Here is a 44,542-nt window from a genome sequence, read left to right as displayed (position 1 = left end):
TTCCCATCTTCCCCATGACTGCATCTCCATGTTCAGTTTAGGAAGAATAGGTCTTTCTTTGTTTTGTCTCCACCCTCTTAGGCCCTTGTGCTGATCGCCGACGCAATCAAGCATCGCATTGCCGATTACGACGGCGTGGTTACGAAGGCGGCAAAAGCGATCGGGCTGACAGAGGTTACCGTTTTGGGGGCGCTCGGTTTGGACCTGTCTGTCACCGGCCTACCATCGGGGGTCACGCTGACGCAGGCGCTCGAGGCGCTGCACGAGACAGCCAGGAAGCCGGTCCTGCTGATCGTGGATGAGGCGCGGCACGCTCTCACCACCGCGCCGGGGCTGGAGGCCATGTTTGGCCTGAAGGCCGCTCGCGATGCTATGAACCTGTCCGGAGCGGCTCCCAATCTGATGCTCGCGTTCACGGGCTCCAGCCGCGACAAACTCGATCACCTTGTGATGAATGCGAGGATGCCGTTCTATGGCTCACGCGTGACGCCCTTCCCCCTACTGGATCGCGAGTTCACCGACGAATACACGGCGAGCGTGAACCGTGTGCTCGCCGCCGACAATCAGTTGGACCCAGCCGCTGTCTACGAGGCCTTCGAGATGCTCGTGCATCGTCCCGAATTGCTCCGCAGCCTGATCGGCGAGATAGCACTCGCGCAGAACTCCCAGAACCTCAGCGAGCGGCTCAGGGATGATGCACATCTGGTCCAGGACCGGGTCTGGCAGGATGTCGAAAGCGACTACGATTCCCTAACGGAATGCGAGCATCGTTCGCGATGGACACGCATGACCGACTGTGTCCACGAGAGGAGCGTGGACACAGCGACTCAGTTGACCGAACCCGTTACAAGGTGGCTAATCCGCCGGCATCCGCTGGAATTCAAACGCTCAGTGGTCGAGCAGACATTCAAGCCAGGTGCCTCAGTTGCACGTGTCGCCCGTGACCACAAGGTGAACGCCAACCAGGTATGGGCATGGCTCCGGTTGTATGAGCCCGCGCGCAACGGCACGCCTACCGCCGACAACCCCGCCTATCTGCCGGCGCGCGCGATCCCCACACCAACGGCGCCGTGCCCCGTGTGCGACAAGGCCAGCTCCGTGGTGCCGGTTTTGTCATTGAAGCAGTCCCCGGCGGTCCAGAGCCTGCCCCGCCGCCATCAGATCGCCGACGGATGCTGCGCCAGCGGCGTGACCTGGACGGTCATGTAGGGAAACAGCGGCAGCGACGACAGCAGCGCGTGCAGTTCATCGTTGCTCTCCACATCGAAGATGCTGACGTTGGCGTAGTGGCCCACGACGCGCCACAGGTGAGGCCACTTCCCGGATTTCTGGATCTCGATGGCCCGCGCCTTCTCCGCGGTCTTGATGGCGTCGGCCCGCTCGGCCGGCAGGGAGTCGGGGATTTTCACGTCCATCTGTACGTGGTAAAGCATGGTGTCTCCTTGAAGGGTTGGTTGTAGGGTGGGCCCGACCGTGCGGTGCGCCGGCCGGGGCCCGCCCGGTAGTGGATAGCTGGGGCCGGTCCAGCTCAGCCCGCGCCGTCGCCGACCGTCTCGGTGCGGAAGGGCTTGAGCCGGCCGATGAAGGTCTTGCCGTGCTCGAACCAAATCTTGCGGGTGTCGGAAGCCATATAGGTGGCGTAGGCCGCTTCGTTCTCGAACCAGCATTCGCCGATGGCATCGACGTGGCCGATGCTAGGCCCGATGATCCTGCCCGACGACGTTGTTTAGGTATTTGACCTGCCGAATGAGGATGGGTGTCTCCCGTTCGGAGTTGATGCCATGTAGCGTGGCCAGGTTGGCCGTGCTGCCATCGATGATCACCGTATCGGGGGCACCGCTCTGGTCAATCGCCTTGTCGAAGAAGCGCCGCGCGGCGGCGTGGTCCCGATTGGCACGCAACAGAAAGTCCACGGTATTGCCATGCTTGTCTACCGCGCGATAGAGGTACTTCCATTGGCCCCGCACGAGGATATACGTTTCGTCCATGCGCCAACTTTTGCCCAATGGCCGCTTGCGCAGGCGGCACACCTTGTGCAGTGCCGGCAGTAGTTTGATCGTCCAGCGGTGCACGGTGGAATGATCCCCTGCGATGCCGCGCTCGGCCATCATCTGCTCAAGGTGGCGAAGACTGAGTCGGTGGGCCACATACTAGCGCACGCAAGTCAGCATGACCTCCAGCGGATAGTGCAGGCGCTTCAAGACCATCGCGACTTCCCAATTCATTGCCCGGCGTGGATCGCCCGCAGCAGCCAATCCGGCAGCGGCGCGACGCAGCGGCTTCCGCTTGCGCGCGCTCGGCCCGCCGCAGCGCCGCGCCCGGTTCGCCCCGCAGGCTGCCCTGCACCACCTGACCATCCACTAGCGCCCGCTGCGCCTCCCCCAACTGCTGATTAAGCATGTCGCGCTCGGCCTGCAGCCGCGCCTGTTCCTCGGCGCCGGCAACGGCGGCGTCCTGCGCGCGCCTGCACTGTCGCCAGTTCGGTGTGCAGGTCCGCCACCGCCTGCTCGCCCTTCTGGCGCAGCGTGCGCTCCTGGTCGATCTCGCGCAGGTGGCACTGGCCCGCTCCTGCGCCGCCGCCACCTGCTCGCGCGTGCGTTTCCAGCCCCGTCGAGAATTGGGTACGCAGCTCCTGCAACTGTCGCTCGAGCGCCTCGACCTGGCGTACGCCCTCCTCGTGGCACGCCCGCACGCTGGGCTGCGTCGAAGTCCGCCTCTACGGCGGCTTTCTCCTGCTCGGCCACGACCAACGCGGCCCGTGCCAGATCGACTGCACGGCGTCGGCGGCGATCGCCTTGAGCGCGTCCGGCAACTCGGGATGGTCGATGGTCACGCACATCTTGCCGCGCAGGTCCGCCCAGAACTGCGCCAGCACCTCCGTGGGCGTGCCGATGCTGCCCTTGCGCACCAGGCCGTAGAGCTTGTTGGCGGTGGGCGTGATCCCGTAGCGGAAGAACAGCAAGCCACAGACCTCGCGGTAGAGCGCGCGCGTCTCGGGGAACTGTGCACGCAGGGTTCCCACGTCGGCGGCGAGCGTGGCCTGCAGGGCGGCGCCGGGAGACGTGGATTCAGGGCTGGCAGTCATGCGGAACAAACCGCGCATCGCCCGCCGATAGAAAGCGCCATAGTAGGTTCACCAACCGCGGATGACCGAATTGGATTGCTCCGCAAGCTCAGCCAACGTCGCTGGACTTCGGCGCGACCACTGCCCCCCCCGCACTACCGCACGCATCCGCTTGAGCGCCTCGCCGCTTACCGCCGGCAGGAAACTGGTAAAGCGCCGGCCCTGCTGGCTCTGCGCTTCCCTGGGCCGGAACGTAAAGCCCAGAAACGTAAACTGCACGTTCGGATACGCCTTCTACGGTTGCTGTCCTTGCAGTACACGATCTTCGACTTCTCCGGATGCATGGTCAGCCCACATTCGCCCAGTCGTGAAGCAATGGCTTGCATCACGGCCCTCGCCTGTGCCTCCGTGCGGCAGTGAACCACCGCATCATCGGCGTAGCGTGCAAAGGGACATTGCGGATCAGGGCGAGCGTGTTGCGCTCGATCTCAGCCCAGACAGATCGTCCGAGATCCCCCAATGTCCGGTCGGCGGGAATCAGAATCCTTCGTTCATACAGCCAACAGTTCGCGTGCTGGAGCAGTTCGTCGAGCGTGAGCGATTCCGTGGCATCCTGGTGCATCCATGCCATGCTTCGAGGTCTGCCCTCTGGTCCGGGCCGATTGACTTCAAGCCCAAATACCCGCAGGCCCAGATCAGGTGGTCGTAGAGCGTCTTTCCGAAAGCGCTCAATGATCGCCGCGACGTCGCTGTCGGTCAGCGCGAAATACAGTTCCACATCGAATTCCAACAGCCGCATCGGCAACCGGTCACTTCCCACATAGCGAAATCCCAAGCCCGGCATCTCTTGCCCCCATCGAGATGGCACGATCCGAATCGCGGGCGGCTATGTTGCGCCCTCCTCTCATTCGCAGCGGCCAACAGGTGTGGGCTTGTCGGAAAGTGTTGTCGACAAAGGCTTTCGGGGAAACCGCCAGATTTTGCACGAAAAGTACGATTACCCCCTTTAGCGCGTCCGGGAGACCGCGCCAAACCGGGGGTGACTAAGCAGTAAGGCGGTGGTCTACCTCTCCGGCGATCGAGGGATACCATCGTTCAACATACGACCGTAGCTGGCGCGCATTTGAGGTGGCTCATTGGCCTCTCAGCGCTTGCCCGGTCGTTTGCCCCCGTTTTGGCGCGCTCTCCAACTACGACATGACGAAATGCACTATTATAAGCATCAACCGATGCTATAATTTGTGCCGATACTTTCGGAGGTTCCCATGCGTACGACTATTGCGCTTGATGACGACTTGATCGCCAAGGCTCAAGCCTATACGGGCCTGGAGGAAAAAACGGCACTTGTGCGCGAAGCACTAAAGGCCTTGATCCAGCGTGAAGCCGCGAAACGACTCGCGAATCTTGGCGGTAGCCAACCGGGCATCAAGGGGGCGCCGCGTCGCCGGCAGGTCGTCGAATGATTCTTGTCGACACGTCGGTCTGGATTGACCACATCAACGCTTCTGATCCTATGCTGATTAGCCTGCTTGCCGAGGAGCGTGTGCTGGCTCATCCATATGTGATAGGCGAGATTTCGCTCGGTAGTCTGCGTGACCGTGACGTCGTGCTTGGCGCGTTGCTCGATCTGCCGCGCGCGCTAGTTGCAACGCCGGAGGAGACCTTTTATCTGATCGAGCGCGAAGGTTTGTTCAATCGTGGAATCGGATATGTCGACACGTCACTGTTGGCGTCCGCGCGCCTACAACCAGGCATCACCATCTGGACGCGCGACAAGCGATTGAAGAAAGTTGCCGATGAACTCAATCTTGGCGCGGTGCTCGCGCACTAGATAACGGAAAGGTGATCGCCGTGATGGAGTAGCTGGCGCCCCAGCAGACGGGTGTGCGGCAGTGATCGACTAGAAAGGACGAACGATGAGCCTGCAGATTTCATCTGCGCCGCTTGATGCCGCCTCCAAGGCGATTCTTGCCAAGTTGGTTAGCAACGGCTGGAACAAGGCTGGTGTTCAATATGTTACGGACGAGAACGTCGTTTCGGCGGCCGAGTTTGCATACCTGCTGAAGCACGGCGCGGTAGAGCTGCGTACTGAGAATGGGGTGATGTTCGCTCCCATTCTCAACAGGTATGCCAAGCCGGCATTTGGTCCTGAGGTTTGAAAGATTGGATTCCAACTGAACATCGATCTCATGTAGGAAAAGCATGAAAATTCTTGCACATAGCCATACGTCTATTGTGGACCAGGCAGCCGGCGCCGTGGTACGCAGCGCGACCAACCACACGGTCGGCGCTCTGATGCGTGGTCACGGTTTGGTAGGCGTCATTGTCATCGCCATCGTGCTCATTTTGGGCGTTTGGGCCGTCAAGCAGCTGTTTTGAAGCGGAATAACAATGTCAGAGGGATTTCACGTACACGGTGCCCACGACCACGCGATTGAGCACGCGGCGGAAATCGGTCATGCCGACAGTTTTTCGGGACGTATTGCGGTGATGACAGCGATCCTGTCGACGGCTGGCGCGGTTTTCGGCTATCAGGGCGGGGCGAGCCAAAACGAAGCGCTGCTTCTGAAGAATGAGGCCGCTATTCACAAGACCGAAGCAGCCAACCAATGGGCCTACTACCAAGCGAAGGGACAGAAGCAAGCGATTGCTGAACTGATGGCACAGCTGCCCGGCGTGGATCAAGCCGCCGCCAATCGGGAGGCGCTGCGCTACGGGGCGGAGAAGGAGCAAATCCGGCAGAAGGCAGAGGCGCAAGAGCGAGCGGCTAGGGACGCTGACGAGGCCAGTGAGAATGCTGTCCACCATCATCACCGCTGGGCACAAGCCGTCGTAGCAGTTCAGGTTTCTATAGCCTTGGCGGCAATCACGCTGCTCACGCGGCGCCGATGGTTGCAGGTGGCATCGTACGGGGTAGGTGCGATTGGCGGTGTGCTGGCTGTCCTTTCAATGCTCCACATCTAGGAAAAAGATGAAAGCGACAAGCAAACAGCGCGGCTGGATTGTCCGCAGCGGAGACGGCTATCTCTGCCCAAAGGATGGCGACGTTGGCTACACGGCTAACTTGGTCGATGCGGGCACGTTCGACACCGAAGAGGAAGCCAAGGACGCCGGCCGCGATCACTGCGATCCCGGATTTGTGGTGATCCGTGACCCGCGCTAACGAAACGGACAGAAAGATGCCCGGCCTGATCATTCTCGTCGACATGGAGAACATCCAGCAGCTCGTACCGGCTGCGGTGCCTGGGGGAGCCCGCCTGATTGTCTTCGCCGGCGCCAGCCAAAAGTCCATTTCTCTGGATCTGGTGATCGCAGGCCAGGCACTTGAGCCGCCGGCACAATGGATCCGAGCCAGCGGCAGCGGTCGCAATGCACTGGATTTCCACATCGCTTTCGAGCTGGGACGACTTGCCGAGCGTGGCGAGCGCGGCCCCGTTTTCGTCCTGTCGAAGGACAAGGGTTACGACCCGCTCATTGTTCATATCGCCAGCGGCGGCATGCCTTGCAAGCGGATTGAATCGCTTTCGGAAGTACCACCGCCTGCGAAGACGAAGAACAGTGTTTCCGTGCAAGCCTCTGATGGCATTGATATTGGCGCGGCCTTCGCCGCGACTATCAAGGTACGCGAGATCTTGGGCCGGTCACCAAAGACAGCACGGCCGGGCAAGCGCGCGACCTTGGTCAAGCATCTCAAGGCGATGGAGCACTTGAAGCTGAAGGACAAGGATATCTCAGGTGTCATTGACGAGATGCTTGCCACGAAGCTGATTGTAGAGGCCAAGGGCAAGCTCTCTTACAATTTCTGATCAAAGAAGGCATCTGCGAAAAATGCGCTGCCCGCTGGCGTAGCGAAGGTGCTCAAGCGCCTGCACTATCCGCTGGACGTAACCGGCCACATACGTGCCGATCGTGATTCCGGAGTTAAATGGAACCAGGGCTGGCGCGCGGGATGGACCGTTAGCGTCACACACAGAGCGTGAACGGCAGACTGCTTAAGTTTGCTGCGAGCTCAGGACTCCATACACCGCCGGGCGCGCGTCGCCTCGTCAGAATCCGCAGCCTCTTCGGAAATATGCTGATTCTGCAGCCGGCTGTGCATGGCCTCGCATCGGATCAACATCATTGCCGCGGGATCCTCTTCACCGCTGGCACTGCCAGCCTCGGCAGCGACCCGCAGATATACTTGCCGGGAGGCAACGGCGCCGATCACAAGGATGGCGCCGACACCGACGGCTCGGACTGCAATTTGGAGGTATTGCCCCATGGCTAAATTGGACCGTATAGCAGGAGGTGATTAGCAGTGAGACTACACGAGGATGTCTCAGGACGATGCCACGCCGTTGCGGGATTGACACAATCCGGTTCGCCGCGGCGGGTCGGATCGCTCGTTGTGTGATACCGCATGGCAGTACTGAAGAGAATGCCCCGAAAATCGATCACGGCCTTACCGAACGGCCACTACTGGGCCACGCCCCACGCGCCCTTCCCGCTGGACGGTCCAAACGGCCATGAGGAGGTTTTTCCCGGCGCCCAATGCGTCAGCGACGGCAAATGGGTCACCTTCTATAAGGACGGGGAAGAAGTATGGGCGTGCAATGCCGTATATGCTGCCGCCCATTTCGACTTTGCACCGGTTCCCACCAACCGCTCGCCGATGGACAACTGAGGGTCGGACCGTTCCCCAGGCCGTGGAGTACGTTTCGCACCCTACAAACAGTCGAGTCCATTTTTCGCGGACCGGGCGTTAAATTCGGCCCCAATTCAATTGTCTACTCAACGCGGAGACAATGTCCTCGCCCCCTCTCGGCAAACCGGAGTGAACGCCAGCACCGACGACGTCCTCACTGGGCACAATGACCTGCGGATGTTGCGACGGTACCCCCCATCTCGACACCCCTACCCTGTCCGCCCTTGACCGGGCAGTTGGGGTTCAAGCAAGCACTTCCAAACCATGCTTCTGGACGACTTGCAGCAACCTCGCTGCCATCCCGCTAGGCTGCTTCTGCCCGCTCTCCCATTTCTGAATGGTTGATGTACTTGTGTTCAGGTAGCGAGCAAAAATGGGCTGGCTCACTTTGACCGATTTGCGAATCTGAACGATGTCCTTAGCATCGAAATGTGGCGGTTCTTCCAGGCACAGGTCGTCATACTCGCGCATGGTTTTCTTGTCGATGGATTTCGCCTTCAGAAGGCCAGATGCGGCGCTGTGGATCGCCTCAAAGGCGTCGGTCTTGAATCGTTTAGCAGTCATGGCAAATCTCCAGTAGCTCCCCTTGATCGAGCAGTCCAGCGATCTGCGACGCGGAGGCTGCCGCGTAATTCTTGGAAAGCTTCTTGAACCCTTCCAGTTCCTTATCGCTGATGTTTTCCCGGTCCTTCTTCGCGAACAAGTAGGTGAATATCCATCGCTTGCCGACCTTGTTGAGGACAATTGAGCGATGCCTGTTCTTGTTGAGCCGCTTCTTCCAAACGCCGCCGCCTAGATCATCGCCTTGGCTCAGCATCAGTTCCTGTGCAGCCTCACATAATTCAGCATCGTCGATTCTGGCCTTGCTTGCCATCTTGCTGAACCAGGACGTTTTGAAGACACGCTGCGCAGGACTTTTCGTGTAGCGGGCAAGAAATCAGACAAGAAGGTCTAGCACTCGGTGCAACACTTTTCAATAAAGCACACGACAAGTACCGCATACCACACCGCTCCGCGGTCACCTGCTGAGCAAGCGTTACGCAGATCAGGCGCCCAACGTCTGTCGGGAAACACCCTTCGGCGACCAGGCCGTCGAGCGTGAGGGAAAAATTGGCCATGTGGGTTCGGATCCGAATGATGGCCTCAGCCCGCTGGCGCAACTGCTGGGCGGGCGGGCCTGCAGGATTGGAAGCACATCATGCCGCGGTACTACGCGATGGCGGAGCGGATGCTGGGTGTGACCGAAAACCAGCTTCGTGGCGAGGCTGACCTGCGACTCAAGAAGATGGCCGACTTGCAGGGCGTGGGCAACACATTTCACAGCGGCCGCGCACTTCGTGCAGAAACTGGCGCACGAGACCGAGGAAGCCACCAATCTGAGCGTGCTCGACGAGGCCGATGTGGTGTTCGTCTCGCGCATCGTCAGCCGCCATGTTCTGATGCGTAGCTTCCAGGTTGGCTCGCGCATGCCGGCATTCTGTACCGCGCCTGGTCTGGCCATGCTGGCCAACATGCCTGACGGCGCGGTGGAAGACGTTTTGCGCAAGTCGCGGCTGGTGCAGTACACGCGCTTCACCGTGACCGAGCCGAAGCGCTTCCGGGAGCGGCTCGAGCAGGTGCGGCAGCGCGGCTACGCGCATACCGCTGAGGAGTACTGCCTGGGCGCTTATTCCATCGCCGCGACTGTCGTCGACGATGCCGGGGTGGCCCAGGCGGCATATCGCCGTGGCGGGCCCGCGCTGGCAGGCGGAGACCGACGAGAAGCGCTTTGCGGACCTACTGGTGGCCACGGTGGCGTCGATCGCCGGGCAGCACATGCCTGGCTATTGAGGCGGGGCGCCTTGGCCGATGGCCAAAGACGACGCGCGCGTTTGGGGTGGGAACTGCCGGTTCTTCATCCTGGGCAAGCGGGTGTGCGTTCCTCGTGATGATTCGCTCGCGGGCGCGATTTGATTTTGGTTCCACTGTGGATCCCTTCGTGTCGCCTGACCCGCCTAACACGATGCTGATCGACCAGGCCATCACTGCGTAAATGCCGCAGATCAGCATCCTCGATGTGCTAACCGAGACGGAGCAATGGCTGAATCTGCATAAGCTGTTCGGCCCACTGTCCGGCTTCGATGCCAAGCACGACGACCCTCGCAAGCGCGTTATCTGCACGCTGTTCTGCTACGGTTGCAACCTGGGGCCGAGCCAGACGGCCCGGTCCGTCAAGGGGCTGAGTCGCAAGCAAATTGCGTGGCTGAACCTGCGTCACGTCACCGAAGAACGGCTCGACAAAGCCATTGTGAAGATCATCAATGCGTACAATCAGTTCGCGCTACCGAAGTCCTGGGGCAGTGGCAAACGCGCGTCCGCGGATGGCACGAAGTGGAATCTGTATGAGCAGAATCTCCTGTCGGAGTATCACATCCGTTATGGCGGGTACGGCGGGATTGGCTACTACCATGTCTCCGACATGTACATCGCGCTCTTCAGCAACTTCATTCCGTGCGGCGTGCATGAGGCGGTGTACATCCTGGACGGGCTCATCAGAAACGACTCTGATATTCAGCCGGATACCATTCACGGTGACACGCAGGCACAGAGGGGGCCGGTGTTTGGTCTGTCCTACCTGGTGGCATCAACCTGATGCCACCACTAGCGTCCCACTCGCTGAGCGCATTCGCTTCACTCCCAAACGTCCGCCCGCTCGATGTGCAGCTTCTCGGCTGCGCGGGCGAAATGGAGTTCTTCGGCCACGGCCAGGAAACAGCGTAGATGTCGAAGCTCCATTAATTAACCTCAAACGCCCGTCATGAATCTGACGGTCTAGCCGCTGGATCAAACGTTCATCGACGCGGGCCAGACGTAAACCCATAGATGTTCGCGCGCCAAGCGGTGAGGAAACCAATCATCAGTATCAACAGCATTACCCAAGGAAAAGATGTAGCTCCTGCGGACTCAAGCAGTACCCCGCCAATAATCCCGCTGCCGGCGAACGAGAGATTGAACACCGTTACCAGCATGGATTGAGCAACGTCAGCACCGTTACCCGCTGCATCGGCCAATGCGGTTTGCAACAACGTCGGCGCACCGCTAAAGGTCAAACCCCAGATCGCCACACCAACGCATATGACTACAAGTGACGTGCTTCCCAAGCCGAATGCCAGTGAAACCAAGGCAAAAGAACCCAGTCCGGTCAGCACCAGAAGACGCAGCCATCGGTCAACGAGAGAACCGACAAGCCATATGCCGAACATGGCAGACACGCCAAAAATAAGCAGTACGGAGTCCACATTGCCGGCTAGCCCAACCGATGCCAGGAAGGGAGCGATATAGGTATAGAGAATGTAATGCGGAAGAATCCAAGCCATCACGACGAACAGCACAGGTCGCACGCCAGGGGTGGCAAGGACTTGCCTCATTGGCAAACGACCGTCGGCCGTCTGGCCGGGGTAGTCGGGAACCGCCCAGAAAACCCAGCCCATTAACACCAGGGTCATTCCCGACATGATGCCAAAAACGCTGCGCCAGCCGATCATGGTTCCGAGCCAGGCGCTCAACGGTACGCCAACCGATAACGCTAAAGGGATGCCAACCATTGCCACCGCAAGCGCGCGGCCCTGCATGGACACTGGAACCATACGGCGTGCATAGGTTGCCAAGAGACTCCAGGCAAGCCCCGTGGCAAGCCCCACTGCGAACCGCGCAACCAGTGTCAGTACATAGTGCGAGGACGCCGCCGTTATCGCATTGCAAACGAGAAATGCAACCAGCACCAGCAACAGGACATGCCGCCGTTGCCATTTGCTCGTAGCTGCCGTCAACGGGATAGCTGCCAAGCCTGATCCGAGTGCGCAACTCGTCACAAGCTGCCCAGCCCAAGCCTCGGTCACATGAAATCCTTGAGCAATCTGCGGAAGCAAGCCAGCCGGCACAGTCTCGTTCGCCGTGGCAATAAAACTAGCCATCGTCAACGCCAGCAACCCTGGCATGGGAAGCCGGCCAGCCGGCGCCACACATTCGATCCTCTCCACTACCATACCGCTACTCTCGTCCATCATGCCGTCCACCTCTCGCTGTCGCCTTTCAGTCAGGGTTGCAAGGACGCAGTTTGGCTGGTACACATAGATTTGATAATTGGGGCATATTTTGAATCAAATTCAAATCTAAATGAAAGATGGCGACCGATCGACTAGGTGATATGCGTTTGTTCGTAGAGGCGGCGGCACTTGGCAGCCTGTCTGCCGCGGGCCGCAAGCTGGGCTTTTCGCCAGCCGCTGCGAGTGCTCGGCTGACCAAACTGGAAACTGCGCTCCGCACGAAGTTGCTCGATCGCAGTACAAGGCAATTGCGTTTGACAGAAGAGGGCCGGCTATATCGTCGACATTGCTGCATCGCCCTGAGAGCCATTGAGGACGCCGAAGACGCGCTCCATGCGAGTCAGAATGTGGTGCGCGGAAAAGTTCGTATTTCGGCATCAGCCGATTTTGGTCGTCATCAGCTTAATCGATGGCTGGAAGACTTCATCCGTGCGCAGCCAGAATTGAAAGTCGCCCTGACGTTGACCGACTCGCCCTCGGATCTACTGCACGATGACGTAGACTTCGCGGTTCGTTTTGGAAAGCCGGATAACGATTCGCTCATTGCACGTCGGCTAGCGCCAAACTGGCGGGTGTTATGCGCGTCTCCTGAATACCTGGCTAAACACGGTACGCCACGTACTCCGGCAGACTTGGTTACACATCAGTTCGTCATCCTAGTCACGGCTGCCGGCCCACTGAACGAATTTCATTTTGCGTCAGCGGGAAAGCACTGGACTCACACGGTAGCGATGGAAAATGCGTGGGAAACCAATGACGGTGCGTTGGCCCGTGCATGGGCACTGGCAGGATATGGCATTGCCCGCAAGACGATCTGGGATGCGGCTGAGGATATTCGTGCTGGCACACTCAAGGCCCTGTTACCAGATTTGATCGAAAGCGAGCCCGGAATCTATGCTGTATTCCACCAGAATCGGTACATGACTCCCCGCGTGCGGGCGTTATTGGATTTTCTGATAGACCGATTTCAGCACGCATCCGACAATATTCTGGCCGATCTCCCTTCACCAATGACATCCGCAAAGACAGGTTGATGCAAGCGGGCACGCACTTAAATTTTCGGACCACGTTGCCGCCCAATCTCCCATGGCACACCTCCGCCGCGCACCGTTGCGGCGAGTTGCTGGCCTAGCCGCGGCTCGATCACCGGTTTCCACGGCAACAGCGAAAACCCCATGTCGTCATCGAGCATCGCGTAGCGCCCGCTGGCGAGCATGAGGCTGTGCCGGTAGATGCGGGCACGCGCTGCCCGTCGGCCGATGCTCCAGGCCGGTTTCGGCGGCAATGTCCTTCGCGGCCTGCGCCAGATCGCGCCCGCGCAGCGTCGCCAACAGGTTGCGTGCGAAAACAACGCGCCGCCGTGATGCTCGACCACTGGCTGCACTTGATCGGCAGGGAAAATTTAGCTGGGAAAGTGACGCAATAGCCACTTTAAAGCTCGGCGCTCGACCTGTACCTGGTGCAAGGGGGACTGCCGGTGAGGCCGGCTCGTTGGATCCCAAGATGCCGCTCCTCGCCAGCCTAGAACAGGATAGCGCGGTCAGTATTGCCGGGACCCGCCTCTGGCACGTGATGGGGCGCTTCTTTAACCAGGCTGCCGATGTGATTGCGCCAGACAATCCAACGGTGGCCCAGAAGCTGCGCAGGGCCAGCCCACAACGCCACACACGCTTTGGGCCGCGGCGCTGAGTTGACCACTGTGCGGGACAACTTGCGTGACGCTTCGGTAGCCGCGACCTCGATCTACCTACAAAGCGACGAAGTCAAGCGGGCGCGTCAGATGAATCAGGCCTTCGCGGCTCGGTAGGCGGCGCCCGGCCGGGACTCCCATGGCTTAGCGAGCAGTATTTTCCGTTTTCTGAAGCGATCCCGAAAAGGACGATTACCCATTGATGCGCGGCCGCGGTTCAATGCCGAGTCGCTGAGACTGCAACCGGCAAGGAGGACATCGACGCCACGGTCGATGCCGGTCCGGCCGCGCCAGAGAGTTTCCAGTTGTAGGGCGCCAATTCCTCGATCGGGTTAATCGGATGCGGTCCGGAGGGAAGCACTGCGTCCGCTGCGCAGCAATTCTATTCTCCAGCCGCCTAACCTGATCCACCTGTAGACCCAGTCGCCTCTTGACGTCTCTTACTGCGACACCAATATACGAGGGCGCCTCCCGTGCCCGATGCCTCATCACGACGCGTGCGTTGGGGCATGGTCAACTGATCACGGGTAACTCTCGGTTTGACGAGAAGGCCTTTGCCTGCCGCATCGACCCCATGAACGGCAAACGCGTCTTTGGCCAGATCGTCCCCGAGGCTGCGGTGGAAGCCGCAAGTCGGCATCGAGGTGCCATGATGGCGTGTCGAAACGCCATCACGACCACAGGAGGGGAAGCCCCATGCCCATTTATTGTGGAAGTCCCCTCCATTCGATGACCCCTATCAGGACCCAGGACATCTTCAAGCGTTGATTTCTCAGGGCTGCGGACCAAGTTTGTAGCACCTTCCTTGTCTTGACGGCGCCCCGTCGTGACACTTGCTGCAATCGCCGCCAAGCGGGTGCTGCTAGCGTATCGCAGGTCGTGACGGAGAAGTGGCTATACGGCCTCACCCGGATCGGGCTCCATAGCTACACCATGCGTCCATCCCGGCACGTTGATGTAATAGCGCACCGCTTTGCCCACACCGTGGCTCCACAATTGCCCGCCCGTGACCATCTCCGAAAGGTCGCGTGTAGCCGTGGCCTTTGAGACGCCGGTCATCTTCATGTACTTCTCAGCGTTCAGGCCGCCCAGGAAGCCACCGTCCCCGTCGTCGAGAAGGCGCTGCAGCACCTTGCGCTGCCGCTCATGAATTCCGCTGCCCTCATACGTCTCCCAAAAACGCCTCTTCTCGATCGCTTGGTCGATGACTTGGCTCGCGGCATGACATGCCGCCGTGCATTGGCGCGCAAACCACCGCACCCACGATGTCACGTCGGCGTCACCACGTTGAGCTTGATTGAGGGCGTCGTAATACGCCGAGCGCGAGGTCAGTAGCTGCCGCGAAAGACTGTAGAAGCGCACCGGTTGTCGCAGATGCTGTGCCATGGCCATATCAACGATGGCCCTCCCAATACGGCCGTTGCCGTCCTCAAACGGGTGAATGCTCTCGAACCATAGGTGCGCAATAGCAGCCCGAGCGAAGCCATCGATCAGCTTACTGTCCGACGTCAACGGCGAGGCCTGCGCCGGCGAGGACTCAGCAAACCACGCGAGGAAGCGCGTCATCTGCGCTGGCACGTCCTTTGATGGGGGTGCCTCGTAATGCACCACCTCACGGCCTGGCGGACCGCTTACGATTTGCATCGGATCGTCATGGTCGCGGTATCGGCCGACGGCGATTCGGTGGATGCCGGACGTGCCGCCAGGGAATAGCGCAGATTGCCAGCGGTACAAGCGGTCCTTATCCAGGGGCAGATCAAACGCTGTTGTGGCATCGCTGATGACCCCAACCAGACCATCGACATGGCGGTCGGTGGGCCCCGACGTCGCCAAGCCAAGCCGCCTCATCACTGACGACCGGACAACATCGAGCGACAGGCGCTCCCCTTCAATGGCGGCCGTGGCCACCACCTCATCGGATAGAGCATCCAGCGCGACCTGGCTGGTCCTTCCAAGGCCAATGGCCATGGCCTTGCCTTCGACGACACCGTGCATCCGGTAGGCCGCCGCCAAGTCAGGCGCGATCATCTGCGCGTCATAAATGAAGTCAGGCCATTCTGCGCGGCGCCAGATCCAGGAAGAATTCATGCCCATGAGCCGCATTTTGCCATATTCGGCTCACATGGTGCGCCGCTTTTTAAGATTTGCGGCTCACGTTCGACGCCACATGTGTGTTGTTTGTTGTTGTGTCCGAGATCGGGCGTTATGTTAAACGCACCGACTTGCGCGGAGGAGATGGAGGCCGTCGTTGGTTTGCACAAATTCGTTCCCGGATTTTGCAGAATTTTGTTCCTGGCCCCATGGGCCCGACCAAGGAGCGCCGCGGGAAGGAGGCCCGACCCGTGGCGGCCGCCCCTTCCAGCCTCACCGTCGTGCCGCCGGCTTGGCACCGTGCTCGCGCAGGGGCGCACACGGCGCCCCTGACGGCGCGAGTCGCCGGCTTCGCAAGCCGAGTGGGCCAGGCAGCGACTGACCTATCCGTTGGGAAAGGAACAAAATTACTCAAAACGTCGACCGGAGGAACAATGTTCTGCAAAATTTCTTGGCATAAAATTGTTCCGGGCGCCTCGGAAACGGCGAGCTGGCGGGCGACCAGCGGGAACAAAATTATGCAAACGGACGCCAACGGCTAGGCACGAGGACAGTGGTCGGCCGTTCCCAGGTACGGCCGCTGATGACAGGCAGTTTTCCGCCTACCACCTGCGTTGGCTGCCAGTTTTGGCATACCAGCACCAAGGACAATGCCGCTTACCCCCAGTGATCAGATCTTAAACACAGTTCTGTCGCGGCCACGGACGTCAATGCAGCGGCGGAAGGTGCTTGGCCGCAACTGGCGTGGCCTGTGAAGGCGCCCCGGCATCATCAATCCCTAGAAGACGTGCCCCCCAAAATGATCGGACTTGCCATCATTGGTCCCTATGGACACTGATTTAGGAGGTTTGTGGTAGAGTCTAACGAGCGCGCCCGCCAACAAATTGTCTGGCGACTTATTTCAACCCACTGCCTAGATCAGTTGGAGAAATTTATGCCGGATCACAAGACGGTCACCATCTTCGTAAACACGATCGAGCATGTGGTACCGCACCAGAAAATTTCGTATGCAACGCTGATTGCGATGGCTTTCCCCGGCGCCACGGGAACGAACTACATCGTTAAATACTACAAGGGCAATTCCGATAACTTGACTGGTACCCTCCCTCCCGGCGGAGAAGTGATGGTGAAAGATGGCATGGACTTCCGAATTACAGGCACTGGCGAGTCGTAATCCGTTCATCGCCAAAATCGTCAAGCAGGGCTATGACGTAGGATTCATTAACGCGCATCTCGTCATTTTCGGCGTACCCTATCTGAACGCCTCTGGCGAATTGAAGTATCTCGACATGATCTCTCCATTAGATCTGCGCGAGGAATACTTGATCGACCGCCCATCGGACCATAAGGTCTACTTCGCGGGCGAAATACCGTGCAACATTGATGGGCAGAAAATCGGCACGGGTACTGCCGAAGAGATACGCAGGGTTTCGGATCAAATCGTCGGCAACAGAATGCTTTCCAGCAAACCGGAAGGGATGAGGCCATACGACTCAATCGAAGAGAAGATCAACCAGTACCTTGCCCTGATTTCTTCGCCTGCGGTCCATAAGTATCCTGACGTCACGCCCCGACGAGCCCTGAAGAAGCACCTTGAGGCGGCACTGAGCCCATTGAAATTCCCGGACGCGCTGTCTGCCCGTGAAGGCGTAGTGGAGCTGTCGCACAAGCTGCGTGAGCACAAGGTGGCCATCATCGGGTGCGGCGGCACCGGCGCATACGTGCTGGACTACGTCGCCAAGACCCATCTTGAGGAGATCCACCTGTTCGACGACGACATCGTCCATGTGCACACGCTCTTCCGACTCCCCGGGGTCTATGGTGAGAAGCATCTGGGAATGCCCAAGGTCGAAGCATTGGCTGGGGCTTACGGCCACTTTCATGGCGGCATCAAGCCGCATGTCGAACGCGTCGATCAAAACAATATCGCGTGCCTGGCTGGGTTCGACTTCGTCTTCATGTGTGTCGATGATGCCCCGTCTCGGCAAATGATTGCTCAGGCCTGCCACGGCGTTTCAGTGCCGTTTGTGGACGTGGGCATGGGGTTGAATAAGGGCGCAAACGGCTTGTATGGATTTGTTCGTACAGCTGGCGGCGAGCGCGGCGATTTTGACAAACTCGATGGCACGCAGTACTTGCCCGCACAAAATGCCCATGATCAGGAATATCGGAATCAGCCTCAGATTGCGGAACTCAACGCGCTTAACGCCGCGATGGCGGTGATTCGGTTCAAGCAGCACATGGGATTCTTTGACCGCCTGACCGATTCGCATGCCGTGGTATTCGACGTTGCCGGGATGGCGATGGATACGGCAACATGAGCGGTGGTGTATATCGCATCATCGAGAGCGAAAGGCTTCCGCCTCAGGTGGGGCCATTTGAGTTCCATTACAGCCGACGCTTCGAAATGGCCGCGTTGACCTGCGCGTGCGGGTGCGGTCACCGGGTTATGCTGAATCTGCTGGATCAGCACCAACTCGCTATAGAGGGTGGACTTCCCACCGTCACCCCTTCCATACTGGTCTCAGACGCCCCTTGCTTGTCTCACTTCTTTATCCGAAGGGGCCAGGTGGAATGGGCCCAGCAGTGGTCCAAGAAGACGGTCGATAGGGTCATGCAATCCCAGGTGCGTCGCCACGTCGAACAGGACAAGAAGCGCAAGCCGAAACCTTCCTTCCTGCGCCGATGCGCAGATTGGTTCACGTCGTGGTTTGACCGCTAAAACAGCGCCCTGTCAGGCGCCGACCGATACATCAGATCGCAACCAGCCGCCGAAGATCAAACTAGGAGTCAATAGATGACAACGATCCGCCTGCCTAGGGGCGTCTCAGGCAGCACGGCAAATGTCCGTAGGCGGCCGAGCGTGGCGACAGCGCATCAGTGAACGGCTTCCAGTCCGGCGCGGGCTGTCAGTTCTGGCCATTCCGCGAAAAATGCTTCGATCCGCCGTGCCCCATTGACACCGAGACCGGGCATCGTGGCGCACCACTGCCGCCGGCTCGGAATGCGCACGATCAGGTCGGCCAGCGTGTGGATGTCCTGGGCGAGCAGCGCGGCCACGGAGGACGGCGCCAGCCACATGCCGGTATTGTCGGCAATCGCCGGTGCGGGCGGTGGCATGGTGCGCAACGTCTCGATACCCAGTCAGCGATCGGTTCTGTAGGTGTGCGTCACCCCGGCTTCTTGGTAGTCGCCGCGGTTCCTCCCACTTCACCACCGTTTCCAGCGCTTTCTTGCCCCGGCAAAGGTCTGTTTGCTTGATTAGGGTCTGGGAAAATTTCTCGGGTTCTCCGGCGGATCTTCGGTCGGCGTGTCAGTCGGGCGCAGCATCGAGTCGAGCCACTGGTCCAACTCATCCAACGAGCTGAACAACTTCGTAGCGAATCCTGGCTTCGTGCGATCCCTCGCTACAAGCTGAACGGCAGTGGTGTCTGCGCCAGACGCCTCCTGCATGACCCAGTCGACGTAAATCTGAAAATCCTCGAGCGGCAGCCCCACGAGTTGATCCGCGGACAGTAGGCAGCTCGCAAACTCGCTGGCGCCCATTAGAATGGACTCATCGGGAGTTCGCGGACTGGTGTGCAGATTTGGGAACACCGATTGATTGCATACTTGCCTAGCATATACGTTAGCGCAAATTGTCCCGTCTTCGCCCCAAGCGATGAAATGGCATCGCTCATGGAGCAATCTAATCTGGGCCCTATATGGCAGAAGCCGGCAGAGGTTCTCCCGTCGAGCTTTATCCCGCTCCCGCCGATAACCCGTCGCCCCATCCTTATATTCGACGATAGCGAAACGGCCACCGCTTCGATAAAGCCAGTCTGCCCCCATCTTAACGTCCAAGGCACCCAAGCTTAGGTCATAGAAATCTAGGAGGCCGTTCCGATGAGCTTCCTCACGCAAATACTCGTTGAACAGGTTGATTATCTGGGATTCGTTCTGTGACATGTCGGAAAATTGGTAACTGCTGATTGAGTTCGAGATCGGGGATCGCTAGCACTGCGCCAAGCCTTGCGCGCGGTCAGTGGACAGCAAAGCCTCTTCGTTGGGATTCACGATCACTCCCGCATCGAACAGGACGGCTCCGATGGGTGGAGTGCCACGTCGCGCGCAGCAGTCGTAGTACCGACGCTCAACGTGGATATCCCATTCTTGCCAATAACGGAAGGATTCAAGTTTTCTTTATTGCCGGCGACTTAAAAGGGGCGGGCGAAGGTTGCCGCGTAGCCATTCCACATCTACACTGTCCGCGGCATACCATGCCGCCAACGAATAGGAAAAGTCGACCGAGCCGGCGCAAGGAAAACAATAGGGAGCAATGCAATGTACCGTTTTTACGAACTCTGGAAGACTTACGTTATGTTCGTTGTCGACGGACTGTCCGGCTATATGGACAAGACTGAAGAATGGGGCTGGCCCATCGCTGCCACGATAGTCCTTCCACTGCTGCCTCTGTTTGCTGCCGACTGGTTCTTGCCGCGTTGGGCTGCTCTCGGCATATTTATGGCCGTCGGCGTGCCTATGGGCTGGTTCCTTGGATCGATGTTCTATGTGTATTTTGCGCACGTGCATGGACGCGACCGCGCATAATAGCGAATCGAGGAGACGCGGAGGGAGCCGCGTAACGACAAGCGAAAGACTGCATAGCACGCACTCGACGAGTAGGAAAATTGATGGAAACGACAAGCACACACCGGGGCTGGATCGTCCGCACCGGAGACGACTATCTATGCCCAAGGGATGGCGACGTTGGCTGCACGGCTAACTTGGCCGATGCCGGCACGTTTGACACTGAAGAGGACGCCACGGAAGCGGGCCGTGATCATTGCGATCCGGGATTTGTGGTCATGCGCGACCCGCGCTAGTGAAACTGATAATAGGATGCTTGGTCCAATCATTCTCGCCGACATGGAGGAGATCCCGCAGCTCGCTCCGGCTGCGGTGCCTGGGGGAGCCCGCCTGATTGTCTTCGCCGGCGCCAGCCAAAAGTCCATTTCCCTGGAGTTCGTGATCGCAGGCCAGGCACTTGAGCCGCCGGCACAGTGGATTCGAGCCATTGGCAGCGGCAGCGGCAGCGGTCACAATGCACTGGATTTCCACATTGCCTTCGAGCTGGGACGGCCTCGCGGAGCGTGGCGAACGCGGCCCTGTCTTTGTCCTTTCCAAGGACAAGGGATACGACCCGCTCATTGCCCATATTACTGGCGGCGGCATGTGTTGCAGGCACATTGAGTCGATGTCGGAAATCCCATCGCCTGTGGAGGCGAAAATCGGTGGTTTCGTGCAAATCTCCGACGGTATTGATATTGGCGCGGCCTTTGCCGCGACTATCAAGGTGCGCGAGATCTTGGGCCAGTCACCAACGACGGCGCGGCCAGGCAAGCGCGCGACCTTGGTCAGCGGGCGGCGGGTCAATTCACGAATCGTGCCCCAAAATCGCTTGTTCTAGCCACCAATCAGTCGCCAGTTATCGCACACTATCTGCACGTGAATGAGCACCAGTTGTGGTTAGATACAAACAGCTCGCATTGTCAGCCAGTTCATCTCGTGGGGTCCCAATCATGAGATACTCGATCCAGTACCCGTCGATCGAGAGCACCCACCGTTCGCTCGCAGACATGTCGATCGCGATCACATCCGGGCTTACGAAGCGCTTCGCGTTGAGAGAACGGGTCAGCGTGTGACGTTCCGGCATGGCTGCACGATGGGCTGTGAATGGTGCCCCGGTCATGTTCGCCAAAGTGTGAACAGGAGTTAGCCAATCGATGGCGCCGGAGCGATCGGCCTTGCCAACGCGGCAATCACCACATGCCATCATCTGACACCCCGGCGAAACGCTCGATATGTTCCCAGATCAGATTTTCCCGATCCGTGCTGCCGCACTACGCACTCTGCAGGCTGAGAAGGCCTGATAGCCGCGCTTTGGGTCAGGATCATGGACGAGGTCATGCCACGCCGTGCCAACGCCGGTCTCCGTAAAGTCTTCTGGCAGAGCATTGAGCTTCCTTGTCTGCAGGTCGCGCCACGCCTTGAGGTTCGCAAAGCCGGGATCGTCCTCCCTGCCGCCGAATTCCAGGCCTTCCACGCCCGACAGCAGACCGTGAATCCGCTGATGGTCACCGGTCAGCGCCGCGCGCACGTGTGACGCAAAGCTCGAATGCGCCGCGTCGGTGACGACTGCCAGGTGTTTCAGGGCTTCATCCACTCGCTGCTCGGTCGACTTGCTCTTGTCTTGTAGGACGGCCTTGGCCTTGAGCGCCTGCTGCCTGTCTTCCACGGCGGAGCGGATGTGCGTCGACTGCGCCGTGCTGGCCGCGCGTCGGAACAGATCCTGGCTGCGTCGGCTGGTCTGGTGCATCGCGATATCGGTGAGTTCCAGCAAACTCATCCTCAGAAAGCACACCAGCTCAAGCGCCTGGGTGCTCTCCTTCAGTGTTTTGGTCTTGGCCGGACGCCTTGCTTGCACCTTCTGCGCATAGGCACGCAGTTTGGGCAAAGCGATGTCATCAAGATTCCACTCATGCACAGCAAGGGACTTCAGGTAGCGGATCTTGTCCAGCGTTTCAGCGAGGTTCTTGGGGCCGTTGCGTCTGGAAGGCGCCTTTATCCACTCGAGGTGCGTTGCCGAGCCGTCAGCCCGTGGACTGCGGACGGATTCCATGCAGTGCTGCAGCGTGGCCGCCGGCACTGCGCGGTTGACCGCTGCGAGCATTTGCGCCTCGTAGGCGGAAAATGCATGCCGTGCCATATCGGTGATCTGGCGCTGGCCGGGAATGAGGCGGCAGCGATCGTAGAGCGGTGGTGACAAGTTCATCCACGTCTGCCGCTGCGGCAGCTTGCACGCGGAGCATTTCCAGCAAAGCGGCCTGGCTGGAGACATCGAACGGCTTGATGCCAAGGTGCTCCTTGACCCATTGCTGATGCTCGTACAACGTCGGGCGTCGTTGGTACAGCGTCCTCAGACTGGCAATCGACAGCAGCGGCGCGGAGAATGCTTCGCACACGTACTGAAGGAGATTGCGCGGAACGGCAGCAAACCGGTCTAACGGCCGCCCGAAGGCCCGGAGGCAAACGAGCTGTAGGCCGACCGCGGCGCATCATTCTGGCCGAAACCGCTCCCGTATTGCCGCGATGTCAGCACTAGTGAGCTGAAAAAACTGCCGCAGGTCAAATTCTGTCAAGCGGGCAGGCAACTCTTCCCTGCCAACGTAGCGATACGCAAATGCCGACATCGGGGTGTCGTTCGGAACAAAACTGCACGACAAGTGCTCGGATGGCCGCAATAACGTCAGGCGAATGGTCTGCAACCCATACCCTCCGAGCTGACTATAACCGTATCAATCTGCAGGAAAAGGACGATTACCCCTAAACGGCCGCTGGCTTGCCGGCATACGGTAGAACAAGGGGTCACTACCGACCGTCTCCATTCATTTCATCGCATCGAGGGTAGATCGGGAGGGCGAAAACCTGTCGGCAGCGGAATCGGCGGCAGAATGGGGCCTGAAGTGACGGGTAGTTTTGCAGGGGCCCAACGGCTTTCCGTGGATGCACACGCACTCGGATCAGGATTGATACAGACATTCACAGCAGCACGACCGTAATCTTCCGACACAGAACATGTGCCATACACGGCCGCCAGCCTCGTAACATGCACGGACCGAAGATGGGTTACTGTCTGATCAATCGTCATCGATGCACGTCGAATATCGTCTTGAGCAGAGTGCGGTAGAGTGAAAATTGGCTGCGAGCAGTCGGCCGGGTTCCCGAATCCGCAATTCACCACGGATACTGGATATTTTCTCAACATATCGAAAGCTGTGGAAATCGTACTTTTAAGAAAATTACAGCTTTGCTGTACTGCTTGCTCCTCTCGATCGCGTCTAGCGTCCCAATGAATATTACACGCCGCCGACTTCCTACCTGCCGTCACGTTGATTACTACGATCGCCGGTTTTGATGTATCGGTTTGTTCCAAAATGAAATCGGAGTCCCCATATGGCAAGCGCGCATTTTTCTCCAAGACGAGCGTATCGCTGCGCCCGAGTACCCTGGCGGATGCAACAGCGGAGTAGCCAACCTCCGCTGAGTCCGCCTCTTGCCATCTCACACGAAGCGTCGCGGTATTGCTGTTCGGCATGGCAATGACCTTACAGTGCAAGCCATCTACCTGAGGATTTTGCTTGCACTCCTTCCAGGCCTGCACGACCTCCGGCCGCAGAGAACGTCTGGCGAACTCATAGAACTTGTCCACGTTTTCCGCTCGTGAAGCCGAATCGCAAGTCTTTCTCCTACTTGCTTCCTGGTAATCAGCGTTAATTTTTAGGGCGCCGATCGAAAGTCCGCCGTCAGCTCCTCCGGTCGAGGAGGTCTCGACGCAAGCAGCAGTGCGGAAAGCGGAATCCCGAGAAGACTTGTCGACAACTTTGGTGTCATCCATCAATGATGCTGTGATTATCGCGTCACATCCGTCATCAGCCCTTGCCAAACTGGCACCAAACATTAAAGCAATTCCGAGCCGATATAGCCGAAATTTCTCGGATTTCATAATTTTCCTCTTCTTAGTTATCTTACCTGGAATAGAACGCCGCACGTTACTCAGTGATGCAATCTGAACAGGATAGGGCAATGTACAGAAGAATCTATACCCCATTCGGGTGGATATTCATAATGCCCTGAAATGCTGCAGGGTGGTCGCCCACATAACAGTGACGTCACGCAAGCGTGTTGGTTGCGAGGCTTGGGTGTCCACCGCTTGTTGAAAAAAAGCGGTAGCTCGTCCCGGATCCATAAGAAGAAAGCTGCTTTCCCTGGGTGGCATAGGATGGAGAATCGCTGTGCGAAGCCTCCACGCGTTTAGCTTACCGCACGGCACTGCTTCAAACTATGCGCGATTGGAGCAACTAGCCTGATGCAGTACGCGCCGAGCTTTTGCAGAACGTATCCGTGGATGCCCTATGAGGCGAGGTTAAAGACGATGCCGCGCGCGGCCAAATCAAAATGTTCCGTCCTACTTTTAAAGTATCAGGATCGCTTGGGTACGCGGGCACGCGGCTCCCGGATGTGGCTGTCGTCGAAATATAGGCCGCACAGGACATGCTCTGTGATGTCCAATATGGCAATCGCATCGTCCTTAGTGGGATCGAAAGCACGGTGCATGACTGCATGACCAGCTTCGATAACTGCGTCTAAAATTTCGAAGTCCTTCTGGGTGATGTGGCCTGCATCGAAAAACGCCTTGAGATTGCCGGCAAAGGATCTGTGATCTCCCGCCTTGCCGATAATCACCTGCTCCAACAGTGCCCGTATTTCCGTGACCACCAAGCGAAGGCTTCCCGCCTGCATTGCTTTGTAGACCTCGTCCAACAAGGGGACGACGGTATCTCGAAAGAAAGGTAGCTGAGCAGCTCCGTGCTCCACCCAATCTGGGCTTCTCCGGAAGCTAGGCGGTGGATAGTAGTTTGGTTTGGATGGGGAGTCATCTTCGGAGAACCAATTTACTGACCTTGCCCCTGGTTAACGAATCCCATAGCCGAGGGAATCAGGCCGCTTCGCCTCGCTGAGCGGCGACCCAGTTTCTTTCGAACGTCATGGGACTGACGTGGTTGAGCGTCGAGTGTAGCCGGTGCGCAATATAAAAGCCGAGCCAATCAACCACTTCAGCCATCGCGGCCCGTCGGGTAGCAAAGTATCGCCCATGCAGGCGCGCAACCTTCAGCGAGCCCCACAGACTCTCCGTCGGCGCGTTGACGCTCCTATGTCGAGCGGCGCGCGTCGAATCGGCCAGATCGGCCAGGATGAGTGGGTACAGCTGCGCTTGAGGCAGCGATGGATTTCCTTTTTCGCCATGCTCGGCGCTCAACGTAGGCGCGGGTCCTGGGATCGCTGCGCATTCGCACCATGGCAATGGTCCACAAGGCGTTGTTCGCAGCCCGATCTCCGCCCCTATTCAAGCGATGCCGGACCGTTTTGCCAGATGACGCCTGCAAAGGACTTGTGCCACAAAGGGCTGTGCTAGTGCAGCTTTGTTTTTCAGGCGTTCTGGTTTATCACCTGCAACCGCAACGAGTACTGCCGCCGTTTGAGGCCCGACGCCAAATCGCTCCCGCAGCCGCTTGGCATGCTGGCTGATCGGGCCATCAAGCATGGCCACGTCACGCCGCCGGGGCGGCTCATCATCAAGTCGCCGGAGGCCGTGTTCACCTCGAAGCAGGTTGTCTTTTGCTCCACGCCGTGACTCAGCAGAGTCAAGTCGACTTTCCTCAGGTAGCCATTCTTGGCGAGAACCTCGATGTCGTGCCCGCAGTCGCGGGCTGTTTCTTCGGTAATCGCTCTCGTGCTGGAGGCGATCATGAGAAGGTCAGCCGTCACCCGGCGCGTCACGACCTCGATGTCGGCGACAGAGTAGGTCTCCGTCGCGGCATACGTGGAACTCATGCTTCCTCCTCAACCTTGAAGCGGGGGCCGAACAGCTCTTTCCATTCCTCCATAGAGGCGAAATTCGCCGTCTCCCAAGCCTCCTGCGCGATAGCGACGATCTCCTTGCGCTCATCTTCGGTGATGCGACTGGCAACGTTGTTGCAATTGCAAACTGGGTCGAGGATCACTACTGGGTCGGTGAAGCTCGGGAACCGTTGCTTGCATGCGCTGCGTGTTCCATGCGAAGCCAGCGAAGTTGAACGCCTGGTGCATGCGAACCCTCTTTGGCCGGTCCTGACCAGCATGCCGGGAGTCGGCGTCAGGACCGCCGCCAGACTCCTCACTGAAGTCGCCCACAAAGCCTTCGCTTCGGCCGCGCATCTTGCCGCCTACGCTGGCTTGGCGCCAGGAACTCGACGCTCCGGTTCATCCATCCGTGGCGAGCACCCGTCCAGGCGGGGCAACAAGGTCCTTAAGAGAGCACTCTTCCTCTCTGCCTTTGCCGCCTTGCGGGACCCTGTCTCACGGGACTACTACGCCCGCAAGGTCCAACAGGGCAAGCGCCACAACCAGGCGCTCATTGCTCTTGCCAGATGTCGCTGCGACGTGCTGTTCGGCATGCTGCGTGACGGCACCTTCTATCAACCGAAATCCGCCCCCTAATCCGACCGCACAGGCACCCTGCTGAACCTGTACGAGACGTGAAAGCAAAGTCCAGCACTTGTTTCGCGATGACTCCGAATCAGTGAACCCTTCAAACGTGACCTGCCGGACCGGTCTAAAGATCGCGGCCGAAAGCCCGAATCCTAGCAAGTTGCCTTTGCATGGCAGGCTTCTTGGCTTGCAGCCAACGTGAGAGTCGGTCCACTGTGACGTAACGCGCCCCAGTTCCGCGGTATAGCTCACTGAGCGACAAGAAATCCTCTTGCAGCACCGAGACCAAAGTAGCAGCTCCTTCAGGTGAATCGCACTTGATCGCAATCACGCAATCAGACAGCTGTACTTGCGTTGGCAGGTGCAAGGCCGACAGATGCCCCAGCTTTGGCAAGCCTACTCGCGGCAAAAGCACGACGTGACCTTGAACCAGACCCCGACCGTTCGACTGAACCCGTCGTAACCCCTTCGATCCCATGCCTTGCGCGATCTGGCCCAGATCTGTTGTATGAATAAACAGGGTGCCTCTTTTTAGCTCCTGCGCCTGGAAGCACGGCAATCCGCCTCGCACCAGTTCGAGCCCGGTTGGCAAATTCAAACTTCGGTTACGCTTTGGAGCGGAATCCTGCGTCTCTGACGAGTCCATTGCGACGAGCACGGAGTTCGCCCGCGCCCCGCGAAACGTTGAATTTCTGAATGACTTGACGACCGCGATGTCGTATCTCAAAGCGATCAGACGGCGTGCGTCTTCGTCTAGCTCGGAATGGACCCATGAATCGGGTAGCACCGCGACAACTCGACGCGGAGCCGCCTGGACTAGCGCTGTCAGCACATGTGCCATCGCCAGGCTACAACGTAAGTCGATGCCAGCAGACTCTTTCAACGACAACTGCATGCCCTTGTTGAATCCCATACTGAAAGGCGGATTCAACACGGCAACGTCGATTTGCTTTGCGGAAGTCTGCTTGAGCGTGTTCCAAGGGCTGAGCGATAAGGCATCGCCTTGGACTAACGTCCAGTGCGGACGCGATCTGCGGAGCCGACGAATCGCCGTCGCGTCGACGTCAATGCCGGCACAAAGGACTTTCGGGAAGTCTCGCTCGACAGCGTCGAGCAGCGCTCCCCCACCGCAATTGCTGTCCAGCACGGAGGACGGCCGCGCGCGTCCAAGGACCTCTGCAACTACCTGTGCCACACTCTGCGGCGAATAATAATAGTCCGGATCAGATGTCAACATGGTGGGGCTTCAAGTAATAGACGTGGGTGCGTCCAATGCCTGCCGTTCGTCGACTTTTGCGGACGGGATGATCGTACAAGATTTCAGTGTCTTGAGGATGTTCGAGCGCATACCAGATTGCTCCCAGGGCATGCGGCTTGGTGCCGATCGGTGCAATATGCAGGTAGGCACCTGGATTGTCCCGATGGATTTCCGAGAGCACCGAATAAGCCTCGAAAGGACAGCTCGCCTTCGCGTACTTCACTTGCCGATATGCGCGTGTCTGGTCCAGAAACTCGTTATTTGTCGAGATCGTGATCTGAGGATAGTCGGATCGGAAACCCGGAAGGCCCACCACAGGCACGATCATCGGAGATGGATCGAAATCCAGCGCGATGTGCTTTGCGCGAGCACTTTCAAATCCCAAGAATGGCACGAGGATACTCTTCGAGTGGCTCTCCGGTCCTGCTAGGCTTGCCATACCGGGCAAGGGAGTGACACCCGCAAACTCAACAGTCAAATCATACAGACTGGAGGACGACGGGCTCTGATGCTCCTGGTAACTCGCCGGCTCGCTGTAAGCGCAGGCCACTTCCCCGACGTGATCGAGCGCGACCCGGAGGAGCGCCGCCCATACTGCATGGGTCAGACCCGTAATATCAATGCAGACGGCGCCGAGAGGGAAGAGTCGCCGCAACTCGGAGATATCCGTCAGCGATATCGCTCTCTCATTGCCTTCAACTCTGCACGACAGCGCAGTGGCCTGCTGACTCACAATCTCCACACATGCATCGGGACGGGCCTGAAGCATTTGATTCCAGACCGCTGGCCGTCCACGCTCCTCACCGCTGTCGGCGCAGAAGATGAAAACGGTATTCTGGGGAAGGTCGTCGAAGCGCAAACTATCAAAGCTGCGAGTTAGCCCATCTCGCTGGATGTATCGTCCCATACCTCAGCCTTGAAAAAAATCAGTGAACATCGCCAATTGCGCAGGCAACTCCTCCGCCGGGGCCTGCGGGTTGGAGTTCATCATCTCGTTGATGGCCTGCGATGGGTGGGACGACAGCTTGAGAAGACTGCTGGCGAGTAAGGTAACGCGCCGCTTTCGGCGATGCGAAAATTCAAAGAACGCGCAGAAAATCGGGTGAATCCGGTACTCGTCATCCCGCATCTCTGCCTGCGAAGTGGGCTTGGTCTTAGGCGTCACCTCAAACGCCAGATGTGCCGCCCCTTCCTTCAGGGTTTTAGCCACCTTCTCGCAGGTACTGGGCTCGCCGCTCAAGATAAACGAATTCTGCTCCGGTGCACGACCAACAGGGTCGCGCGCAAACTCGAAAAAGATCTTTCCGACGGCGAGAACCAGACGTTTGATCTCCACGCCTTGCTCGCTGAGTCCCTCAAGCTGCGACAGACGCCGCTTTCCAACCATACGTGCAGCTTCGGTTTGTGCGCGCGGCGTCAACACTAGTTCTGCATCTGCATTCCAGCTTTGCAATAGCTGCGCTTGGATCGACTCGTCGATAAGCTCCAGAAAGAATCGGATATTACCCGAGGCCATGGCGAGAAATGTCGACAATCCGGCGTAGTACTTGCGAATCCGCGCGCCCTTTCGTCCCTTGGACAACCAAAAGAGGCTAGCGTATCCGTGATTGCGTAGCCGGACTTCCCACGTTGCCGGGTCAGTCTTCCAGCTCTGGGCGAGGTTCTTTACGGACTCCCCAGAGCTTTCATGCCAATATTGAAGGAAGTAAGATTTCGTCTCGGGCATCTCTGCGAACCAGGACTTAAGTTCGGGCGCCGCATCGACCAAGGCCTCGCGCGCACTGGCGGCGGCGCGATCGCAACCCAGGGCCTCGGCTTCGTGGTCAAACGACATCTCCGGCAGAAAGTCAACGAGTCGCTTTGGCAGCGGTAGCCCCTTCCGGTGCGCCAACCACAAGCGATGCGTTGCCACACTTTCCGCAAACGTATCGAATCCTTCTTCCGCAATCTCCACCAGCAAATAGTCATCCGGGACATTAATCTGATCCCCGCCATCGAGCGTGCGTCTCGTCTTGAGACCCGATTGACGCATACCAAGCTTGTAGGAAATCGGCGGCTCGGAGTGCTTGATATAGGCGTTGATAATGGATTGCTGCTCTTCAGAGAGGTTTTCGTACTCGTCGATGCAACAGAAAAGAAGTTTGCCTTGCAAATATCCTGCCCGCGTCAATTCCTCGGCAAACTGTCGCAATGGTGCGTCGCTCACAGACAGCGTTGGAGCCACGGTTCGGCCGCCGTTGTTGACGAACAACTCGAGCTCGGTCAGTTGCCGTGACAACACCGTTTCGAGGGCTCTTGCATCGCGCACCGCTGACACACCGAAGGTGGCGCCGATGGCTTCAAGGTTCAGCTTGATTTTTGTCGCTTTGTGGACTTCCAGCCAAAGGCTAAGCTGGCACAGTTCGCGACAGAGCAGAATATTGAAGTAGTGTGCGAACGCCCTTTGCCGAGTGGGTTCGTCCAGTTCAGTGACCGAGAACGCCCGAACGCGGTTCTTGTTGACGCGCACGTAGATGCCAAAATACTTGAGTTCCTTCTCCGGTGCCCCATGCGTGCGTGCCTGGCCCGCATCAAACCGCAGGGATCGCAGCGTCGTTGTCTTGCCGGTGCCACGGCCCCCGACCAGGAACGTGGGTCGGTTATTCTCCAACTTGTTCAGATACGGTGGTGGCGTGAACAAGGAGGCGAACTCTGGCGGGGACCATTCCGCGCGATAATCAGAGAATAGCGCAGAGATTTCATCGCGTATGGAATTCATGTGCGTCGCAGAAGTGGAGTCCATCCGTCCCCGCCCTCGGCCCAAAAGATCGGCAGCGTGGAATCCGGAGTTGAATGTTCGAAAGCCAGAAGCAAGCCCAGTTCATGATGCCCGTATTTGCGGCAACCTTCGCTGTCCATATAGGGTGGCACGCGTAGTCGGGGTGCGTATTTTGTGAGCAACGCATCGATTGCTGGAGCAATATCTCCGATCTCAGGGCGCAGGCCGCTGCGCGGTAAATGCGTGACCGTATCGGCGACATCAATCGTATGCGCGGCGGACACTGGTACCGACGGGACGTCGCCGCGCAGTCGATTCAAGCCGTCTTGCGTTGCAACGAGCACCAGCAAGCGCGCGTGACAGCTATTTGCCGCTTCCAGCTGTTCGAAGGAGTAGGGAGCCTGTCGCGCGTAGTCGCGCCCCCACGTCTCGGTCAATTGCGATCCTGAGCCAAGGATGTCGTCCAGGAAAATAACGAGACTGCCATCCTTTGCGCGTGCCAGCGCCCGCTCAGGATCCATAAATTGGGCGTCCGATATCCCTGCCGTCTGTCGGAGCTTTCGACAGAACAGGTTGCCCGAATCGGTGACATTAGGTTCTTCGCCCTCAACACTCGTGAACACCGCGCTGTTGAGTGCAGCGATGGCGCCATCCTTTCCCCTCTTCGCGATCAGACCATCTCGCAGCTGCCGAAAGCTCGAGAGCAACATCTGATCGACCGCTACTGACGAAAAATAGACGAAATGATCCAGCAGGACCGCTGCAACTGGCTTGTCCGATTCCTCGAAATTGGACAACCAGGCTGTCGGCCTCACTATCGGCTCGCGTTGCCATAGGCCGGCATCCCGCAGCCCCTGGCATTTGTCGAGAACAACATCAATGTATTGGTCGGCGCGCATGTCAATCAGATGGTGAAGTTTGAGATTGAAGGTACGCTGAGGTCGGACGCCGCAAACTCGGCCCTGGCGCTGTCTTTTCGCAGGGATTATACGGGCTCGCCAAGATCATTCGACGCGGAAATGTTCCACCGTCTGCCCGGCGTGGATCGCCCGCTGCAGCCAGTCCGGCATGGCGCCGCGGCCGTCCCAGCCCTGCCCGTGCGCGTTGCGGTAGCGCACCGCCCCAGCCAACGTCGCCGGTGGCGGCTCGGCAAAGCAGCCCGCGGCCTGCAGGTCGGCCAAGCTCAGCCCATGCTGGGCCATCTGGATGCGGATCCAGGTAATCGCTTCGGCGCGCTCGATTTCGATCGACTTCATTTTAGGTGCACAGATTTGAGGAGGCTGCGGAGCAGGATCCTGCGTTGTCGTCTCAAAGCCCGTTGGGCCTCAACAGGGTGCCGGCGGATCGCTGGTGTAAAGCAACCTGCTCCCTTGGGGATTGGGGATCACGTGGTCACCCCGCCGCTCAAAAATTAATCAGACCCGAGGAGCCCGCCGGGCATCTGGTCCTCGCGCGATTTGCCCACACAGGTTTATCCTGTGGCGCGGTGGACAAATCCTCGCCTCCTCTCCTCCTCAGGCCGGCCCCGGCTTGAACTTGAACTTGGTTTTGGTCGCTGGCACCTGGCGCCTGGTGGTCGCGATGCGGCGCGTCGCGGTGGCCTCGGCTTGCGCGCGCTCTGCCCGCTGCAGCGCCGCTGCCAGTTCGGCCCGCAGCTCGTCTTGTGCCGCCAGCCCTCGTCCGATCGCCTGTTCCGCATCCGCCAGTTGCCGGCTGAGCGTATCGCGCTCGGCCTGCAGCCGCGCCCGCGCCTCCGCGCCAGCTACGGCGGCCTCCTGCGCCCTCGCCTGCCCGGCCGCCAGTTCGGCGCGCAGATCCGCCACCGCCTGCTCGGCCTTCTGCCGCAGCGTGCGCTCCTGGTCGATTTCGCGCAGCGCGCGGCGCTCGGTGGCGCCGGCGCGCTCCTGTGCCACCACCACCTGCTCGCGGGTGCGCTCCAGATCCGCCGAGAACTGCGTATGCATCTCGCCCAGTTGCCGCTCCAGCGCCTCGACCTGGCGCTTGCTCTCGTCGTGACGCGCCTGCGCGGCCGCGTGGGCCTGGCGCTCGGCGTCCAGTTCCCCTTGTAGCGCCGCGCGCGCCCGCTGGACGGCGTCGAGCCCGGCCTGCACAGCGGCTGTCTCCTGCTCGGCCACCGCCACCGCGGCCCGCGCCTGGTCGCGCTGCGCTTCCGCCTCGCTCGCCTGCAGCCGCGCTTCCGCCCGCAAGGCGGCCAGCTCGCCGCTAGCGGCCTCGTTGGCGGCCTGCCAAATCGACTGCACGGCGTTGGCCGCGATCGCCTTGAGCGCGTCCGGCAGCCCGGGGTGGTCGATGGTCACGCGCATCTTGCCGCGCAGGTCCTGCCAGAACTGCGCCAACACCTCGGTGGGCGTGCCCATGCTGCCCTTTCGTACCAACTGATAGAGCTTGTTGGCGGTAGGCGTGATGCCGTAGCGGAAGAACAGCAAGGCGCAGACCTCCCGGTAGAGCGCGCGGGTTTCGGGGAACTGCGTGCGCAGCACGGCGATGTCGGCGGCGAGCTGGGCCTCGGCGGCGGCGTCGGTGGGCAGGGGCGGCGGGTGATCGAGCGGGCTGGCGGTCATGTTCTACGTGGAACGTTCGGTGAATTTTGCGTATATTACTACGTAATACGTTAAATATATAACTAAAAAGATAAGTCTTTAGACATAAGTGTCATTCTGTCTAGAATTACGGCTACACTCACGTCATGACGCCCACCGCACCGATGGAACCCACCCCGCTCCCCCACACTGCCTTCACCGCCCTGCCGGCCACCCCGATCGAGCGCCTGCGCCTGCCCGCCGCGCTCTCCGGCGCCGCCGGCAGCAACCGGGCGCGCGGCGGCACTCCGCAGATCTCGGCCACTGACGATCTGGCCGCCGTCACCGCCTGGCTGGCACGCTATACCGACACGCCGGCCACGCTGCAGACCTATCGGCGCGAGGTGGAGCGGCTGCTGCTGTGGGCCGTCCTGCAGCACGGCAAGCCGTTGTCGTCGCTCACGCATGAGGACCTGCTGCTGTACGAGCGTTTCCTGGCCGATCCGCAACCGGCCTGGCGCTGGGTGATGGCGTCGCGCAAGAAGCTCGCACGCGGCGCGCCGGACTGGCGGCCGTTCGCCGGCCCGCTCTCCCCGGCCAGCGCGCGGCATGCGATGGTGATCCTCAATACGCTGTTCGCCTGGCTGGTGGACGCCGGCTACCTCGCCGGCAATCCGCTCTCCCTGGCACGCAGCCGGCGCGGCCAGTCCAAGCCCAGGGTCACGCGCTACCTGAGCCACGCCATGTGGCAGGTGGTCAAGGACACCATCGAGGCGATGCCGGGTGCGAACGACACCGCCACCGAGCGCGAGCGGCTGCACGCGGCGCGCTGCCGCTGGCTGCTCACCGTGCTGTACCTCGGCGGCCTGCGCGCGGCAGAGGTGGCCGAGACCCGGATGGGGGCCTTTTTTTGCCGGCGCGACCGGGAGGGCGTCGAGCGCTGGTGGCTGGAGGTGACCGGCAAGGGCAGCAAGACGCGGCTGGTGCCGGCCACCGATGAGCTGATGGTGGAACTGGCGCGCTATCGCCGCGCCCACGGTCTGCCGCCCGCCCCGCACCCCGGCGAGGAGCGCCCGATCCTGCTACCGATCATCGGCAAGGAAAAGCCCTTGTCGCGCGGCGCCCTGCACCTGGTGCTCAAGGAGATCTTCGCGCTGGCGGCCGAGCGCTTGCGCACGCGCGGCCCCGAGTGGGAAAACCGGGCCGAGGTGCTGGCCAGTGCCTCGGCGCACTGGCTGCGCCATACCGCGGGGTCGCACATGACCGACCAGCAGGTGGACCTGCGGTTCGTGCGGGACAATTTCGGGCATGCTTCCATCGCCACGACCAGCGCTTATCTGCATACGGAGGACGATGCGCGGCATGAGGCCACGCAGGAACGTCACCGGATCGGGTGGACGCGCGAAGGGTGACGGGCGGCCATGGTCAATGCCCCGCCGCGGCGTGGGCGGCGAGGCGAATCGCGACGGACTGCTAAAATTGCACGACGTTTTTAATGGTTGGGCATGATGGGCTTCGAACAACTGGCGGCACTGAAGGAACAACTGGCAAAGCAGGCGAAAGCCGCGCCACCGGCCAAGACGCGTCGCGCACCCCCGACGGTTTCGGCCCGCCCAGCGAAACCCGTTAAGCCTGTCGATCCGGTATTGCAAGCCATCGTGAAGCTGCAAAAACGCTTCCCGCAAACCTTTCCGAAGAGTCCGGCACCCAAGGTACCGCTCAAGATCGGCATATTCGAGGACCTCGTCCAGCACGCGCAGGAACTTGGCCTAACGGAGCCCGCATTGCGCGATGCGATCCGCACCTGGTGCCGCGGCACCCGCTACTGGACCTGCCTGGTGGAAGGCGCGCCGCGCGTGGATCTGGCGGGTCAGGAGGCGGGACACGTGGCCCAGGCCGATGAGAAGCGGGCGCAGGGACTGCAAGCCCAACGTTCCGCGCGCGCTGGATAGCGTCAAGCAGGATGCCCAGTTTACAGACAAACATCTTGGCCGCTCGGCCGAGGTGATTATCGCTGGTCAAGTGGTCATGGTTGTCGCTCCATCCGGGTTGTCAGTGGGTAATTGACGGCGGCGCTCCTTCTGTTTGTCGTTGGCTTTGCCACGCCGATAGCTTTCAACATTCAGCTCGAAGATCGTCGAGTGATGGACGAGCCGGTCAATGGCGGCCACCGTCATGCCTGGGTCCGGGAAGACGTCATTCCAGCCGGAGAACGGCTGATTGGCCGTGATCAGGAGACTTCGCCGCTCATACCGCTCAGAGATCAACTCGAACAGGACGCTGGTTTCGGCCTGATCCTTCCTCACATTCGACAGATCGTCTAGGATGCTCAAGTCGAAGCGGTCTAGTTTGGCGAGCGCCGAAGGCAGTTGCAGACTCTGACGAGCAACCTGGAGCTTCTGCACGATTTCGCCGGTGCGCGTGAACAGCACGCGATATACGGCGTCGATCAGGGGGTGTCCGATGGCACCTCCAAGATGACTTTTGCCCCCGCCAGGCGGCCCGAGCAGGAGAATCGTGGCACCTTCTCGAGCCACGAATCGCCGGTGACCAGCGCCAACACGTGCACCCTCGATACCATGGGGACAACGCCGAAGTCGAAGGTGCCGAGCGTCTTGGTCGGATCCAGGCGTGACTCGGTGCGATGACGCTCAATTCTTCGTTGGGCCCGCTCGGCAAGTTCATGCTCGAGTAGTGTTAGTAATGGGAACTACTTTGGCGTCACTCTACGGAACAGTACAGACGGTGCTCGCGACCCGCTTACGCTGTTGCGGGCCCGGGGCTGTTCTCCTTCCTGCTCGCCTTCACGGGTTATGCAGGGGCATTTACGCTGCTCGGCGTGTGCATGTTCGCGTCTAGCCTGAAGCTGATCCGCTTTGAACCGCGCCACACCATCTAGCCGCAACTTCGAGAATATCCGCCGACTGATGAATGACGCCGTTGTGTGACAACACGTCCGACAGCAACACTGAGGTGCGTGGGTCACGAGGTCGCGCGCTGACCAATACGGAGGCCCCCGCCCCCCGCAACTCGGTCTCGGCGCGGGCGGCCTGCGCAGTTTCGACCGCCTGCTGCGCCTCGCGCTTCTGGCACACCACGTCGTCGAGCTGAACGGCGACGGCCGCTTGCCACAGCGCACGTATCGCCTCGGCGATCTCGAGCGGAATGTCGGGCAACGCCAGGTCGGCGAGGCCCGCGCGCACCACCTCGGCCCTCGATCGCGTTGAGCGTGCTCGACAGCATCGCCGGGTCGCCGGCGCCGAGGCGGGCGCACAGCTTGCGCACCGACACCACGTGACGTGAGCGAGCCTGCAACCAGGTGCGACACGCCAGCTCGCCGTACATTCGGCGACTGTGGGGATGATGGGCGTCTCCAGACGTTCCAAACGGTTGTGGACGGCTTGGAACAAGCGCCCGAGTCGCTGGTGCAGATGTTCCGCGGCGGCAACCGCGTAAAACTGTTGGTCGGGCTGATTGCTTGGTGAGTTCTATCTTGGAACCCTACGCACTGCACCCGGACCGTTCAGCCGATTGTCTCTCATTGAGCGCGCTGACTATCGACGCCGCTCGGCATTTCTATAGCGCATTCGGCGTGCCGTGAGCACCGTAGCGTCTTTTAGTGCGAAAGAACATGCTCCCAAATCTCGCACCCGGCTTCAACGGGGTGAGCTTGACCGCTACGGGTCAGCAAGAGGCGGTCGTGCCTACCCGACAGCGGCCATGACGAACCTAGAGATGAGTTCATAGGCGGTACTGTTTACCGCGCTCACGTGCTTGGGCACATGCCGGTTAGTTATCATTTGCGCACGATTGGTGAGATGTAGGACCGTCCACGCGCGCTGCGAAAGAGGCGGCAGAGCGCGGCGTCGCCGCTATCGTCGGCAGCGTCACGGCAATGGTGCCAAATGTCTTCCGAGATGAAGGCCCGGAGCTCAACGGCAGCCGCGAGATAAACAAGCGTTTCTTCCGCATCACCTCTTGTGAGTGCCCGGCGCAATAGCGTGATGGCCACATCGCGGTCATGGTGGCTGACCAGAGGCTCGAACGGCGCCGCCTCAACCATGGCCTCCCGGATCCGGTGCATTAGGCTCTGGCCCATACTTGTCTCCTTTTATCGCTTCCCTGCTCTGCTGCGGGTAACTCCGAAGTATCGGCATCCGACCCTCCTACTGCAATTGCGTAATAATCAGCAAATGATGCGGTTTTCGCATGCACTGCAGGTATCACTCATGAGACGCAACATTCCCAGCACTATTGCGCTGACGGTTTTCGAGGCAGCAGCCCGGCAAGGCAGCTTTGCCCGCGCTGCAAACGAAGTCTGTCTAACCGAAAGCGCAGTTAGCAGGCAAATCGCGACGTTGGAGACTTTTCTCGGCGTGAAGCTCTTTACGCGCGTTCGCAAACAAGTGGTCCTTAACGATGCGGGCCGCCTTTATCTCAAGAACATTGCGCGGAACCTATCTGACATTGAGGCACACACATCGGCACTGATGTCTCACAAGGGCGTCGGCGGGGTTCTGGAACTCGCGGTTATTCCTACCTTCGCCAATAGGTGGCTTCTCCCTCGGCTGCGAGACTTCAAGGAACGGCATCCTGACATCATCCTGAATCTGTCCGAGCGGCCCCTTCCCTTCCGCTTCGACGATACGAACTTTGACGCAGCCCTTAACTTCGATCACCCATCTTGGACCAATGTGGTGAAGGTGGACTTATTTGCCGAGGAGTTGGTCCCAATTCTTAGCCCCCGATACTTCGACGTGGAGTCGTTGTCGACTCCTTCGAATCTGGCGGCGGTCCCACTGCTGCATAAGTCCACAAGGCCGGAGGCGTGGAAGCACTGGTTTGAATTGGCCGGAGTAGCCGACTTCACGCCTGTTCCGGGCATGCATTTCGAGCTATACGGCATGGTGATTGAAGCTGCTCGGGCCGGCTTAGGCGCTGGGCTAGTACCGCGCTTTTATGTGCAGGACGAGATTGCACGCAACGACTTGGTGGTGGCGTTCGACCTGACGCTCAAGCATGAGAAGCGCTACTGTCTCGTCTATCCCGAACGCAAGAAGGACTCGGAACTGGTCCAGGTGTTCCGGGACTGGGTTGTTGGCATTGAGGCGGAATTCAGTGCGAGACTAAAGTAACTCCTTTGTGTGCCCCATACGGCACGTATCGGCCAGATACTTGCGTCGAACGCACGAGTAGTGGAGAAAAACTCGTTTTACGCCCTAGTGGGTCGTCCGGAAAATAACTAGCTCAATAATGCAGAGCGAGTTCAAGATGTTTCTTTCGACCATACCAATGGCGGCGCGGGACCCTATCCTTGGGCTGAACGAGCAGTTTGCCCAAGATCCTCGCAATGACAAGGTCAATCTCGCCGTTGGCGTCTACTACGACGACTCCGGCAAGATACCCCTTCTCGATTGCGTTGCGGAAGCGGAGGCTTCGCTCGTTGCATCCCGCCTTGCCCGAGGTTACCAGCCAATCGACGGGCCAACCGCATTCCAGGATGCCGTGCTTCCCGTCGTGTTTGGGCCAATGGCCAACCTCTCGGATGCGCGCCGAATCGCGACGGTACAAACCGTGGGAGGTACCAGCGCATTGCGGCTGGCGGCAGACTTCCTCAGACAATGGGGGGGTGCTGATCGCGCGATGGTTAGCGACCCCACCTGGGACAATCATCGCGGCGTCCTTGGTGGCGCCGGACTCTATCTGGGTACATATCGCTATCTGTCCGCCGGCGCCAAGACGCCGGACTTGGACGGCATGATTGCAGATCTCTCGTCGGCTGCTCCAGGCAGCGTCGTGGTGCTCCACGCCTGCTGCCACAACCCTACCGGATATGATCTACCAGCAGAAGCGTGGTCGGCAGTCATGGAGACGATTGCGCGCCGACAGCTGATTCCCTTGTTGGACATTGCGTATCAGGGTTTTGGCGATGGGCTCGAGGATGATGCGGCCGTTGTCCGGACCTTCCTTTCGTCGGGTCTGCCCTTCCTGGTTGCCACTTCGTTCTCAAAGAACTTCTCGCTGTATGGCGAGCGCGTTGGCGCCTTGTCAGTCGTCTGCCCCGACACGGAGGCTGCCCCACGCGTTCGCTCCCAGCTTAAGGCCCTGATCCGCACAAACTATTCCAACCCTCCCTCGCACGGCGGTCGCCTCGTAACGACCGTACTGTCAACGCCCGGACTACGAGAGCATTGGCAGGCCGAGTTAGAGTCAATCCGACTTCGCATCCTTCGAGTCCGCCAACATCTGGCCACGGCTCTTCAGTCGTACGGCATCGACAAGGATTTTTCATTCATCACGCGACAGAAGGGCATGTTCAGCTATTCAGGGCTCGACGCGGTGCAGATGCAGCGTCTACGTGAGGATCACGGGATCTATGGCGTAGACACCGGGCGTATCTGTGTGGCGGCTCTGAACAGCCGCAACCTCGAACAAGTTGCCAAAGCGATGGCCTGCGCCTTCCAGGCGCAGGCAGCCGCGTTGAGTTCGTGACAAAACCTCATCTTCTCTGGAGTTCTTCTCGTTTGTCAGCAAGTAGCGCTGCGACCAGAATTACATACAGGAAGCGACAAGTCGCTGACCATCCTACCAATCACAGGGGACACTTCCATGCAATACCAGCTCTTCATCAATAACGAATTCGTCGATCCCGAACAGGGCGAATGGTTCGATTCTCTGGACCCGTACAACGGTGAGCCGTGGGCACAGATCCCGCGCGGCACCCGTGAGGACGTGGACCGTGCAGCGCAGGCTGCGCATGCCGCGCTGAATGGTCCATGGTCAAAGCTCTCCCCCACGACGCGGGGTATGCTGCTCTACAAGCTGGCCGGGCTGATCGAAGAGAACCTCGATCTTCTTACCGAAGTCGAGGCGCGTGACAACGGCAAACTGCGCACCGAAGTTCGGGGTCAAGTCGGCTATGTGGCCAAGTACTTTTACTATTACGCCGGCATGGCCGACAAGATTCACGGCTCCGTTGTGCCGATGGACAAGCCGAAGGTCTTCAACTACACGCGGCAAGAGCCTATCGGCGTAATCGGTACCATTACGCCTTGGAATTCTTCCCTACTGCTGTCCGCATGGAAAGTGGCACCCGCGCTGTGCGCAGGCAACACCATCGTGGCCAAGCCGTCAGAACACACGTCCGTTTCCCTGCTGGAGCTTGCAAAGCTCTTCGTTCAGGCTGGGTTCCCCCCGGGCGTGTTCAATGTCATCACCGGTTTTGGCAAAGACGTTGGCGAGCCGCTGGTCGAGCACCCGCTCGTTCCAATGATCGCCTTTACGGGCGGTGACGAAGGCGGCCGCCGCGTCAACATGGCTGCCGCCAAGCACTTCAAAAAAGTGACTCTGGAACTCGGAGGCAAGTCCCCCAATATCGTTTTCGAGGATGCCGACCTGACCAATGCCGCCAACGGCGTCATTACGGGCATCTTCTCCGCCGGCGGTCAAACTTGCATGGCCGGCTCGCGCCTGCTGCTGCAGGAGAGCATCCACGACGAGTTTGTTGAGCGCCTGATCTCCATTACGAGCAAGGCCAAGCTGGGAGATCCATCGCGCTCCGATGTCCAAGTGGGCCCTGTGGCGACCCGCCCCCAGTTCGAGAAGGTCGTCGACTACATTCGCATCGCAAAGGAGGAAGGTGCGACGTGCGCATTCGGTGGCAATGTACCCACCGGACCTGAATATGGCGCGTGCCAGTTTGTGGAGCCCACCATCTTCACGAACGTAACGAACAACATGCGAATTGCGCAGGAAGAGGTGTTCGGTCCCGTGCTGTCGGTGCTCAAGTTCAAGGACGAAGATGACGCACTGCGTATTGCCAACGATATCCGCTTTGGCTTGGCAGCCGGGGTATGGACGAAGAGCCTGCACCGCACGATGTACATGTCTGAACGACTGCAAGCCGGCACAGTTTGGATCAACAACTATCGTTCTACCAGCTTCACGACGCCATTTGGCGGGTACAAAGACAGCGGCCTGGGTCGGGAAGGCGGAATCGAAGCGGTAAAGGAATTCCTGGAGACCAAGAGCGTCTGGATCTCCACGGACCTGGAAATGCCGGACCCGTTCATTCGCAAGTACTGAACCCCTTCGAGAGGAGACATATCATGAGCACTGCAAACAGTGCCGCGCGCTTCGATGTAGTGGTAATCGGCTGCGGCATCTCTGGACTCTCTGCCGCTGTGGCTGCAGCCAGCCAAGGCGTAGGCGTGGCGGTTCTCGAACGTGCCACGTGCGAAGAATTCGGCGGCAACACACGTTGGACAGAAGCTTACTTCCGCATGAAGAGCGATTCGGAAGTCAGCGACGATTTCGATGAGTTGCTCAGCGCCAATGCAGGTGACAATCTTGATCCTAACGTGATTCGAAGCATGGCCGCGCCGTACGAAGACTGGCCCCCGTACGTCAAGGCCCACGGCATGCCGGATCCGGAACTGCTCTCGACGTTGTCATGCGAGGCGGGACCCACTGTGCAGTGGCTGCAGTCCTTTGGCATTCGCTTCGACGCGCTGCCAACGTACTTTGTCACTGCTGCTGCACCGCGATTAATGCCGGTCGGTGGAGGGCTTGCCATGATCGAAGCCCTGCACGCGCACGCTTCCGATCTTGGCGTGAAATTTTTCTACGAAACCACGGCCACACGACTGGCGCGACGCGATACGAGTGGCGATCTTCGTTTGAGCCTTGTCGATGCGCAAGGGGATGCGTTTGAGCTGCTCGGCCGCAACGTAGTCATCGCCTCGGGCGGCTTTGAGGGCAATCAAGAGATGCTGACCCAGTATCTCGGCCATGCAGCCAGATACGTCCGACCGGTGGCGCGGGGCGGGTACTACAACAAGGGCGAGGGCATTCGGATGGCGTTGGACCTCGGCGCGGCGCCGGCCGGGGACTTTAGCTCTTTTCATGCCGAGCCCCTCGACCCTCGATCAGCTCAAGTCGAGGCGCTGGTCATGAATTTCCCCTACGGGATCCTTGTCAACAAGCTTGGTCAGCGCTTTACTGACGAAGCGCCGGGCCCCGTCGACGTGCACTATGACCATATATCGCGAGCCTTCAAGGACCAGCCCGACGGCCTTGCCTACGTAATCTTCGATGAACGAATCAATGACGTGCCAAATTGGAAGAAGGGCATACGCACCGATCAACCACCGTTGCGAGGGGAGACAATCGCCGAGCTGGCCGCTAAGTGCGGCATCCCACCAGATGCCCTTGAGCGAACCGTACAGTCGTATAACAGCGCCTGCCAAGCTGGCGAGTTTCGTCCCCTCGAGGTCGACAACCTCAGCACCGTCGGCATTGTGCCGCCCAAGTCAAACTGGGCACGCCCGATTGACACCGGCCCGTACTTCGCCTACCCGATCATGCCTGGCATCTGCTTTACGTTCGGCGGCATCAAGGTCAATCGCAATGCACAAGTCGTAGACTCTGATGGCAAGGCGATTCCAGGGCTTTATGCCGCTGGGGAAGCGTCGGGGCTCTACTACCAGGTTTACACCGGCGCCACTTCCGTGATGCGTGGCGCCGTGTTTGGCAAGCTCGCCGGCGAACATGCGGCCGCACAGTCGAAAAAGCGTTGATATCGATGTGGTCCCCACAGCCGTTTTAGGACGGCTGCTCCCAGAACACAAGCTACCAAAAGTAGCGAGAGACAATCATGAAACTCGGAACTCAGATTCCACGGCTCACCGGAGTCGTGCGGGCAGGCACGCGTGTAGCCACGGCAGCCCTTGCCTTCGTTGCGACCCTTAGTGCCTCGCAGCCGGCCCTTTCCCAGCCTGGCTGGACTCCTAACAAGCCCATCCGTCTGGTGGTCCCCTATGCGCCTGGTGGCGGGACCGATGTCTTGGCCCGGTTAGTAGTTTCCGGCATCGGAAACAACCTCGGGCAGGCAATTGTGGTCGAGAACCGGCCCGGCGCGAACGGCGTCATTGGTGCCAACGTGGTCTATGGATCGCCGGCAGACGGCTACACGCTTCTGTTTGCTGCGGCTGACTTCATCTCCGTGGCACCGCACATTCACAAGAAGGTGGTGCAATTCCAGCCCAACGGCTTCCGTCCCGTTGCCCCCGTGGCAAAGATGGGATTCGTCTTGGCGAGCAGGCCTGACGCTGACACAAAGACTGTGCAGGATGTTGTCGCGAAAGCCAAGAAAGGCTCCCTCTCTTATGGGCACTGGGGACCGGGCAGCATGGCGCAGATGGGCATGGAGCTTTTGAAAACAAAAGCTCAAATTGACAACATGCTCGAAGTGCCCTTTGGAGGCGCGGCGCCCGTCATGACCGCAGTCATGGGAGGCCAAGTCGATTACGCGTTTATCCCGACGCCACTGGCAGTTGCCAACAAGACCAAACTGCGACTGTACGCTCTTAGTTCTCCAGAGAGGTTTCCGTCGATCAAAGACGTCCCAACTCTGACGGAAAGTGGCTATGCCATCGATGCCGATACTTGGTTCGGCATACTGGCGCCGCCGAACACGCCGCAAGCGGTTGTGGATGCGATTCAAGTCCAAGTCGCCCGGGCCACCAGCCAACCCGAGTTCCGAGCGCGAATGGCGGACATGGGTTATACACCGATCACTATCGACCTCAAAAAGTTTGGCGAATTTGTTCAAGCCGAGAACCAACGTTGGGGAGCCGCCGTCAAGGCCGCTCGCATTCGCGTGGAAGAGTAAGTGTTGCAGATCACTAATTCTGCGAATGGTGCGTACTAATATTTTATTAGGTCAACCCTATTCTTCCTATGTGCCTTCGGATCCGAGCAGAGACATCCTGATTATGAGAGCAGTCCAAAACACGCCGCAATGAAAAAGCCCCGCGCGGCGCGAACCGGCGGGGGCCGCGCGTGGATCTGGCGGGGCAGGCGGCGGGACACGTTTCACTGGCGGATGCGAGCCGGGCGCAGGGACTACAAACCCAACGTGCGGCGCGTGCGTTATCTCAACCCGCAGCTGCGCCGGAACCCAACTGATCCGTCGTGGGGTGCGCGCACCTGCGCGGGTGTCGTGCGCCGACGAAGCACGATCCGGCATCGCACTCCTGCGCTGGATGACTGGGATCCAATGCTCCCTGTAGCTGCCACGGATATCACCCCAGCCCCCTCGTCGCGCCCGCGCTTCCTGCTCCCGGTCTTGCCCTACGCGCCTCACATGCACCTGGACGCTCGAGCTCGGAAGTTGCCCTCCTCCCCGAACCACATCGCCCCAAAAGATCCGCGCCAATCGGTATGACGTCACGCTGGCGCACCAACCCTGGAGCCCGCTCCACTGGGGAGGAAGGAAGAGCACTCGTTCGGATGGGAA

47 protein-coding genes and 11 pseudogenes are annotated in these 44,542 nt (G+C 59.5%); 28 read left to right on the top strand and 30 right to left on the bottom strand.

Annotated features, from left to right (window positions below):
- The first annotated feature begins 87 nt into the window (after positions 1–87).
- Positions 88–1,209, top strand: coding sequence for a transposase (locus tag AC1RQC_RS29760; RefSeq protein ID WP_492885479.1), 1,122 nt, complete (start codon positions 88–90; stop codon positions 1,207–1,209).
- Here AC1RQC_RS29760 and catC read toward each other — a convergent pair.
- The 7 genes and pseudogenes from catC to AC1RQC_RS29725 all read right to left on the bottom strand — a co-directional run bounded on the left by catC (position 1,158) and on the right by AC1RQC_RS29725 (position 3,899).
- Positions 1,158–1,433: a muconolactone Delta-isomerase gene (gene catC, locus AC1RQC_RS29755; protein ID WP_492885477.1), complete on the bottom strand. Its 276-nt coding sequence runs from the start codon at positions 1,431–1,433 to the stop codon at positions 1,158–1,160. The genes AC1RQC_RS29760 and catC overlap by 52 nt on opposite strands.
- A gap of 95 nt (positions 1,434–1,528) precedes the next feature.
- Complete coding sequence (locus tag AC1RQC_RS29750; RefSeq protein ID WP_492885487.1) at positions 1,529–1,693, bottom strand: EthD domain-containing protein; 165 nt, start codon at positions 1,691–1,693, stop codon at positions 1,529–1,531.
- Positions 1,694–1,697: 4 nt separating this feature from the next.
- A pseudogene (locus tag AC1RQC_RS29745) lies at positions 1,698–2,225 on the bottom strand (IS6 family transposase); the annotation flags it as partial.
- A 167-nt stretch (positions 2,226–2,392) separates the two neighbouring features.
- A complete protein-coding gene (locus AC1RQC_RS29740; RefSeq protein ID WP_492885475.1) occupies positions 2,393–2,638 on the bottom strand; it encodes a hypothetical protein in 246 nt (81 codons plus the stop codon).
- A 78-nt stretch (positions 2,639–2,716) separates the two neighbouring features.
- On the bottom strand, positions 2,717–3,085 hold the full coding sequence (locus AC1RQC_RS29735; RefSeq protein ID WP_492885473.1) for a DNA-binding protein: 369 nt from the start codon (positions 3,083–3,085) through the stop codon (positions 2,717–2,719).
- Between the two features lie 167 nt (positions 3,086–3,252).
- The gene (locus AC1RQC_RS29730) at positions 3,253–3,489 is read right to left on the bottom strand and encodes a hypothetical protein (RefSeq protein WP_492885472.1); all 237 of its coding nucleotides are present in this window, start codon (positions 3,487–3,489) and stop codon (positions 3,253–3,255) included.
- Positions 3,450–3,899, bottom strand: a complete 450-nt coding sequence (locus AC1RQC_RS29725; protein WP_492885470.1) for a hypothetical protein — start codon at positions 3,897–3,899, stop codon at positions 3,450–3,452. The genes AC1RQC_RS29730 and AC1RQC_RS29725 overlap by 40 nt, the downstream gene beginning before the upstream one ends.
- 430 nt (positions 3,900–4,329) lie before the next feature.
- Between AC1RQC_RS29725 and AC1RQC_RS29720 the strand changes: the two genes are divergently transcribed.
- From AC1RQC_RS29720 to AC1RQC_RS29680, 9 genes are all read left to right on the top strand, one after another.
- Positions 4,330–4,527: a type II toxin-antitoxin system VapB family antitoxin gene (locus AC1RQC_RS29720; RefSeq protein WP_150992784.1), complete on the top strand. Its 198-nt coding sequence runs from the start codon at positions 4,330–4,332 to the stop codon at positions 4,525–4,527.
- Positions 4,524–4,895 carry a type II toxin-antitoxin system VapC family toxin gene (locus AC1RQC_RS29715; protein ID WP_492814780.1) on the top strand — a complete coding sequence of 124 codons (372 nt, stop codon included), beginning with the start codon at positions 4,524–4,526 and terminating at the stop codon, positions 4,893–4,895. The genes AC1RQC_RS29720 and AC1RQC_RS29715 overlap by 4 nt, the downstream gene beginning before the upstream one ends.
- A gap of 85 nt (positions 4,896–4,980) precedes the next feature.
- On the top strand, positions 4,981–5,223 hold the full coding sequence (locus AC1RQC_RS29710; RefSeq protein WP_492885468.1) for a hypothetical protein: 243 nt from the start codon (positions 4,981–4,983) through the stop codon (positions 5,221–5,223).
- Between the two features lie 43 nt (positions 5,224–5,266).
- Positions 5,267–5,443: a hypothetical protein gene (locus AC1RQC_RS29705; protein ID WP_170302018.1), complete on the top strand. Its 177-nt coding sequence runs from the start codon at positions 5,267–5,269 to the stop codon at positions 5,441–5,443.
- A 12-nt stretch (positions 5,444–5,455) separates the two neighbouring features.
- A complete protein-coding gene (locus tag AC1RQC_RS29700; protein WP_492885466.1) occupies positions 5,456–6,028 on the top strand; it encodes a DUF4337 domain-containing protein in 573 nt (190 codons plus the stop codon).
- A gap of 7 nt (positions 6,029–6,035) precedes the next feature.
- Complete coding sequence (locus AC1RQC_RS29695; protein ID WP_492814786.1) at positions 6,036–6,227, top strand: hypothetical protein; 192 nt, start codon at positions 6,036–6,038, stop codon at positions 6,225–6,227.
- A 16-nt stretch (positions 6,228–6,243) separates the two neighbouring features.
- A complete protein-coding gene (locus tag AC1RQC_RS29690; protein ID WP_492885464.1) occupies positions 6,244–6,870 on the top strand; it encodes a PIN domain-containing protein in 627 nt (208 codons plus the stop codon).
- A gap of 266 nt (positions 6,871–7,136) precedes the next feature.
- Positions 7,137–7,334: a hypothetical protein gene (locus tag AC1RQC_RS29685; protein WP_492885462.1), complete on the top strand. Its 198-nt coding sequence runs from the start codon at positions 7,137–7,139 to the stop codon at positions 7,332–7,334.
- 132 nt (positions 7,335–7,466) lie between these two features.
- Complete coding sequence (locus tag AC1RQC_RS29680) at positions 7,467–7,730, top strand: hypothetical protein (protein WP_492885460.1); 264 nt, start codon at positions 7,467–7,469, stop codon at positions 7,728–7,730.
- A 264-nt stretch (positions 7,731–7,994) separates the two neighbouring features.
- Here the strand turns inward: AC1RQC_RS29680 and AC1RQC_RS29675 are convergent, their stop codons facing one another.
- Together AC1RQC_RS29675 and AC1RQC_RS29670 are read right to left on the bottom strand one after the other, a co-directional pair.
- Positions 7,995–8,315 carry a helix-turn-helix domain-containing protein gene (locus tag AC1RQC_RS29675; protein ID WP_441637171.1) on the bottom strand — a complete coding sequence of 107 codons (321 nt, stop codon included), beginning with the start codon at positions 8,313–8,315 and terminating at the stop codon, positions 7,995–7,997.
- Positions 8,305–8,658 (bottom strand): annotated as a pseudogene (locus tag AC1RQC_RS29670) (type II toxin-antitoxin system RelE/ParE family toxin); the annotation flags it as partial. The gene AC1RQC_RS29675 and the pseudogene AC1RQC_RS29670, both read right to left, overlap by 11 nt.
- A gap of 430 nt (positions 8,659–9,088) precedes the next feature.
- Between AC1RQC_RS29670 and AC1RQC_RS29665 the strand changes: the two are divergent.
- Positions 9,089–9,679 (top strand): IclR family transcriptional regulator, encoded by a 591-nt coding sequence (locus tag AC1RQC_RS29665; RefSeq protein ID WP_492885458.1) that lies wholly within the window; start codon positions 9,089–9,091, stop codon positions 9,677–9,679.
- A gap of 104 nt (positions 9,680–9,783) precedes the next feature.
- Positions 9,784–10,388: pseudogene (locus tag AC1RQC_RS29660) on the top strand (Tn3 family transposase); the annotation flags it as partial.
- A gap of 48 nt (positions 10,389–10,436) precedes the next feature.
- On the opposite strand, the pseudogene AC1RQC_RS29655 reads toward AC1RQC_RS29660, so the two are convergent.
- A pseudogene (locus tag AC1RQC_RS29655) lies at positions 10,437–10,526 on the bottom strand (LysR family transcriptional regulator); the annotation flags it as partial.
- Positions 10,527–10,582: 56 nt separating this feature from the next.
- A complete protein-coding gene (locus AC1RQC_RS29650; RefSeq protein WP_492814811.1) occupies positions 10,583–11,794 on the bottom strand; it encodes an MFS transporter in 1,212 nt (403 codons plus the stop codon).
- A 119-nt stretch (positions 11,795–11,913) separates the two neighbouring features.
- On the opposite strand from AC1RQC_RS29650, the gene AC1RQC_RS29645 reads away from it, so the two are divergent.
- Entirely contained in the window at positions 11,914–12,870 is a 957-nt protein-coding gene (locus tag AC1RQC_RS29645; protein WP_492885456.1) for a LysR family transcriptional regulator, read from the top strand.
- Positions 12,871–12,887: 17 nt separating this feature from the next.
- Here AC1RQC_RS29645 and AC1RQC_RS29640 read toward each other — a convergent pair.
- Positions 12,888–13,218: pseudogene (locus AC1RQC_RS29640) on the bottom strand (DUF3363 domain-containing protein); the annotation flags it as partial.
- Between the two features lie 56 nt (positions 13,219–13,274).
- On the opposite strand from AC1RQC_RS29640, the pseudogene AC1RQC_RS29635 reads away from it, so the two are divergent.
- Positions 13,275–13,643 (top strand): annotated as a pseudogene (locus AC1RQC_RS29635) (site-specific integrase); the annotation flags it as partial.
- Between the two features lie 777 nt (positions 13,644–14,420).
- Here the strand turns inward: AC1RQC_RS29635 and AC1RQC_RS29630 are convergent.
- The gene (locus AC1RQC_RS29630) at positions 14,421–15,614 is read right to left on the bottom strand and encodes a Fic family protein (protein ID WP_492885454.1); all 1,194 of its coding nucleotides are present in this window, start codon (positions 15,612–15,614) and stop codon (positions 14,421–14,423) included.
- A 937-nt stretch (positions 15,615–16,551) separates the two neighbouring features.
- Between AC1RQC_RS29630 and AC1RQC_RS29625 the strand changes: the two genes are divergently transcribed.
- The 3 genes from AC1RQC_RS29625 to AC1RQC_RS29615 are packed head-to-tail and all read left to right on the top strand — an operon-like array spanning position 16,552 to position 18,339.
- Positions 16,552–16,791: a multiubiquitin domain-containing protein gene (locus tag AC1RQC_RS29625; protein ID WP_492885452.1), complete on the top strand. Its 240-nt coding sequence runs from the start codon at positions 16,552–16,554 to the stop codon at positions 16,789–16,791.
- A complete protein-coding gene (locus AC1RQC_RS29620; RefSeq protein WP_492885450.1) occupies positions 16,751–17,938 on the top strand; it encodes a ThiF family adenylyltransferase in 1,188 nt (395 codons plus the stop codon). The genes AC1RQC_RS29625 and AC1RQC_RS29620 overlap by 41 nt, the downstream gene beginning before the upstream one ends.
- A complete protein-coding gene (locus tag AC1RQC_RS29615) occupies positions 17,935–18,339 on the top strand; it encodes a ubiquitination-like system serine protease family protein (RefSeq protein ID WP_492885448.1) in 405 nt (134 codons plus the stop codon). Before AC1RQC_RS29620 ends, AC1RQC_RS29615 begins: the two co-directional genes overlap by 4 nt.
- Before the next feature lie 155 nt (positions 18,340–18,494).
- On the opposite strand, the gene AC1RQC_RS29610 is transcribed toward AC1RQC_RS29615, so the two are convergent.
- Entirely contained in the window at positions 18,495–18,737 is a 243-nt protein-coding gene (locus AC1RQC_RS29610; protein WP_492885446.1) for a phage integrase family protein, read from the bottom strand.
- 1,203 nt (positions 18,738–19,940) lie between these two features.
- Here AC1RQC_RS29610 and AC1RQC_RS29605 point away from each other — a divergent pair.
- The 3 genes from AC1RQC_RS29605 (at position 19,941) to AC1RQC_RS29595 (ending at position 21,066) form a co-directional block, all read left to right on the top strand.
- Positions 19,941–20,207 carry a hypothetical protein gene (locus AC1RQC_RS29605; protein WP_492885444.1) on the top strand — a complete coding sequence of 89 codons (267 nt, stop codon included), beginning with the start codon at positions 19,941–19,943 and terminating at the stop codon, positions 20,205–20,207.
- 83 nt (positions 20,208–20,290) lie between these two features.
- Entirely contained in the window at positions 20,291–20,482 is a 192-nt protein-coding gene (locus AC1RQC_RS29600; RefSeq protein ID WP_492885442.1) for a hypothetical protein, read from the top strand.
- Between the two features lie 218 nt (positions 20,483–20,700).
- Positions 20,701–21,066 (top strand): hypothetical protein, encoded by a 366-nt coding sequence (locus tag AC1RQC_RS29595; protein WP_492885440.1) that lies wholly within the window; start codon positions 20,701–20,703, stop codon positions 21,064–21,066.
- A 432-nt stretch (positions 21,067–21,498) separates the two neighbouring features.
- On the opposite strand, the pseudogene AC1RQC_RS29590 reads toward AC1RQC_RS29595, so the two are convergent.
- The 7 genes and pseudogenes from AC1RQC_RS29590 to AC1RQC_RS29560 form a co-directional block, all read right to left on the bottom strand.
- Positions 21,499–22,849 (bottom strand): annotated as a pseudogene (locus tag AC1RQC_RS29590) (DUF4158 domain-containing protein); the annotation flags it as partial.
- A 200-nt stretch (positions 22,850–23,049) separates the two neighbouring features.
- The gene (locus tag AC1RQC_RS29585) at positions 23,050–24,162 is read right to left on the bottom strand and encodes a hypothetical protein (protein ID WP_492885438.1); all 1,113 of its coding nucleotides are present in this window, start codon (positions 24,160–24,162) and stop codon (positions 23,050–23,052) included.
- 476 nt (positions 24,163–24,638) lie between these two features.
- Positions 24,639–24,983 (bottom strand): DUF4145 domain-containing protein, encoded by a 345-nt coding sequence (locus AC1RQC_RS29580; RefSeq protein WP_492885436.1) that lies wholly within the window; start codon positions 24,981–24,983, stop codon positions 24,639–24,641.
- 172 nt (positions 24,984–25,155) lie between these two features.
- Positions 25,156–25,362 (bottom strand): annotated as a pseudogene (locus tag AC1RQC_RS29575) (IS3 family transposase); the annotation flags it as partial.
- Positions 25,363–25,383: 21 nt separating this feature from the next.
- Positions 25,384–25,761, bottom strand: a pseudogene (locus AC1RQC_RS29570) (transposase); the annotation flags it as partial.
- Positions 25,647–26,051, bottom strand: coding sequence for an HORMA-1 domain-containing protein (locus tag AC1RQC_RS29565; protein WP_492885434.1), 405 nt, complete (start codon positions 26,049–26,051; stop codon positions 25,647–25,649). The gene AC1RQC_RS29565 and the pseudogene AC1RQC_RS29570, both read right to left, overlap by 115 nt.
- Positions 26,048–26,221 carry a hypothetical protein gene (locus tag AC1RQC_RS29560; protein WP_492885432.1) on the bottom strand — a complete coding sequence of 58 codons (174 nt, stop codon included), beginning with the start codon at positions 26,219–26,221 and terminating at the stop codon, positions 26,048–26,050. Before AC1RQC_RS29560 ends, AC1RQC_RS29565 begins: the two co-directional genes overlap by 4 nt.
- Positions 26,222–26,279: 58 nt before the next feature.
- Between AC1RQC_RS29560 and AC1RQC_RS29555 the strand changes: the two are divergent.
- A pseudogene (locus AC1RQC_RS29555) lies at positions 26,280–26,696 on the top strand (transposase); the annotation flags it as partial.
- 115 nt (positions 26,697–26,811) lie between these two features.
- On the opposite strand, the gene AC1RQC_RS29550 reads toward AC1RQC_RS29555, so the two are convergent.
- From AC1RQC_RS29550 to AC1RQC_RS29525, 6 genes are all read right to left on the bottom strand, one after another.
- Positions 26,812–27,924 (bottom strand): methyltransferase, encoded by a 1,113-nt coding sequence (locus AC1RQC_RS29550; protein WP_492885430.1) that lies wholly within the window; start codon positions 27,922–27,924, stop codon positions 26,812–26,814.
- The gene (locus AC1RQC_RS29545) at positions 27,911–28,852 is read right to left on the bottom strand and encodes a hypothetical protein (RefSeq protein WP_492885428.1); all 942 of its coding nucleotides are present in this window, start codon (positions 28,850–28,852) and stop codon (positions 27,911–27,913) included. The genes AC1RQC_RS29550 and AC1RQC_RS29545 overlap by 14 nt, the downstream gene beginning before the upstream one ends.
- Positions 28,853–28,855: 3 nt before the next feature.
- Positions 28,856–30,703 (bottom strand): ORC-CDC6 family AAA ATPase, encoded by a 1,848-nt coding sequence (locus tag AC1RQC_RS29540; RefSeq protein WP_492885426.1) that lies wholly within the window; start codon positions 30,701–30,703, stop codon positions 28,856–28,858.
- On the bottom strand, positions 30,700–31,602 hold the full coding sequence (locus AC1RQC_RS29535; RefSeq protein WP_492885424.1) for a phosphoribosyltransferase-like protein: 903 nt from the start codon (positions 31,600–31,602) through the stop codon (positions 30,700–30,702). The genes AC1RQC_RS29540 and AC1RQC_RS29535 overlap by 4 nt, the downstream gene beginning before the upstream one ends.
- A gap of 105 nt (positions 31,603–31,707) precedes the next feature.
- Positions 31,708–31,959: an H-NS histone family protein gene (locus tag AC1RQC_RS29530; protein WP_492885422.1), complete on the bottom strand. Its 252-nt coding sequence runs from the start codon at positions 31,957–31,959 to the stop codon at positions 31,708–31,710.
- Between the two features lie 258 nt (positions 31,960–32,217).
- Positions 32,218–33,285: a DNA-binding protein gene (locus AC1RQC_RS29525; RefSeq protein ID WP_492885420.1), complete on the bottom strand. Its 1,068-nt coding sequence runs from the start codon at positions 33,283–33,285 to the stop codon at positions 32,218–32,220.
- Between the two features lie 143 nt (positions 33,286–33,428).
- Between AC1RQC_RS29525 and AC1RQC_RS29520 the strand changes: the two genes are divergently transcribed.
- The gene (locus AC1RQC_RS29520; RefSeq protein WP_492809097.1) at positions 33,429–34,655 is read left to right on the top strand and encodes a tyrosine-type recombinase/integrase; all 1,227 of its coding nucleotides are present in this window, start codon (positions 33,429–33,431) and stop codon (positions 34,653–34,655) included.
- 93 nt (positions 34,656–34,748) lie between these two features.
- On the top strand, positions 34,749–35,195 hold the full coding sequence (locus AC1RQC_RS29515) for a ProQ/FinO family protein (RefSeq protein WP_492808992.1): 447 nt from the start codon (positions 34,749–34,751) through the stop codon (positions 35,193–35,195).
- A 66-nt stretch (positions 35,196–35,261) separates the two neighbouring features.
- Here AC1RQC_RS29515 and istB read toward each other — a convergent pair.
- The 3 genes and pseudogenes from istB to AC1RQC_RS29500 form a co-directional block, all read right to left on the bottom strand.
- Positions 35,262–35,938: pseudogene (gene istB, locus AC1RQC_RS29510) on the bottom strand (IS21-like element helper ATPase IstB); the annotation flags it as partial.
- Between the two features lie 160 nt (positions 35,939–36,098).
- Positions 36,099–36,449 (bottom strand): hypothetical protein, encoded by a 351-nt coding sequence (locus AC1RQC_RS29505; RefSeq protein ID WP_492808990.1) that lies wholly within the window; start codon positions 36,447–36,449, stop codon positions 36,099–36,101.
- Between the two features lie 590 nt (positions 36,450–37,039).
- Entirely contained in the window at positions 37,040–37,342 is a 303-nt protein-coding gene (locus AC1RQC_RS29500; RefSeq protein WP_492808989.1) for a hypothetical protein, read from the bottom strand.
- Positions 37,343–37,472: 130 nt separating this feature from the next.
- Here AC1RQC_RS29500 and AC1RQC_RS29495 point away from each other — a divergent pair, with 130 nt between their 5' ends.
- The 5 genes from AC1RQC_RS29495 (at position 37,473) to AC1RQC_RS29475 (ending at position 43,915) form a co-directional block, all read left to right on the top strand.
- Positions 37,473–38,378, top strand: a complete 906-nt coding sequence (locus AC1RQC_RS29495) for a LysR family transcriptional regulator (RefSeq protein ID WP_492808987.1) — start codon at positions 37,473–37,475, stop codon at positions 38,376–38,378.
- Between the two features lie 136 nt (positions 38,379–38,514).
- Positions 38,515–39,735: an amino acid aminotransferase gene (locus AC1RQC_RS29490; protein WP_492808985.1), complete on the top strand. Its 1,221-nt coding sequence runs from the start codon at positions 38,515–38,517 to the stop codon at positions 39,733–39,735.
- A 117-nt stretch (positions 39,736–39,852) separates the two neighbouring features.
- Entirely contained in the window at positions 39,853–41,328 is a 1,476-nt protein-coding gene (locus tag AC1RQC_RS29485; RefSeq protein WP_492808983.1) for an aldehyde dehydrogenase, read from the top strand.
- Between the two features lie 23 nt (positions 41,329–41,351).
- On the top strand, positions 41,352–42,821 hold the full coding sequence (locus AC1RQC_RS29480; protein ID WP_492808981.1) for an FAD-dependent oxidoreductase: 1,470 nt from the start codon (positions 41,352–41,354) through the stop codon (positions 42,819–42,821).
- Positions 42,822–42,898: 77 nt separating this feature from the next.
- Complete coding sequence (locus AC1RQC_RS29475) at positions 42,899–43,915, top strand: Bug family tripartite tricarboxylate transporter substrate binding protein (protein WP_492808979.1); 1,017 nt, start codon at positions 42,899–42,901, stop codon at positions 43,913–43,915.
- Positions 43,916–44,542 lie beyond the last annotated feature (627 nt).

The organism is Cupriavidus sp. GW822-FHT03E04 (assembly GCF_058801495.1).
Note: the sequence above shows the minus strand (reverse complement) of the source record. Positions and strands in the feature narration are given on the sequence as shown.

What these genes read in the sequence shown, in the direction of transcription:
- catC (WP_492885477.1), bottom strand. Translation starts at nt 1,433, where the DNA reads ATGCTTTACCACGTACAGATGGACGTGAAAATCCCCGACTCCCTGCCG.
- AC1RQC_RS29735 (WP_492885473.1), bottom strand. Translation starts at nt 3,085, where the DNA reads ATGACTGCCAGCCCTGAATCCACGTCTCCCGGCGCCGCCCTGCAGGCC.
- AC1RQC_RS29720 (WP_150992784.1), top strand. Translation starts at nt 4,330, where the DNA reads ATGCGTACGACTATTGCGCTTGATGACGACTTGATCGCCAAGGCTCAA.
- AC1RQC_RS29715 (WP_492814780.1), top strand. Translation starts at nt 4,524, where the DNA reads ATGATTCTTGTCGACACGTCGGTCTGGATTGACCACATCAACGCTTCT.
- AC1RQC_RS29710 (WP_492885468.1), top strand. Translation starts at nt 4,981, where the DNA reads ATGAGCCTGCAGATTTCATCTGCGCCGCTTGATGCCGCCTCCAAGGCG.
- AC1RQC_RS29705 (WP_170302018.1), top strand. Translation starts at nt 5,267, where the DNA reads ATGAAAATTCTTGCACATAGCCATACGTCTATTGTGGACCAGGCAGCC.
- AC1RQC_RS29700 (WP_492885466.1), top strand. Translation starts at nt 5,456, where the DNA reads ATGTCAGAGGGATTTCACGTACACGGTGCCCACGACCACGCGATTGAG.
- AC1RQC_RS29695 (WP_492814786.1), top strand. Translation starts at nt 6,036, where the DNA reads ATGAAAGCGACAAGCAAACAGCGCGGCTGGATTGTCCGCAGCGGAGAC.
- AC1RQC_RS29690 (WP_492885464.1), top strand. Translation starts at nt 6,244, where the DNA reads ATGCCCGGCCTGATCATTCTCGTCGACATGGAGAACATCCAGCAGCTC.
- AC1RQC_RS29685 (WP_492885462.1), top strand. Translation starts at nt 7,137, where the DNA reads ATGCTGATTCTGCAGCCGGCTGTGCATGGCCTCGCATCGGATCAACAT.
- AC1RQC_RS29680 (WP_492885460.1), top strand. Translation starts at nt 7,467, where the DNA reads ATGGCAGTACTGAAGAGAATGCCCCGAAAATCGATCACGGCCTTACCG.
- AC1RQC_RS29675 (WP_441637171.1), bottom strand. Translation starts at nt 8,315, where the DNA reads ATGACTGCTAAACGATTCAAGACCGACGCCTTTGAGGCGATCCACAGC.
- AC1RQC_RS29650 (WP_492814811.1), bottom strand. Translation starts at nt 11,794, where the DNA reads ATGGACGAGAGTAGCGGTATGGTAGTGGAGAGGATCGAATGTGTGGCG.
- AC1RQC_RS29645 (WP_492885456.1), top strand. Translation starts at nt 11,914, where the DNA reads ATGGCGACCGATCGACTAGGTGATATGCGTTTGTTCGTAGAGGCGGCG.
- AC1RQC_RS29630 (WP_492885454.1), bottom strand. Translation starts at nt 15,614, where the DNA reads ATGAATTCTTCCTGGATCTGGCGCCGCGCAGAATGGCCTGACTTCATT.
- AC1RQC_RS29625 (WP_492885452.1), top strand. Translation starts at nt 16,552, where the DNA reads ATGCCGGATCACAAGACGGTCACCATCTTCGTAAACACGATCGAGCAT.
- AC1RQC_RS29620 (WP_492885450.1), top strand. Translation starts at nt 16,751, where the DNA reads ATGGCATGGACTTCCGAATTACAGGCACTGGCGAGTCGTAATCCGTTC.
- AC1RQC_RS29615 (WP_492885448.1), top strand. Translation starts at nt 17,935, where the DNA reads ATGAGCGGTGGTGTATATCGCATCATCGAGAGCGAAAGGCTTCCGCCT.
- AC1RQC_RS29610 (WP_492885446.1), bottom strand. Translation starts at nt 18,737, where the DNA reads ATGCCACCGCCCGCACCGGCGATTGCCGACAATACCGGCATGTGGCTG.
- AC1RQC_RS29605 (WP_492885444.1), top strand. Translation starts at nt 19,941, where the DNA reads ATGTACCGTTTTTACGAACTCTGGAAGACTTACGTTATGTTCGTTGTC.
- AC1RQC_RS29600 (WP_492885442.1), top strand. Translation starts at nt 20,291, where the DNA reads ATGGAAACGACAAGCACACACCGGGGCTGGATCGTCCGCACCGGAGAC.
- AC1RQC_RS29595 (WP_492885440.1), top strand. Translation starts at nt 20,701, where the DNA reads ATGCACTGGATTTCCACATTGCCTTCGAGCTGGGACGGCCTCGCGGAG.
- AC1RQC_RS29585 (WP_492885438.1), bottom strand. Translation starts at nt 24,162, where the DNA reads ATGAAATCCGAGAAATTTCGGCTATATCGGCTCGGAATTGCTTTAATG.
- AC1RQC_RS29565 (WP_492885434.1), bottom strand. Translation starts at nt 26,051, where the DNA reads ATGAGTTCCACGTATGCCGCGACGGAGACCTACTCTGTCGCCGACATC.
- AC1RQC_RS29550 (WP_492885430.1), bottom strand. Translation starts at nt 27,924, where the DNA reads ATGTTGACATCTGATCCGGACTATTATTATTCGCCGCAGAGTGTGGCA.
- AC1RQC_RS29545 (WP_492885428.1), bottom strand. Translation starts at nt 28,852, where the DNA reads ATGGGACGATACATCCAGCGAGATGGGCTAACTCGCAGCTTTGATAGT.
- AC1RQC_RS29540 (WP_492885426.1), bottom strand. Translation starts at nt 30,703, where the DNA reads ATGAATTCCATACGCGATGAAATCTCTGCGCTATTCTCTGATTATCGC.
- AC1RQC_RS29535 (WP_492885424.1), bottom strand. Translation starts at nt 31,602, where the DNA reads ATGCGCGCCGACCAATACATTGATGTTGTTCTCGACAAATGCCAGGGG.
- AC1RQC_RS29530 (WP_492885422.1), bottom strand. Translation starts at nt 31,959, where the DNA reads ATGAAGTCGATCGAAATCGAGCGCGCCGAAGCGATTACCTGGATCCGC.
- AC1RQC_RS29525 (WP_492885420.1), bottom strand. Translation starts at nt 33,285, where the DNA reads ATGACCGCCAGCCCGCTCGATCACCCGCCGCCCCTGCCCACCGACGCC.
- AC1RQC_RS29520 (WP_492809097.1), top strand. Translation starts at nt 33,429, where the DNA reads ATGGAACCCACCCCGCTCCCCCACACTGCCTTCACCGCCCTGCCGGCC.
- AC1RQC_RS29515 (WP_492808992.1), top strand. Translation starts at nt 34,749, where the DNA reads ATGATGGGCTTCGAACAACTGGCGGCACTGAAGGAACAACTGGCAAAG.
- AC1RQC_RS29500 (WP_492808989.1), bottom strand. Translation starts at nt 37,342, where the DNA reads ATGGGCCAGAGCCTAATGCACCGGATCCGGGAGGCCATGGTTGAGGCG.
- AC1RQC_RS29495 (WP_492808987.1), top strand. Translation starts at nt 37,473, where the DNA reads ATGAGACGCAACATTCCCAGCACTATTGCGCTGACGGTTTTCGAGGCA.
- AC1RQC_RS29490 (WP_492808985.1), top strand. Translation starts at nt 38,515, where the DNA reads ATGTTTCTTTCGACCATACCAATGGCGGCGCGGGACCCTATCCTTGGG.
- AC1RQC_RS29485 (WP_492808983.1), top strand. Translation starts at nt 39,853, where the DNA reads ATGCAATACCAGCTCTTCATCAATAACGAATTCGTCGATCCCGAACAG.
- AC1RQC_RS29480 (WP_492808981.1), top strand. Translation starts at nt 41,352, where the DNA reads ATGAGCACTGCAAACAGTGCCGCGCGCTTCGATGTAGTGGTAATCGGC.
- AC1RQC_RS29475 (WP_492808979.1), top strand. Translation starts at nt 42,899, where the DNA reads ATGAAACTCGGAACTCAGATTCCACGGCTCACCGGAGTCGTGCGGGCA.